Origin of the sequence: Catellatospora vulcania (assembly GCF_009720385.1) — a bacterium.
GTDB lineage: Bacteria > Actinomycetota > Actinomycetes > Mycobacteriales > Micromonosporaceae > Catellatospora > Catellatospora vulcania.
In genome coordinates this window covers 227,933-285,603 of record NZ_WARX01000006.1, presented here as the reverse complement: position 1 = coordinate 285,603, position 57,671 = coordinate 227,933, and the positions used below count along the sequence as shown (strand labels likewise).

Below are 57,671 nucleotides of genomic sequence, written 5' to 3'. Positions count from 1 at the left end.
ATCCAGCGGGCCCGGGTCTGCAGCGCCGCGTCCAGCACCGCGCCGAGCTCGGGCCGGTCGTGGTCGGTGACCACCACGTCGACGTCGCCGTCGGCGAACGAAGGGTCGACGGTGCTGGCCAGCCGCAGGTTCTCGGGCCGGGACACGGACTCGATCCGGTGCAGGTCGGGCTCGACCAGCACGGTGCGGTAGCCCAGGTCGCGCGCGAAGTGCAGCAGGTGCTCGGCGACCGGGGACGCGAACACGGCGACCAGGGTGCGCGTGCCGTCCTGGACGGGCGGGGTGCCATGGGCCGCCGCGCATGCCGGATCCGTGTGCTGATGTGCCACCCGCCCAGCCTAGTACTGTGGCGTCCGTTTCCGGCGGCAGCGGGGGAGAGCACAGTGGCGGTGATCGTGGTGACGGGCATCCAGGCCGCGGGCAAGTCGACGGTGGCCCAGGGCCTCGCCGAGCGGCTGGAGCGCTCGGTGCACCTGCGCGGCGACCTGTTCCGGCGGATGGTGGTCAACGGCCGGGTGGACATGGGGCCGGCGGATCCGCCCGCCGAGGCGCTGCGCCAGCTGCGGCTGCGGTACGCGCTGGCGGCGACGGTCGCCGACGGGTACGCCGAGGCCGGGTTCGACGTCGTGCTGCAGGACATCGTGCTGGGCGAGGATCTGACCGAGATGCTGGCGGCGATCCGGCACCGGCCGCTGTACGCGGTGGTGCTCGCGCCGCGGGCGGATGCCGTGCAGGCCCGCGACGACGAGCGCCGCGCACGGCGCGGCAAGGTCGCGTACAAGCCGGGTGACGAGGGCGTCGCCGACCTCGACCGCTACCTGCGCGAACACACCCCCCGCGTCGGCCTGTGGCTGGACACCTCCGAGCAGACCGCCGACCAGACCGTCGACGAGGTCCTCTCCCGCGTCTGGACCGAAGGCCACGTCTGACCACAGGCCGAGTCTGACCGCAGCTCACCTCTGGCCACAGCTCGCCTCTGACCACAGCTCGCGTCTGACCGCAGGTCAAGCCATGCGCGAAGTTAAGAAGGGCACCTTCCTATACGCATAGCGATAAGAAGGTGCCCTTCCTTCGCCTCTGGCGCTCTGCGGGCGCGAAGCGGGCGCGAGGCGGTGCGCGGCGACGCGGCTGCTATGCGCGTCAGGGGACGGGGGCGGTGGCGCGGATGGTGCGGGCGGTGATGGTGGACATGACCATCGTCTGGTCGAGTTCGGGGGCCGGGGCGATGACGGCTACGACCTCCGGGTGGTGGCGGCCGACGCGGGGGCGGGCCCGGCGACGGCGGCGGGGCAGGTCCTCGACCCAGCCGAGCAGCCAGCAGGCGCCGGCGATGAAGACGCACGACAGCGCGAGTTTGATCGCGATGAGCAGCGGCTCGTTGTCCAGCGCCCAGATCCTGGCCTTGCCGAGGATGAAGATGGTCGTCAGCACCGCGAGCTGGTGCCACAGGAACATGGTCAGCGAGCGGCCGCTGATCCACTCGACGAGGCGGCGGAACCGCCGGCGGGCCGACAGCCAGGCCAGCTCCGGGTCCCAGTGCAGCAGCGGCACCACGAACGCGGCGCACCACAGCACCTGGCCGACGGGACTGGCCTGGAGCAGCCCGCCCGCGGGTGGGAAGGCGTTCAGCCAGCCCAGCGCCGCGCCGACCATGACGATGGACAGGATCAGCACCACCTTGCGGTTCGCGCGCTGCAGGCGCCCGCTGGCGTGCCAGTAGCCGAGCACCCAGCACGGGGCGTAGATGCCGAGCATCTCGGTGACGTCGGCCAGCCACGAGCTGAAGCCGATGAGCGGCGACACGGCCAGCAGCGTCAGCGGCGCGAGGGCGGTCAGCAGCGGGCGGCGGCGGTAGCAGGCCCACAGCAGCGGGGCCAGCAGCGTCAGCCACAGGTAGGTGCGGATGTACCAGAGCACACCCGTGATCGGCACGCCCCAGTCGTTGCCCGGCGGGTCCGACAGCGGGAACACCCAGGCCAGCACCGCGGTCTCGTTGAACGGCCGGGCGTCGGCGCCGTCCCAGCCCATCACCCACATCAGCGGTACGAGCACCAGCCCCGCCGCCCACACCGCGGGCATGACCCGGCGGAACCGGCTCCACACGGCGATCTCGGGCCGGTCCTTGGCCTTCATCATGGACCGCGCCATCAGCGACCCGGCCAGCGCGAACATGACGCCCATGGACGGCAGCGCGAAGCCGAGCCAGACGAAGCCGGTGGCGTGGAACGCCACGACGCGGGCCATCGCCAGCGCCCGCAGCAGGTCGAGGAAGAACGAGCGTCCCTCGCGGGGCGCGGGCACCGGCTCGGCGGTTCTCGGGGCCGCCGCCTCCTTGGCCTCGTTTCGGGTCTGCCAGGACTTGTGCCGCAGGTTGGCCAGCCCGGCGAGCACCGCCGGCCCGACCACGACCAGCTGGAAGACGTACAGCGCCGGGGTGAGCAGCAGCCAGGTGCTGAGCCGTTCACCCAACGGCACGCCGCGCCGGTCGAACAGGTACACGGTGGTCTGCGCGTACAGGAACGCCACCCACAGGCCGACGCCCACCCACGGCACCCGCCACTGCGCGAACGGGAACACCATCAGCGCGCCCATGATGAAGATCGGGGCCAGGCACATCAGCGCGAAGTCGAACGTGCGCAGCCAGAACGACCACCCGGTCAGGTAGCGGATGTCCAGCGCGGTGACCCGGTAGTAGTCCCGCGCCCAGCGGATGCGCTGCCGGAACAGGTCGGGCGCGTTGTCGGGCACGGCGGTGTGCACGATCGCGTCGGCGACCGCCGCGGTGGTGCCGCGCCGCTGCGCGAAGTGGGTCAGGTGCCGGTCGTCGGCGACGCCCCGGCGCAGGTACTCGGTGAGGTTGTCCATCACCACGGCCGAGCGCCACACCGCCAGCGCGCCGGAGGCGGTGAAGATGTCGCCGGTGGCCGACAGGCCGTCCCGGATCACCAGGCAGCTGTGCAGGTAGTGCAGGTCGGTGACCTTGGTGATGAGGTTCTCGGCGCGGTTCATGGCGTACACCACGCCGGTCACGCCCTGGATCTTCGGGTCGGCGAAGCGGCGCAGGCAGCGCTCCACGGCGTGCCGGTCGACCACGGAGTCGCTGTCGACGGTCACCACGAAGTCGAAGTCGGCCAGCTCGGCGACCAGCGCGGTGGCCTGCGCGTGGTGCTTGCCGCCGTTCTCCCGCTGGTGCCAGACGACCCGGGCGTGCTGGAACGGCGGCAGCTCGGAGGCCGAACCGTCGTCGACGACGTGGATGACATCCGGCACGACCGTGCCGTTGAGCAGGCTGCGCACGGTGTCGTGCAGCATCTCCGGGTCCTCGTTGTACGCCGGCACCACCGCGATGATGCGCCCTTCCGGCAGCGGCTGCTCCCGGTGGCGGCGCAGCAGCCCGGCGAGCAGGATGCCCAGCGAGTAGAGCAGCACCACCAGCGACAGCACCCGCTCGGCGGAGTCGACGCCGACGAACTCGACGTACGCCACGATGACGGCGACGCAGACCAGCGCGGCGACCAGCCGCGCCCAGCGATTGTCAGAGCGCATCGGAGCGCCACCCGCCGTCCGGGCGGGCGCGGTGCCGGCCGCGCGGGCGCGGGATGCGGCCCGCGAACCGCTCCTGCCGGCCGGACATGCGCAGCAGCACGATGCCGACCAGGATCGCGGTCAGCGCCGCGGAGACGACTTTGAGAACCACGCCGGGCGCGAGCAGCATGCTCACTCCCGTCACGGGCAGGATGTGCTGGCTTGAGCCGAAGGCCATCGAGGGCTCCCCTGTGAACGCGCCGGGGGATGGCGCGCAGCGGACGTCCGTCCGGATCGGACGAAGTGATCCGGAGTGGACCGGAAATCTAACGGCCCCAACTCGCGTGCCCCGCCCGCGGCAACGCCGTGACGGCAGGACCAGCCGGGGGGATTAGTCCGCCGAACGGTGAATGAGCACGTGAGGTGCCGTAGGGCATGGCCCGGTCGGCCGGAGTGTCAAAGTTGCGCTGACCTCGGTTTTCCTACCCCGGGAATGAACGTCGCGCCGCCGCCTCCGCGCGGCCGGGAGCGGCTGCCCGGTCGGCCTACCCGGTTCGGGCGGATCTTCGCCGGGATGCCGCTGCGGGCACATCCGATACGGGCCGTGCCCCGATGCCTCTCGTGAGCCCGCCGACCCCCAGCCGCCGCGCTGGCACGCGAACAGGAATCCGGATGACCGTCACAGACACCCGCGCGCCCGTCCCGTCCGCCGTCCCGCCACCAACGGCCACTCGCAAGCAGGCCCGGTCCGGCTTCCGGCCCGACGTGGAGGGCCTGCGCGCCCTGGCGGTCACCGTCGTGGTGCTGTTCCACGCGGGAGTGGAGGTGCTCAGCGGCGGCTACGTCGGAGTGGACGTCTTCTTCGTCATCTCCGGCTTCCTGATCACCGGACACCTGCTGCGCGAGGTCGACAAGACCGGGACCATCTCGATCGGCTCGTTCTACGCCCGGCGCGCGATCAGGCTGCTGCCCGCGGCCACCTTCGTCACCGCGGTGACCGTCGGCGTCGCCTGGCTGTGGCTGCCGCCGGTGCGCTTCGCCGCCATCGCCGGCGACGCCCTGGCGACGACCTTCTACGGCATGAACTACCGGCTCGCCATCGTGGGCACCGACTACCTGGGGTCGGCGCAGACGCCGTCGCCACTGCAGCACTTCTGGAGCCTCGCCGTCGAGGAGCAGTTCTACTTCGTATGGCCGCTGCTGCTCATCGGGGCCGTGCTGCTGACCCGCCGCCGCCCGCACCGCCGCCACCGGACCGTGCTGGCCCTGTTCTCCGCGATCGTGGTCGTCTCGTTCGGGCTGTCGGTGTGGCAGACCGGCGTGTCCGCGCCGTGGGCGTACTTCGGCATGCAGACCCGGGCCTGGGAGCTGGCCGTCGGCGGCCTGGTCGCGGCGACGGCCGTGCACTGGGAGCGGCTGCCGGGGCAACTCGCGATCATCGGGCGGTGGGTCGGCCTGGCCGGCATCCTGCTGGCCGCGTTCACCTTCACCGAGCAGACCGCCTTCCCCGGGTACGCCGCCGCGCTGCCCGTGCTGGCGACCGCGCTCGTGCTCGGGGCGGGCTGCGCGCGTCCCGACTCCCGGGTGCTGGGCCTGGCCCCGGTGCAGCTCACGGGGCGGCTGTCGTACGGCTGGTACCTGTGGCACTGGCCGGTGCTGGTGGTCGGGCCGTACGTGTTCGGCGAGCTGAGCACCGGCCGCCTGGTGGTGCTGGCCGGGCTGTCGTACCTGCTGGCCGCGACGACGCTGGTCAAGGTCGAGGACCCGGTGCGCTCCGCGCCCCGGCTGCGCCGCCGCCCCTGGCACGGCATCGCGCTCGGCCTGGCCCTGTCGACCTCACTGGCCGCCGTCGCCGTCGCCGCGCCGGTGTACGTGCCACCGCCCAGCTCCGGCTCCGGCCAGGCGCTCGACGTGGCGTCCGCGCTGGCCAACGCCACCGGGGCCGAGCGTGAGCTGATCAACCTGGTCGCGGCGGGCGCGGCGTCGACGACGGTGCCCGCCAACCTCACCCCGTCCGTCGACAAGGCCGAGGTGGACGTGCCCCGGCTCTACCTCGACGGCTGCGACCCGGCGTTCAGCGAGTCCGAGGTGCGCAAACCCTGCATGTACGGCGACACCGACAGCAGCACCACGATGGTGCTGTTCGGCGACTCGCACGCCGGGCACTGGTTCCCGCCACTGGACGCCGTCGCCAAGCAGCGCGGCTGGCGGCTGGCCGTGGTCACCAAATCGGCCTGCTCGGCCGCGAGCACCCTGATCTACATGACCAACCTGAAGCGGCCGTACGAGGAGTGCGTGCGCTGGCGCGACGCCGCGGTGGAGTACATCCGGTCGCTGAACCCGGCCATGGTGGTGATGTCGTCCAACGGCAACGGCGACGCCCTCGACGTCGGCCCCGACCAGGCCACCGGCTGGGCCTCGGCGTGGCGCAAGACCTTCTCCCGGCTCGCGCAGCCCGGCCTGAAGCAGGTGCTGATCAGCGACACCGCCTGGCCCGCCGGGGACGCCCCGGAGTGCGTGTCGAGCCACCTGAGCAAGCTGGACGCCTGCCACCGGCCGACCCAGGCCGCGATCGGCGACGGCCGCCGCCGGGCCCTGGTCGCCGAGGCGGCGGGCCTGGACGGCGTCACCGTCATCGACCCGCTTCCGTGGATGTGCACCGCCGCCAAGTGCCCCGTCGTCATCGGCAACGTCCTGGTCTACAAGGACAACAGCCACCTGACAGCCACCTTCGCCGCCCTGCTCGCCCCCGTCCTCACCGACCGCCTCCCCACCCCCTGACCCACCGCCCCACCGACCCACCCCCACCCGCCGATCCGCCCACCCCCACCCGCCGCAGACCCGGCGGCCCCACCTGGCGCAACTCTTAAAGACTCGCGGCCTCGGGGAAGTCCAGAGGCCGCGACTCTTTAAGAGTTGCGACCGGGGGCGGGCGGGGTCGGGCGGGGCGACCGGGGGCGGGCGAGGGTGTGGCGGGGTGGGGTCAGAGGGGGATGTTGCCGTGGGCGCCGCGGGCGGTGGGGGCGGCGGCGAGGGCGTCGGCGATGCGTTTGCGGGATTCGGCGGGTTTGATGACGTCGTCGACGACGCCGATCTCCAGGGCGCGGTTCACGCCGCCTGCGATGCGGGCCTGGTCCTCGACCAGCCGGAGGCGCAGCGCCTCACGCTCGTCGGCGGGGGCCGCGGCGAGCTTCCTGCGGTGCAGGATGTTCACGGCCGCGCCCGCGCCCATGACGGCGACCTCGGCGTTCGGCCAGGCGAACACGGCACTCGCGCCGAGCGCGCGGGAGTTCATCGCGATGTACGCCCCGCCGTACGCCTTGCGGGTCACCAGGGTCACCCGTGGCACGACCGCCTCGGCGAACGCGTGCAGCAGCTTCGCGCCGCGGCGCACCACGCCGTCCCACTCCTGGCCGAGGCCGGGCAGGTAACCGGGCACGTCCACCAGCACGATCAGGGGCACGCCGAGCGAGTCGCACATGCGCACGAAGCGGGCGGCCTTCTCGGCGGCGGCCGAGTCGAGGCAGCCGCCCAGGCGCAGCGGGTTGTTGGCCACGACGCCGACGGTGCGTCCGGCGAAGCGGCCCAGGACGGTCACCACGTTCGGGGCCCACTTGGCGTGCAGCTCCACGCCGGGCTCGTCGAGCAGCGCCTTGACGACGGGCTTTACGTCGTACGCCCGGTTGGCCTGCTCCGGCATCGACGCGCCGAGGTCCCGGTCGTCGGCGACGTCGGCGGGGGACAGGCGGCCCTGCCGGCCGAGCAGCCGGGCCAGCCTGCGCGCCTCGGCGACGGCGGCGGCGTCGTCCTTGCAGGTGATGTGGACGACGCCGGAGCGGCGGCCGTGCGCGTCGGGGCCGCCCAGGCTCTCCATGTCGACCTGCTCGCCGGTGACGGAGCGGACGACCTCGGGCCCGGTGACGAAGATCCGGCCGGCACTACTCATGATCACGATGTCGGTCAGCGCCGGCCCGTACGCAGCACCGCCGGCCGCAGGGCCGAGCACGACGGAGATCTGCGGCACCCGGCCGGAGGCCCGCACCATCGCCGCGAAGACCTGGCCCACCCCGTCCAGGGCGACGACGCCCTCGGCCAGGCGGGCGCCGCCGGAGTGCCACAGGCCGACGACGGGGATCCGCTCGCGGACCGCGGTGTCGATGACGTCCACGATGTGTTCGCAGCCCTCGGCCCCCAGCGCGCCGCCCATCCGGGTGGCGTCGGTGGCGAACGCGACCGCGGGCATGCCGTCGATCTCGCCGCGCGCGGCAAGCACTCCCGAGTCGTCCGCGCCGTGCAGGGTACGCACCGTGCCCTGGTCGAACAGGGCGCGTAACCGCACCAGCGGGTCGCGATGGTCGACGTCCCCGCCGACCGCTGCCGAGATCGTGGTCATTCGGGTCTCCTTGGGCGGGGCGGGAAAACGAAACGACGCCCAGGCGCCTGGTGGCACCTGGGCGTCGCCTGGCTACGGCCGGGAAGCGATCGGGTCGGCGACCCGGCTCACGGCCGCGTGAACAGCAGGGCCACGTTGTGCCCGCCGAAGCCGAACGAGTTGTTCAGCGCGGCCGCGATCTGGAGGGGGCGGGCCTTGTGCGCCGCCACATCCATGGTCAGGGCGTCGTCGGGGTCGTCGAGGTTGATCGTCGGCGGCACGACGCTGTCGCGGATCGCCAGGATCGTCGCGATCGACTCCAGCGCGCCCGCCGCGCCGAGCAGGTGCCCGGTCATCGACTTGGTCGCCGTCAGCACCGGGTGGTCACCCAGCGCCGACCGCAGCGCCGCGATCTCCGCGATGTCGCCGACCGGGGTCGACGTCGCGTGGGCGTTGACGTGCACGACGTCGGCCTTGGCCAGGTCGGCGTCGCGCAGTGCCTTCGCGATGGCCCGGGCCGCGCCCGTGCCCTCGGGGTGCGGCTGCACGATGTCGTACCCGTCGGAGGTCATGCCCGCGCCGGCGAGACGCGCGTAGATCCGCGCGCCGCGAGCCGCGGCGTGGTCCGCCCGCTCCAGGATCAGGATGCCGGCGCCCTCGCCCAGGACGAAGCCGTCACGGCCCTTGTCCCACGGACGGGAGGCCTTCTCCGGGTCGTCGTTGCGCGTCGACATGGCGCGCATCGAGGCGAAACCGGCGATCGGCAGGGGGTGGATGACGGCCTCGGTGCCACCGGCGATGACGACGTCGGCGCGGCCGGACCGGATCATGTCCAGACCCCAGGCGACCGCTTCCGCGCCGGTGGCGCACGCGCTGGTCGGCGCGTGTACGCCGGCCTGCGCGCCGTACTCCAGGCCGACGAAGGCGGCCGGACCGTTCGGCATCAGCATCGGCACCGTGTGCGGGCTGACCCGCCGTGCGCCGGAGGCTTCCAGGATGTCGTCCTGGGCCAGCAGGGTCTGTGCGCCGCCGATGCCGGAGCCGACAACCACGCCGAGCCGCTCTTTGTCGAGGCCGGCGTCGGCCAGGCCGGCGTCGGCCCACGCCTCGGCGGCGGCGATGAGCGCCACGGCCTCGGAGCGGTCCAGCTTGCGCAGCCGCACGCGGTCGATGACCTCGCTCGGCTCCACCGCCAGCTGGGCGGCGATCTTCACTGTCAGCTGATCGGCCCACTCCTGGGTCAGCTTGCTGACCCCGGAGCGGCCCGCCAGCATCGCGTCCCAGGTCGACGCCACGTCCCCGCCGAGCGGGGTGGTGGCGCCGAGACCGGTGACGACAACGTCAGGCTTGGTCACGTCAAATCTCGCAACTTCAGGAGTTGGCGACGATGAAGGAGACAGCGTCGCCGACGGTCTTCAGGTTCTGGACCTCGTCGTCCGGGATCTTCGCGCCGAACTTCTCCTCGGCGGCCACGACGACCTCGACCATGGAGAGCGAGTCGACGTCGAGGTCCTCGGTGAACGACTTCTCCTCGGAGACGTCGTCGGGGTTCACGCCGGCGACCTCTTCGAGGATCTCGGCCAGGCCGGTGACGACCTCTTCGCGCGTAGCCATGGAACTTGGTTTCCCTTCGGTTGGTGGAACTCAGATGGATTCAAGCCAGGGGTGGGGCTCAGGGGCAGCGGACTACCTGACCGGCGTAGGTCAGGCCGCCGCCGAAACCGACGAGGAGCACCGGCGAGCCGGACTTCACCTCGCCGCGTTCGATCATCTTGGACAGCGCCAGCGGGATGCTCGCGGCCGAGGTGTTGCCCGACTCCACGATGTCGCGGGAGAGCACCGCCGGGTCCACGCCGATCTTGCGGGCCAGCGGCTCGATGATGCGCAGGTTCGCCTGGTGGGGCACGAAGCCGCCCAGGTCGCCCGGGGCGACGCCGGCCTTCTCGCAGGCCGCCAGGGCGACCTGGGGCGCGGTGCCGGTGGCCCAGCGGAAGACCTTCTGGCCCTCCTGCACGATGTAGGGCTGCCAGCCCTCGATGGCGATCGCGTCGCTGGGCTCGCTGCCCCAGACCACGGGGCCGACGCCGGGCTCCTCGCCCTCGGCGGTGCCGGAGAGGACCGCCGCGCCCGCGCCGTCGGCGAAGATCACGCAGGTGCTCCGGTCGGACCAGTCGGTGATCTGCGACAGCTTCTCCGCGCCGATCACCAGCGCGTGCTTGGCGGCTCCCGCGCGGATGGCGTGGTCGGCGTTGGCCAGCGCGTACGAGAAGCCCGAGCAGGCGGTGTTCAGGTCGAACGCGGCCGCGCCGGCGATGCCGAGCTTGTCGGCGACCCGGCAGGCCACGTTCGGGCTGCGGTCGATCGAGGAGCAGGTCGCCACGATCACCAGGTCGATGTCGGCGGCGGTCAGGCCGGACGCGGCCAGCGCCTTCTCCGCGGCGAACCCGGCCATGTCGGCGACGGTCTCGGTGTCGGCGATGCGCCGCTCCTTGATGCCGACGCGGGACTGGATCCACTCGTCGTTGGTGTCGACCATCTGCGCCAGGTCGTCGTTGGTCACGACGCGCGACGGCTGGTAGTGCCCGAACGCGAGGATCTTGCTGCCGTTAGCGCTCATGATTGCTCTCCGATGGCGGCTTGCGGGGTGGGCTCGGCGGAGCTGTGCCGGGCGATGAGGTCCTTCGCGGCGGCCAGATCGTCGGGCGTGTTCAACGTGACGATCTCCGGCGTGCCGGGCTTCAGCTCGCGCTTGACCAGCCCGGCGAGGGTGCCCGCGGGCGGCAGCTCGATCACGGCGGTGACGCCGCGCTCGGCCAGGCTACGCATGCACAGGTCCCACCGCACCGGTGCGGTGACCTGGCGGACCAGCCGGCCCAGCATCTCCTGTCCGTCGGTCACGGCCGCGCCGTCGGCGTTCGACAGCTGCGGGCGCTGGGCGTCGGCAGTTTCGACGGTACTCGCGACGGAGGCCAGCGCGGCCTCGGCCGGAGCCATGAACGGGGTGTGGAACGCGCCCGCGACCGCCAGTTTGATGACCCGGGTGCGGGCCGGCGGGGCGGCGGCGAACTTGTCCAGCGCGTCGAGCGCGCCCGCGATGACGATCTGACCCGCGCCGTTGCGGTTGGCGGCGTAGAGGCCGTGCGCCTCCAGGGCGGCCAGCAGCTCGGCCTCGTCGCCGCCGAGCACGGCGGCCATGCCGGTGGGCTCCAGGGCGCAGGCGGCGGCCATCTCGCGACCGCGTACCCCGGCCAGCGTGATCGCCGCGTCGGGAGTGAGCATCCCGGCCAGCGCCGCCGCGCCGAGCTCGCCGACGCTGTGCCCGGCCACGACCGACACGCCCGCCATCGGCAGCTGGTCGGCGGCCAGCAGGGCGGCGGCGATCAGCAGGGGCTGGGTCTTCGCGGTGTCCTTGATCTCCTCGGCGTCCGCCGCGGTGCCCAGGTGCACCAGGTCGACTCCGGCGAGGTTGGACCACCAGCGCAGACGGTCAGCGGCGCCGTCGAGGTCGAGCCACGGCGTGAGGAATCCTGGTTTCTGGGCACCCTGGCCCGGGGAGAGTACGGCGAGCACGTATTCAACCCTGAGGGATCAACCTCCGGCGCGCCGTTGCCGGGGATGACTAAATCCTCCTACCGAAGTTGTGGGTACCCCACAAAGATCGGCGGACAGTGGCGGAATTATGTCCTGTTCATGTCGGCTTGGTGAGCTGTTCGCCCTGCGTACCGGGCTCAAGGCGGCCCAACGCCAGCGCGATCTTGAGAGTGAACGCGTCACGCGGAGTCAGCGGCCCGAAGCCTGTGACCTCGGCCACTCGACGCAGCCGGTAACGCACCGTGTTCGGGTGAACGAACAGCGCCCGCGCTGTCGCCTCCAGGGCGCCACCGTGGATGAGGAACGCGTCCAGCGTCTCCAGCAGCTCCCCGCTGGTCCGCGCGAGCGCCCCGTACGCCGAGTGGCGCAGGATGCGACGGGCCTCCCCGTCGCCGGCCAGGGCCCGTTCGGGCAGCAGGTCGTCGGCGGCCACCGGCCGGGGCGCGCCGGGCCAGGCGGGGGCGGCGCGGTAGCCGGCCATCGCCGAACGGGCCGACTCGGTGGCCGCCTCCAGCGACGGCACCGCCGGGCCGACCACCACCGGGCCATCGCCGAACGCGGGCAGCAGCCGCTCGGCCACCGACACCGGGTCGGCCGCCCCGCCCATCACCACGACCAGCCGGTCGCCGTGCACGCCGCCGAGCACCTCGACGTCGGCGCGCCGGGCGGCCCGGTGCACGCCGTGCAGCACGATCGCGGCCTCGCCGCCGGGGGAGCGGCCCACCACCACCGCGACCGGCGGCGCGTCGGTCCAGCCGAGCGCGGCCGCGCGGCTGGCCAGCACGTCCGCCGAGTCGCCCCGCAGCAGCGCGTCGACCAGCAGGGCCTGCAGCCGGGCGTCCCACGCGCCGCGCGACTCGGCCGCGCGGGCGTACACCCGGGCGGCGGCGAACGCGACCTCGCGGGAGTAGCGCAGCACCGCCTCGCGCAGCTGCTGCTCCTCACCGGGGGCGGCCAGGTGCGGCACCTGCTCCTCGACGACGTCGATGGTGACCTTGATGAGGGCGACCGTCTGCTGCAGGTTGATGCTGCGCGCCAGCGCCCGCGGCGCCACGTCGAACACCTCGTCGGAGACGGCCTGCGGCCCGCCGCGCGTGCCGGCCCCCGTGCGCAGCCACTGCACCAGCGACTGGACACCGGCCTGGGCCACCAGCATGACCCACGACCGCTGGTCGGCCGGCAGCTCGCGGAACCACGGCAGGGACTCGTCCATGCGCGACACGCTGGCGGTGGCCAGGGCACCGGCGGACCGCTCGATCTGCCGCAGCGTCGCGGCCAGCGGTTCGCCGTCGGTCATGTGCCCCATATTAGGGAGCCTGCGGGCTCCGGCACCCCGGCTCACGCGGCACGCCCCCGTGACCGGCCCGGACCGGCCGCGGGAGCGCTCGCGTGGCGCGCCGTCCCCGGCGCGGGCGACCCGGCTCCGGGGGCGGCGATGCCGGCGCGTGGTGTCACGGCTGCGGGTGTCCGTCCGCCCCGCTGTGCTGCGATGTGGGGTAAGACTGCGTCGCGGGGTGGGTGCCGGCGGGCCCGCCCACGGTCGGCGGGTCGAACGAGGTCGCGTACGGGTCGGCCGGGGCGGCGGCGGGCGTCTTGCGGCGGGTGAGCCAGACCGCCAGGAACACGATGCCGACGATCACGGCGAGGCCAAGGATGCCGCCGACCACCGCGACGACCAGCCACGGGAAGGCGCTGCCCTCCTCGGCCACGGCACGCAGCTCGTTCTTGCCGCCCAGCGCCACGTTCCAGCGCACGGTGTCGCCGTCCACGACCGCCTTGTCGTCGTGCTCGACGACCTTGCCCGGGAAGGTGACCGCGAAGGTGATCTGCAGGCTGCTCAGGAACGGCTTGACCATCTCGGCCTGCGGCCCGAGACCGTTCGCGCCCGTGTCGAGATCGGCCGTGAACAGGTACTTCCCGTTCGCGTGGGTGATCGAAGGGGCGCCCTTCTCACCGGTGTTGAACTCGGTCAGCGGCAGGTCGTCGTAGATGATCTTCTTGCCGTAGTACTTGCCGTCGTCGTAGACCTCGGTGCGGGTGCCCTTCGGCAGATCCGTCAGGCTCTCGCCGGCCGACGCGAACGCCTCCTCGGCGCTCTTGCCGCTCAGCTGCAGCACCGACTTGTCCAGCGCCATGATGACCGTGCCGTCCAGGGTGTCGTCACTGTTGACGGTCATGTTCATGTCGAGCTTCATGCAGCCGGTGAGGCTGAAGGCCGCCAGGGCCAGTACGGCGAGGGTGCGCAGGGGTTTGCGGGCAGGTCGCATCGGGCCAGTATGTGGCACCTGTGCCCCAGCGGGAAGCCGGGGCACCGGGCACTGACGTCAGATGGTGCGGCGGAACGCGTACGCGATGGCGAACACCCCGAGCGCGATGACCACGACGACCGCGCCGTTGAGTCCCACGAAGCGCTGCCAGTCGCCGACCATGGCACGGATGTCCGGCTCGGCGGTCGCCGACTCCACCAGCCCGCCGCCCACGCCGCCGCCCTCGACCGGCGCGGCCGGGCCCAGCAGCACCCCGGCACCGCGCAGCGAGGCGTCCATGCTGAACCGGCCCAGGAACCAGGCCGCGGTGACCTTGCGCTTGTCGGGCTGCGCGGCCGGGCGGAAGACCCGGGGACCGCCGTCGGCCAGCGGGTAGAGGTCGTAGGTCTGCTTGTCCTCGCCGTTGACGGCACTGACCACGACGAACTTCGGGCCGAGCTTGTCCGCGGCCGGGGCCTTGAGCGGGGAGGTCCCGCCGGCCAGCCAGTCGACCTCGCCGGCCATCGCGGTGAACGCGCGCTGGTGCTGATCGGAGCGCAGCACGATGGGCGCGGACAGCATGTCCGCGGTGATGGTGATGCTGCGTACCGTCGGCGACGGGCTGGGCTTGGGCGACGGCGTCGGCGCGCCGAACGCGGGCGCGCCGAGCAGCAGCAGGGCTGCGGCGAACAGTCCAGCCACGACCTTCACTATGGTGCCCCTCACGATGGTGCCCTGCATGGCCCGCCCCGTTTCGCTGCGTCACCTGGTGCCAGTGTGACTGGTGGTACCTCTTCTAGACCCGCGAGAAACCTGTCGGGTTGCTACTCGCATAGTCACGTTTCGGACACGGAAGCAGCGCTGTCCGTTCGGTGGAGCAACACGCGGGATTCGCCGGGAACCGAACAGGCCGGTAACGTCGACCAACTGCGGATTGCGGTGGATCATAACGAGGCGGAGGCGATCGTGGGGGACAGTCGGCGGCGGACCGGGGAGCACCGGGCGGCACGACGTGGCGCGGCGGTGCTCGCCGTCCTGGTGGGACTGGGCGCGCTGCTGCTCGGCGCGACGCCCGCCTGGGCGCACAACGCCCTGGTGGCGGCCTCTCCGGCGAAGAACGCCACATTGAAGGCGGTGCCATCGGCGGTCAAGCTGTCGTTCCTGGCCACGCTGAAGAGCGATGGGACGAAGCTCACGGTCACCGGCCCGGACGCGGCCGCGGCGGCAGGCCCGGTCACCGTGAGCGGCAAGACTGTCTCCGCGCCGTTCACCGGCTCCGCGGGCGGGACCTACACCGTGGCGTACGAGGTGCTGTCAAAGGACGGTCACCTGGTGAAGGGCTCCTACACGTTCACGCTGGCGATCGCCGAGAGCGCCGCGCCGAGCCCGTCCCCGCTGACCGAGTCGGCGCAGGTCAGCCCGTCGGCCAGCCCGGTCGCGGCGAGCACCGCCCCGGTTGCTGGATCGGACACCGGCGATCCGTGGTGGCCCTGGGTCGGCGGGGCGGCCGTGGCCGGCCTGCTGGTCGGCGGGGTCATCAACCTCGTCAAGAAGCGCCGCGCACAGGCCTGATACGCAAACGCACGCCGCCCCCGCCGAGCACGGCAGGGGCGGCGTCTTCGTATCTGGGTCAGGCCGCGGCGGCCTCGAGGCGGCGCAGCGTGCGCTCGCGGCCGAGCACCTCCAGGGACTCGAACAGCGGCAGGCCCACCGAGCGGCCGGTGACCGCGACGCGGACCGGGGCCTGCGCCTTGCCCAGCTTCAGCCCGTGCGCCTCACCGACGGTGACCAGCGTGTTCTTCAGCGACTCGGCGTCCCACGAGGCCAGGTCGCGCAGCGCGGCGATGACGTCGGGCAGGATGCCCGCGTCCTTGGACGCCTTGGCCCAGGACGCCTCGTCGAGCAGGGGCTCGTCGAGGAACAGGAAGTCCACGTAGGACGGCACCTCGGACAGCACCGCGATGCGGGTCTGCACCAGCTCGGCGACCTGCGCGAACACGGCCGGGTCGTAGGCGTCCGGCGACCACGGCGGCGGCGTGGTGCCGTACCCCCGCTCGGCCCGCTCCTCCTCGCTCGGGAACGGCCCGGTCAGCCACGGCGCGCAGATCTCGGTGAACTCCGCCACCGACAGTGCCCGGATGTACTCGCCGTTGAACGAGCGCAGCTTCTTCTCGTCGAAGAACGCGGGGGAGGGGTTGACCTCGTCCAGGCGGAACTCGTCCTCGATCACCGACCAGGGCACGATCTCCCGGTCGCCGCTGGGCGCCCAGCCGAGCAGCATCAGGTAGTTGCGCATGGCGGCGGCGAGGTAGCCCTCGTCGCGGTACATCTCCAGGGCGACCTTGTCGCGGCGCTTGGACAGCTTCTGCCGCTTCTCGTTCACCACGACCGGCACGTGCGCCCACACCGGCGGGGTCTTGCCCAGCGCCTCCCAGAGCAGCTGCTGCTTGGGCGTGTTGGGCAGGTGCTCCTCGGCGCGGATCACGTGGGTGATGCCCATGGTCATGTCGTCGACGACGTTGGCCAGCAGGAACACCGGCGAGCCGTCGCCGCGGGCGATGACGAAGTCCTCCAGCAGCTTGTTCTCGAAGGTCGGCTCGCCGCGGATCAGGTCGACGACCTTGGTGACGCCCTCGTCCGGCGTACGGAAGCGCAGCGCCCGGCCCTCGCCCGCGCTCAGGCCCCGGTCGCGGCAGAAGCCGTCGTAGCCGGAGTACTTGTTGTCGGTGCGGGCCTGCACGTCGTCGCGGGTGCAGTCGCAGTAGTAGGCCTTGCCCGCGTCGAACAGCTGCTGGGCGGCCTTGGTGTGCTCCGCGTGGTAGGACGACTGGAACAGCGGGCCCTCGTAGGTGTCGCGGGCGATGCCGATCCACTCCAGGGCGGAGAGGATGCCCTCGGTCCACTCGGGGCGGTTGCGCGCGGCGTCGGTGTCCTCGATGCGCAACACGAACACCCCGCCCTGCTGCTTGGCGAAGACCGCGTTCTGCAGCGCCGAGCGGGCGCCGCCGACGTGGAACATACCGGTCGGGGAAGGGGCGAATCGCACACGTACCGTCACGACCTCCAGGGTACGGCGCGACCCGGGGGCCTGCGCCACCAGGTTTGCCGGGGGTGTCCCCGGATACGCGAATGGCCCACCCGCCGGGTGGGCCATTCGCGCGACGCTCCCCGCTACGGCTGCGAGGGCGACGGCTGCTCGCGGACCAGCAGGGCCACCGCGACACCCTGGGTGCGCTGGGCGAACACCGTGGTGAACTCGTCGCGCAGCAGCTCGGCGCGGGCCACCGGCATGTCCGCGAACAGGTCCCGGTCGGGCGCGGAGGTCACCAGCCAGATCCGGGCGACGCCCTTGGCGCACTCGGCCGGGTCGGCGCACTCGACGGCCTCGAAACTGCCCCGGTCCTGGCCACGCTCGGCGACGAAGACGTCCTTCGGCCCGTCGAGTCCGCGCAGCTCGAAGGTCATTCCGCGACGGAAGGTCCGCGGGCCGCCGTAGGACTCGCCGCCGTAGGCGATGGCGTCGCCCGGCAGCAGGCGCGGCCGCATGATCTCCGCGGCGGTACGCAGATCCGCCTGGTTGCCGGCGGGCAGCGTGCGCGCCTCGACCTGCCCCGGCAGGCCGACCAGGGCCAGCACCGCGAGCGTGCCCAGCGACACCGCCCAGGCGGGCCCGTCCCCGGCCAGCGCCCGCCGCGGCCGGACCCGGCCCGTCGCGCCCGCGCCGCGCTGCGCCGATCCGCCGACGTCGGAGCCCGCGCCGCCCAGGACCGCCTTCGCGCTGCGCGGGTTCGCGGCGGCCGCGCTACGTGCCGCCGTGGTCGGCGGGACGGGGGACGCGACGCGGGCCGCCGCCGCGCGGGCCGCCGGGGTCAGCGCGGCCACCCGGGCCGACGCCTGGCGCAGCGTGCACGCGGCGAGCAGCACCCAGGCCGGCACCGTGAACAGCAGGTACCGGGAGAGCATCATGTTGATCACGGGGGTGAGCGCGAGCACCGCGGCGGGCGGCAGCAGCGCCCAGGCCAGCAGGAAACGCCGGCGCGGCTCGGCCAGGCGCACCGACAGCAGCGCCAGCGCCAGCACCGCGAGGCCGATCCACAGCGAGCCGAAGATGCTGGTGATGAACTCGCGGACCGACTCCTCGCCGCGGTCGCCGATCCAGCCGATCTGACCGGTCTGCCGCTTGCCCAGCCACAGCAGCGGCAGCACGGGCAGCCCGCCGACCGCGGTGGCGACCAGCCAGTTTCGCAGCGCGACCGAGCGCAGCCCTGCCGCGCCGACCACGGCCACCGCGTACACGGCGAGCATCGTCAGCGCGACCAGGTGCGACCAGCCGATGGCGGCAACCACCAGTGCGTACGGCACCCAGCGCCGCCACTGCTCCGGCTGCTCCAGGGCGCGCAGCAGCGCGAGCGCGCCCGCCACGGTGAACGCCAGCGCGAACGCGTACGGCCGGGCCTCCTCGCCGTAGCGGGACACCGCGGGCAGCAGCGCGAACAGCAGCCCGGCGACCAGCCCGGCGCCGGGGGAGAACAGTTTGCGGCCGAGCGCGCCGATCAGGCCCGCGGCCGCGGCCATGGCCAGTGCCGAGGGCAGTCGCAGGCTGGTCAGGCTGTCCCCGAACAGGGCGACCCACGCCCGGGTGAACAGGTAGAACGGCGCGAACACCGCATCTACCTTGGACAGCAGGAGTTGCAGCTGGTCGGTGGTGAGCGAGGCGGCCCACCAGGTGGCGTACTCGTCGCGCCAGAGCGCGCGCCGGTCGTGTCCGACCAGCACGACGAACAGGGTCACCAGCGCCGGAACCGTGATCGGCAGGCTGCGGGCGAGCCGGGAGCCGAGCGGGGCCGGCTCCAGAGCGTGCGGTTGTGGGCGGGTCAAGCGTTGACCCCCTGACGGCTGAAAACGGCAGTCAACATGAATGTCCTTATTAACCAAATACACAGTCCTATGCGGCTTATACCCTATGTTGGGTTGTTGTGAAGCAGATTGTCAAACGCCTCCTGCCGAGACCGGCACTGCGCGCCGCCGCCTACCGGCTCCCGCTGCGCCAGCGGGTCCGCATCGCCAAGCTGCTCGTCGGTGGACCGTCCCGGACCCGGTCCGCCGGCCCGGCCGCGCCGTCCGGCGGGTCGTCGCCCGCCCATGCGTGGCACGACAATCTGCAGACCGTGGTCGGGCTGCTGGAAGCCGACGGTGTCGACTACTTCTGCGTGCCGCACACCGACCCCCGCCGCAGCGCGGTCGCCGTCGCGGTCGAGCACCGCGCCCAGGTGCTGCGCCTGCTGCGCGGCAGGTCCGGCGGGGACAAGGTCATCCGGACCCTGGACACCGCCGGCCGCCGGGTCAGCCCGCAGCGCTGCGCGATCGTGCAGGTCTACCGGTCCGCCGCGAGCTCGGCGAACCTGCCGCTGACCGAGGACGCGTACGCCTGCGAGATCGAGTTCTGGTCGACCGTGAAGCAGCAGGGCTGGCAGGCCCCGCGCCAGGTCGGGCCGCGCAACCACAAGGTCGGCACCGTCGTCAGCGTCGACAACCCCACGCAGTACGTCGCCGCCGCCCGGCTGTCCGCGTTCGTCCCGCGCGACGCCGAACCCCGCTACCGCAGCCGCGCCGTCTACGCCGAGCCCGGCCCCAACGACGTTCAGTTCCCCATCGACGTCGTCTACACCTGGGTCGACGGCGACGACCCCGCCTGGCGCAGCCGCAAGGCACAGGCGCTGGGGGAGGACGAGGACGACTCGTTCGCCGGTCTGGCCACCAACGCCTCCCGGTTCACCTCACGCGACGAGCTGCTCTACTCGATGCGCTCGCTGCACGCCTTCGCGCCCTGGGTCAACCACATCTACCTGGTGACCGACGACCAGACGCCGTCCTGGCTCGACCCGACCTCGCCGTACGTCACGCTGGTCTCGCACAAGGAGATCTTCGGCGACGTCGGCGTGCTGCCGACCTTCAACTCGCACGCCATCGAGTCGCGGCTGCACAAGGTGTCCGGCCTGTCGGAGCACTTCCTCTACTTCAACGACGACATGATCCTGGGCCGCCCGGTGCTGCCGACCCAGTTCTTCTTCGCCAACGGGGTGGCCAAGTTCTTCCCGTCCAGCTCGCTGGTCGACGTCAACCCGCCCGCGCCCGCCGACGCGCCCGTCGACGTCGCCGCGAAGAACAACCGGCGGCTGCTCCAGACGCGCTTCGGCACCCAGCTCTACCAGAAGATGCGGCACGTGCCGTACCCGCTGCTGCGCGGGGTGCTGGAGGAGATCGAGAACGAACTGCGCGAGGAGTCGCACGCGACCGCCTCGCACCAGTTCCGCGACCGCGGCGACCTGTCGATCCCGTCGTCGCTGGCGCACTACTGGGCGCACAGCACCGGGCGCTCGGTGCCCGGCTCGATCAGCCACGTGTACATCGACCTGGGCCGCCTGGTCGCCCCGATCATGCTGGCCCGGCTGGTGCGGCAGCGCAACGTCGACGTGTTCTGCCTCAACGACACCAACTCGTCCGACGGCGAGATGGACGAGCAGACCGCGATGGTGCGCGACTTCATGGAGGCGTACTTCCCGTTCCGGGCCCCCTGGGAACTCACCGGCCGCATGGACCTCGCCCAGCGCACCGCCGAACCCGCCATCGCGGCGCCGGTATCCGGCTGATCCGTCCCCGCCGGGCCGCGCCCGCTCCGCTCCGCTTTTCATAGACGCCGGCCTATCTGATGGAGAATGATCTACTATTTCTCCATCAGATAGGCCGGCGTCTATTTAGGCCGGGCTGGGCCGGGCGGGGCGGCCGGGCGGGCGCCGCTGAGGGGGCCGGTCAGGCCGGGTCGGGGGCGGGGTCGACGAGGAACTGGTGGGCGGCCAGTTCGCGGTAGAGGGGGCTGGTGTCGAGGAGTTCGGTGTGGGGGCCGGTGGCCACCACGCGGCCGTGCTCCAGGACCACGATCTGGTCGGCGTCCACGACGGTGGACAGCCGGTGCGCGACGATCAGCAGTGTGCGCCCCTGGGCGACGGTGTCGATGGCGGAGCGCAGGGCCGCCTCGTTGCGCGCGTCGAGGTTGCTGGTCGGCTCGTCGAGCAGCAGGATCGGCGGGGCGGCCAGCAGCGTACGGGCGATGGCCAGCCGCTGGCGCTCCCCGCCGGACAGCAGCACGCCGCCCTCGCCGACCTGCGCGTCCAGCCCCAGCGGGGTGCGGTCGACCAGCTCGTCGAGGTTGACCGCGACCAGCACCGCCCGCATCTGCTCCTCGGTCGCGTCGGGCGTGGCCAGGCGCAGGTTCTCGCGTAGCGTGCCGGCCAGCACCGGCGACTCCTGCTCGACGTAGCCGAGCCGGGACCGCAGCGCCTGGTGGCTCAGCTCGCGCACGTCCACGCCGTCGACGCGCAGGCTGCCCGAGGTCACCTCGTAGAACCGTTCGACCAGCGACAGCAGCGTGGACTTGCCCGCCCCGGACGGCCCGACCAGCGCGGTGCGCGTACCCACCGGGGCCTGGAAGCTGACCTCGCGCAGCACCGGCTCGCCCACCCGGCCCTCGGCGTCGGTGTAGCCGAAGCCGACCCGGTCGAACTCGATCGCGGGAGCCCCGGCCACCGCGGCGACTGTTGGCGTCGCCGCATCGGCCGACCTGGCTGAGCCGGACGACGGCTGTGCGCCCACCGGAGCCTTCGCGCTCCCTGCCGGCGCGGTCGCCGGGCCGCCGCCGGCGCCTTCCAGTGGGATGACCAGTACCTCCTCCATGCGCTGCAACGCGCCCAGACCCGCCTGCAGCTGGGTGTACGCGTTGAGCGCCTGGCCCAGCGGCATTACCAGGAAGAAAACGAACAGCACGAAGGCGACCAGGTCCCCGACCGTGATCGCGCCGGAGGCGACCCGTGCCCCGCCGACGCCCAGCACCAGCAGGAACGAGCCCTGGATGGTGGTCACCATGGCGGGCTGCACGATCGCCTGCAGCCGGGCGATCCGCACTCCGGCGTGGTACGCCTGCTCGGCGCTGTGCGCCACGGTCTCGGTCTCGCGGGTCTCGGCGCGGCTGGCCCGGATGGTGCGGGCCGCGGTGATGGACCGCTCGACCGCGGCGGTCATGTCGCCGATGCGCGCCTGCGCGTCGCGGGACATGCCGCGCACCTTGCGGGCGAAGAAGATGCCGCCGGACAGCCCGATGACCAGGCCGATCAGGGTGACACCGAACAGCAGCGGGTCCAGCAGCACCATCGCCGTCGCCGCGCCGACCACCATGATCGCGCCGCTGACGGTGTCGAACAGGCCGGAGGTGACCACGGCGCGCAGCAGCGTGGTGTCCGCGCCGACGCGGGACAGCAGGTCACCGGTGCGGCGCTGGTCGTACTCGGCGATCGGCAGGCGCAGCAGGTGCCCGGCCAGCCGGCGGCGCGACGTGAGGACCAGGCCCTCCGCGGTGCGCTGGAGCAGGAAGTGCCGGAAGCCGTCGACCGCGGCGACGGCGACCAGGGTGACCACCAGCGCGGCCACGCTCGGGCCGATCGGCGTGCCCGCGCCGAGCCCGTCGAGCACGTTGCGGGTCAGCACGGGTTGCAGCAGCGTGCCGGCGGTGGTGACCAGCGACAGCGCGGCGACGAGGAGCAGCGAGGAGCGGTGGGCGCGCAGGTACGGCCAGAGGGTGCGCAGCCCCACCTTGGGCATGGTGGCGGCGGGGTCTTCCGGGGGCATGCCCCGACACTAGCCGCCGTGCCGCAACCAGCGTCCTGAGCTGCTGCTCGGCGGTGCCGGCTGCTCGGCGGCGAGCATCATCCGGCGCAGCAGATCGGCCAGCGTCCGGCGCTCGTCCGCGTTCAGCGCGCCGAGCAGCCGGTATTCCTCGTCGCCCAGCACGTCCATCGCGCCGAGCCAGGCGGCCCGGCCGGCGTCGGTGAGCTCGATGTCGACCCGCCGCCGGTCCGCGGTGGAGGGGGCGCGCCGGATGTAGCCGCGCTGCTCCAGGCCGTCGAGCCGGCCGGTGACCGTTGCGGGCGCCATGCCCAGGTCGCCGGCCAGTTCGGAGGGCGCCGCGCGCCCGCCCCGCCCGGCCAGCGAGTGCAGCGTGTCGAACTCGTGGCGCTGCAGGTCGAAGTCGACGAGGGACTGCTCGCGTACCCGCCGCAGGTGGTCGGACAGCTTTTTCATTCGCGTCACCGCGCCCTCGACGTCGGGGTCGAGGCCGGGCAGCACGGGCAGCCAGCGGTCGACATGATCGTCGACCCGGTCGCGGGACTCCATGCCGGTGATCCTATGACGATGCCGATCCTTCGGTGTCGTATTGTTCGTTGACAAAAAGTTCGGTTCCGAAATATCTTCGTCGGCATGGCCCACCCTCTGCGCCACCGCGCGTTCCGGCTGCTGTTCATCGGCCGCACCCTGTCCTCGCTCGGCGACTTCGTGATCCCCGCGGCGCTCGCCATCGCCGTGCACCACGCCACCGGATCCAGCGGCGCGCTGGCCCTGGTGCTGGGCTGCGCGATGGTGCCCCGGCTGGTGCTGCTGCCGCTGGGCGGGGTGCTCGCCGACCGGCACGACCCGCGCCTGGTGGCACTGTCGGCCGACCTCGTCCGGTGCGCCGCGCAGGTGTTCGTCGGGTGCGCGCTCCTCGGCGGCGACCCGGAACTCGCCCACCTGGCGGTGGCGTCCGCGGTCGGCGGAGTCGCCTCCGCGTTCGCCATCCCCACCACGTCACCGCTGGTCGCCGGGGTGGTGGACGGGCCGCAGCGGCAGGCGGCCAACGCCGCGATGGCCGTCGCCACCGGCGTCACCCGGCTGGCCGGACCCGCGTTGGCCGGGGTGCTGATCCTGACCGCCGGAGCAGGCTGGGCGTTCCTGCTCGACGGGGCGTCGTTCGCGGTCAGCGCCGTCCTGCTGGCGGTCATCCGGGTGCGCCGGGTGCCGGTCGAGCGCCGCACCCTGCTCGCCGACCTGGCGGCGGGCTGGGCCGAGGTCCGCTCCCGCGACTGGTACTGGACCAGCCTCATCGCCCACGCCGCCTGGAACGGCGTCGCGGCCGTGCTGATCACGCTGGGCCCGGCCATCGCCGTCGACCGGCTCGGCGGCGACGCGACCTGGGTGCTCGTGCTGGAGGCCGGTGCGGTGGGCCTGCTGCTCGGCTCCCTGGTCGCGAGCCGGGTCCGGCCACGCCGCCCGGTGCTGGTGGCGAACCTGGGCCTGGCCACCTACGCGCTGCCGCTGGCGCTGCTGGCGGTCGCCGCCCCGGCCCCGGCCGTCATCGGCGCGTACGGCCTGGCCATGGCGGCACTCGGCTTCCTCAACCCGGTGTGGGAGACGGTCGTGCAGGCCGAGATCCCGCCGCAGGCGCTGGCCCGGGTGACGTCATACGACTGGTTGTGCTCGCTGGCGGCCACCCCGGTGGGCTACACGCTCGCGCCGCTGGCCGCCGCGGCCTGGTCGCCGCGGGTCCCGCTGCTCGCCGGAGCGGTCGTGGTGGCCGCCGCCTGCCTCGGCACCGTGTTCGCGCCCGGGGTGCGCCGGATCGGCCTGCCCGTGCCCGTGCCCGCCCCGGCGGCTCCGGCGGTCGTCGGCGCTGCCCGGTGACCGGTCTCGCCGCTCGGAAGGAAAACGTTTACCCTGTTCGCCATGCGTAGCGCGTTGATCGTCCGGGGCGGGGCCGACTTCCACGACCCCGTCGGCACCACCGACAGCTTCCTGCCGTTCCTCAAGGACCAGGGCTTCACCGTCGAGACCGCCGACGACCTCGCCGTGTACGACGACGCGGCCCTGCTAGCCCGCACCGACCTGATCGTCAACTGCTGGACCGCGGGCGGCGACGAACTCACTCCCGACCGCGCCCGCAACCTCGACGACGCCGTCCGCGCCGGCACCGGCCTGGGCGGCTGGCACGGCGGCATCGTCGCCGCGTTCACCGAACGCCGCTACCAGTGGCTCACCGGCGGCTGGTTCACCTGTCACCCGGGCAACTTCGTGCAGCACACCCTCACCGTGCTGCCCGAACGCGCCGACCACCCCATCGTGGCCGGGATCAGCACCGTCGCCCTGCACACCGAGCGCTACTGGATGCTCGCCGACCCGCTCAACGACGTCCTGGCCACGATCACGTTCCCGGTCGAGGACGGTGAGCCGTGGCACGAGCCGGTGACCCACCCGGCGGTGTACACCCGGCAGTGGGGCCAGGGCCGGATCTTCGTCTCCACCGTCGGACACCACCTGCCCGACCTCGACATCCCCGAGATCCGCACGCTCACCGAACGCGGCCTGCTCTGGGCCGCCCGCCCCTGACCGCCATCGCGGCCCACCTCGTCCGCGGTGCCGCTTCCGGACGCCGCTAGGCCCGAAGATCGCTGTTTGAGGTCAGATAGTCAGGTCCGACCGCAGTTTCTGACCGCAAACAGCGATCTTCGTCCGCTGCCGCGCCCGCCTTCCGGGCTACCAGGCGGCGGCGATGACGCGGCGGTAGCGTTCCTCGAACGGGGCCAGCTCGGCGTCGATCGCCGCCGCCTCGGCCTCGCCCAGCACGACCTGCGGGTCGCGGTGCGGCTGGGCCGCGATGACGCGGTGGCGCAGCTCGGCCGGGGGATGGGAGGCGAACGGCGACGCCTCGCGGCGCAGCGTGAGCTGGCGCAGCCGGGCCTGCCGCGGCGCGATCCCGGCGCGGGCCGACTCGACCGCCTCCCGCCAGCCCTGCATACCGGCCCCACCGCGGGCCCGGCTCCCGACGATCGCGAGGTAGATGCCGGAGCAGCTCACCACATCGGTCAGCGCGAGCGCGGCCGTGCTGCCCGCGGCCCGGCTCGCGAGGTCGTCGGCGTAGTACTCGGCGCGCTGGGAGTCCCGCGCGCCGAGCACGTTCAGGGCGAGGTGCAGCAGCCAGCAGAACCGGGAGACCAGCCAGAACAGGGGCGTCACCAGCAGCTCGATCAGCTTGACGGCCAGTCCCATCAGCCCTTCGAACTCCGCGCCGCCCAGCAGTTCGCGGGGGTCCAGCAGGTGGGCGAGGTGCGCGAAGAAGGTCAGCGCGGTCTGCGTACGCAGGTTGCGGCGGTTGTCGTTGTTGATGAAATGGCCCAGCTCGTGGCTGAGCAGCGCCACCCGCTCCTGCGGGCGCAGCGCCGTCCACAACGGCAGGCCGAGCGTCAGCACCCGCCGCCGTGCGAACCCGACGATCGTGGCGGAGGCGTTCCACTCGTGGCTGAGCACCAGCACGTGCGGCAGGGGCGCGCCGACGGTCGCGGCCACGCGGTCGACGAGCGCGAACAGGTGCGGCTGCCGCTCGCGCGTGACCTCGTCGTACGAGCTGTGCACGTCACGCAGGCGGCCCAGGCGGGGCCGGCACAGCACGGCGATGCCGACCATGACCAGGCCGACCAGCTTGACCAGGAAAGGGCCCGCGATCATCAGCCAGACCCCGCCCGCCGCGAGCCCGATCAGCAGCCCGGCGAGCACCAGGGAGACGGTCGTCAGCGCCACGCCCACGACACCCGATCCGGGCCGGGTCAGCGGCCGGTCCGACAACTGCGCGAACAGGTCCTGGTCGAGCTTGTACCCGATCCGGTGCGCCCATCGCTCCTGGAGGTTCGCCAGCCGGCCCACCAGCGGGTCGGGCCGGAAGGCGTCGAGGTTCCACTCACATCGCTCGCACCACGGCGCCTCGCCGGGCTCCACAGCGAGACTGCTCTGACACTGCGGGCAGAGGCCGCCTTGGACGGCCGTGGAGGTGATCGACACGGCGGGGATCGTGCCAGCCCGTCCCCACCGCGTCAACGGCACAAATCGCCCCCAGAGGCCCTGCGGCCCCTGCGGCCCTGCGGCCCTGCGCCCCCTGCGGCCCCTGCCAGCCTCCAAGATCGCTGTTTCGTGTCGATACCTGCGGTCAGACCTCAGGTATCGACACGAAACAGCGATCTTCATCCGCCGCCGCCGACCTGACCGGGACAGCACGAAGGCCCCGTGACGGCAGGTCACGGGGCCTTCGTGGTTAGGAAGGGCACCTTCTATATCGCGGAGCGATGTGAAGGTGCCCTTCTTAACGTCAACTCAGGAGTCGCCGCCGGTTTCGCCGGCGGGGGCTGCCATGACGTCGTCGATGGCGTACTTGCGGGCCGCTTCGGCCGGGGCGGTCGTGGGGACCTCTCCGGCGCGGGCGAGCTGGGCGAGCACGGCCACCACGACCGACTCCGCGTCCACGTTGAAGTGGCGGCGCAGGGCCGAGCGGGTGTCCGACATGCCGAAGCCGTCGGTGCCGAGCGAGGTGTAGTCGCCCGGGACCCAGCGGGAGATCAGGTCCGGGACGGCGCGCATCCAGTCGGACACGGCCACCTTCGGGCCCGGCGCGTTCTCCAGGGCGCGGGTCACGTACGGCACCTTGGCGGGCTGGTCCGGGTGCAGCAGGTTGTGCCGCTCCGTCTCCACCGCGTCGCGGCGCAGCTCGGTCCAGCTGGTCGCGGACCACACGTCGGCGGCCACGCCCCAGTCCTCGGCCAGCAGCTGCTGGGCGCGCAGCGCCCACTGCATGCCGACACCGGAGGCCATGATCTGCGCCCGCGGGCCCTCGACCGTCGCCGGCTTGTACCGGTACAGGCCCTTGAGCAGGCCGGCCGCGTCCACGTCGGCGGGCTCCGCCGGGTGCACGTACGGCTCGTTGTAGACGGTCATGTAGTAGAAGATGTCCTCCGGCGTCTCGCCGTACATCCTCTTCAGGCCGTCCTCGACGATGTACGAGATCTCGAAGCCGAACGCCGGGTCGTACGCCACCGCGGCCGGGTTGGTCGCCGCGATGAGGTGCGAGTGCCCGTCCTCGTGCTGCAGGCCCTCGCCGTTGAGCGTGGTGCGGCCCGCGGTCGCGCCGAGCAGGAAGCCGCGCGTCATCTGGTCCGCCGCAGCCCACAGGCCGTCGGCCGTACGCTGCCACCCGAACATCGAGTAGAAGATGTACACCGGGATCATCGGCTCGCCGTGCGTGGCGTACGCGCTGCCCGCGGCGGTGAACGAGGCGATCGAGCCGGCCTCGTTGATGCCCTCGTGCAGGATCTGCCCGGCGGTGGACTCCTTGTAGGACAGGAACAGCTCCCGGTCCACCGAGGTGTACTGCTGCCCGTGCGGCGAGTAGATCTTCGCGGTCGGGAACAGCGAGTCCATGCCGAAGGTGCGCGCCTCGTCGGGGATGATCGGCACCCAGCGGTGGCCGATCACCTTGTCCTTCATCAGGTCCTTGAAGAGCCGGACGAAGGCCATCGTGGTGGCGATCTTCTGCTTGCCGGAGCCCTTCTTCAGGTCCGCGTAGACCTTGTGCTCGGGCAGCTGCAGCGGCACGTGCTTGGTGTTGCGCGAGGGCAGCGAGCCGCCCAGCGCCGCACGCCGCTCCATCAGGTACCCGATCTCGTCGCTCTTCGCACCGGGGTGGAAGTAGGGCGGCTCGTACGGGTTCGACTCCAGGGCCGAGTCCGGGATGTCGAGGAAGAGGCGGTCGCGGAAGCCCTTGAGGTCGTCGAGCGTCAGCTTCTTCATCTGGTGGGTGGCGTTGCGGCCCTCGAAGTGCGAGCCCAGCGTCCAGCCCTTGATGGTCTTGGCGAGGATGACCGTCGGCTGACCGGTGTGCTCGGTCGCGGCCTTGTAGGCGGCGTAGAGCTTGCGGTAGTCGTGGCCGCCGCGCTTGAGACCCCAGATCTCGTCGTCGGACATGTGCTCGACCATCTTGCGGGTGCGCGCGTCGCGGCCGAAGAAGTGCTCGCGCACGTAGCCGCCGGACTCCGCCTTGTAGGTCTGGTAGTCACCGTCGGGCGTCACGTTCATCAGGTTGACCAGCGCGCCGTCGGTGTCCTGGGCCAGCAGCGGGTCCCACTCGCGGCCCCAGACGACCTTGATGACGTTCCAGCCGGCGCCCCGGAAGAACGCCTCCAGCTCCTGCATGACCTTGCCGTTGCCGCGGACCGGGCCGTCGAGGCGCTGCAGGTTGCAGTTGATCACGAAGGTGAGGTTGTCCAGCTCCTCGCGCGCGGCCAGCCCGATCGCGCCCAGGGTCTCCGGCTCGTCCATCTCGCCGTCGCCGAGGAAGGACCATACTCGCTGGTCCGAGGTGTCCTTGATGCCGCGGTGGTGCAGGTAGCGGTTGAACCGCGCCTGGTAGATCGCGTTCAGGCCGCCCAGGCCCATGGACACCGTCGGGAACTCCCAGAAGTCCGGCATCAGGCGCGGGTGCGGGTACGACGGCAGGCCGCCGCCCGGGTGCGTCAGCTCCTGGCGGAACCCGTCGAGGTCGTGCTCGGTGAGCCGGCCCTCCAGGTACGCGCGCGCGTACATACCGGGGGAGGCATGCCCCTGGTAGTAGATGTGGTCGCCGCCACCCGGGTGGTTCTTGCCCCGGAAGAAGTGGTTGAAGCCGACCTCGTACAGCGACGCGGAGGACGCGTACGTCGAGATGTGCCCGCCGACGCCGACACCGGGGCGCTGCGCCCGGTGCACGGTCATCGCCGCGTTCCACCGGATGTACGCGCGCAGCCGGCGCTCGATGTGCTCGTCGCCGGGGAACCACGGCTCCCGCTCGCTGGGGATCGTGTTGATGTAGTCGGTCGTGGTCAGCGGGGGGACGCCGACCTGCCGCTCACGAGCCCGCTCCAGCAGGCGCAACATGACGTACCGGGCGCGCTTGGCGCCTCGCTCGTCGATCACTCCGTCGAGCGACTCCACCCACTCGGCCGTCTCCTCGGGATCGATGTCCGGGAGCTGGCTCGGTAGGCCGTCGCTGATCACCGGGCGCTTGCGTTCGGTGGCCACAGGCGTTCCCTCGTAGTTGTAGTGATGATCGGTCTAGACACAGAGTTTGTCTGTTCGACCCATCCTGCCCCTCCGGTGGGGGATTCGTCACGCGTACCGCCGTCCGATGCGACACGCGACACGCATACTGACCAGTAACATTTCGGTCGGCTTCACGACCGGGTGACCGCTTCAGTGGCGTGCGCCGATTAGATTGCCGCCCATGCGACGACTCCTCGGTCTCCTACTCATCGCATACGGCTTCCTGCTGGCTGTCAACACGACCTTCCCCCTCCTGGCCGATCTGGGCGGGGAAAAGGTGACGGCAGGGATAACCGGTGATGAGTGGACCTGTAACCAGGACTTCCTGGCCCCGCCCTACGCGGGCATCTACGGCAACTGCGAGCTCAGCTGGGTGAACGGTCCGCTGCGCGACAGCGGCCGGGTCGTCGGCCCGGGTGTCGCCGACGCCGTCGACGCGAACAAGACCGCGGTCCCCGCGGTCGCGATCACCGGGATGGAGGGGTACGCCTTCCTGCCCCCCGCGGGCCTGGAGCGCGTCGCCGGCTTCGCCGCCCCGCTGGTGATCGTCTTCGGCCTCATCCTGCTGTTCGCCCCGCGCAAGCGCCGCCGGCGCCGCAGCGGCGGCCACTCGCACGGCCACCACGACCACGACCACGACGATGACGACGACTACGACAGCGACGACAGCGACTCCGGCGACTCGGGCGACTCCGGCGGAGACGGCGGCGGCGACGGAGGCGGCGGCGACTGACCCGCCCCCGGTCCGCCCCGCGGTCCGCCCCCGGTCCACCCCCGGTCCGGCTCACCCGGTCCGCTTGCCAAGATCGGCGTCTCGTGTCAGAAAGTGCGGTCGGACCCCACTTTTCGACACGAGACGCCGATCTTTCTCAGTGGCCCACGGCGCGGCGGCGCGGCGCGGCGGCGGCGCGCTTAGGGTGGGCGGATGCGTAGCGAAGTGCTGACGGTGCGGACGGGGAATCGGGCGACCGTCGTGGACATCACCGACGAGGTGGCCGCGTTCGTGCGTGAGCAGGGGGACGGGCTGGTGCACGTGTTCGTGCCGCACGCGACGGCCGGGATCGCGATCATCGAGACCGGCGCGGGCAGTGACGACGACCTGCTCACGGCGCTGGAGCACGTGCTGCCCGCCGACAACCGCTGGCAGCACCGGCACGGCTCGCCCGGCCACGGGCGCGACCACGTGCTGCCGGCTTTCGTGGCCCCGTATGCCAGCCTGCCGGTCCTTAACGGACGCATCGCTCTGGGCACGTGGCAGTCGATCTGCCTGGTCGACACCAATGGGGACAACCCCACCCGCCAGGTCCGCCTGTCCTTCCTCGCGGGCTGAAACTTCCACGCCCCCGCTGAAGGGGCGATTGACACTCCGGAAACGCGGCGGCAATAATTCATGGGCGCAGATGGGAGCGCTCCCAGATCCCTCGCGCGTTTTGGCTGCTCAGCCCCGCTTTCGATGCAACACCGATCGCTCCATCGAAAGGACCCCCCAGTGCGTAGACCCGTGCTGATCGCGCTGGCCGCCGTGGCCGGGCTCGTGTCGACGAGCCTGACCTCGGCCGCCGCCTCGGCCGATCCCCCCGAGCAGATCGTCAACGGCACCTTCACCTCCGGCCACGCCCCCTGGTGGGGGACCTCCAACATCACGCTCGACTCCAGCGGCGGGCAGCTGTGCGCCGACATCCCCGGCGGCACCGTGAACCCGTGGGACGTGATCATCGGGCAGGACAACATCCCGCTGGTCGCGGGGGAGACCTACAGCTACACCTTCACCGCGAGCGCGACTCCCGACAAGGTCGGCAAGGCGCTCATCCAGCTCCCGGTGGACCCGTGGACGCAGTTCCTGGCCGCGAATCCGCTGATGACCGGCACTGCCACCGGCTACTCGTACACCTTCACCGCGCCCGTCTCCCTTCCGAACGCGCAGGTGGCGTTTCAGATCGGTGGCAGTGCCTCCCCCTGGCGGATCTGCCTCGACGACATCTCCCTCAAGGGCGGGGCTGCCCCCGAGGTCTACGTGCCCGACACCGGCCCGCGGGTGCGGGTCAACCAGGTCGGCTACCTGACCAAGGGCCCGAAGAACGCCACCGTGGTCACCGAGGCGACGACGGCCCTGCCGTGGCAGCTCAAGAACGCCGGCGGTGACGTCGTCGCCAGCGGGAACACCACCCCGCGCGGCGTGGACGCCAGCTCCGGCCAGAACGTCCACTCGATCGACTTCAGCGGGTACGCGGTCGCGGGCGCCGGCTACACCCTGGTCGCCGACGGCGAGACCAGCCGCCCGTTCGACCTGGCCGGCAACCTCTACGCGGGCCTGCGTGACGACGCGCTGAAGATGTTCTACACCCAGCGCTCCGGCATCGCGATCTCCGACGCCCTGCGGCCCGGCTACGGCCGCCCGGCGGGCCACGTCGGTGTCGCGCCGAACAAGGGCGACACCTCGGTGCCCTGCCAGCCGGGCGTCTGCGACTACTCGCTGGACGTCTCCGGCGGCTGGTACGACGCCGGTGACCACGGCAAGTACGTCGTCAACGGTGGTATCTCGGTGTTCCAGCTGGTGAACGAGTTCGAGCGGGGCAAGTGGGCGGCCACCGCCCAGCCGTTCCCCGACGGCCAGCTGAACCTGCCGGAGAGCGGCAACGGCGTGCCGGACATCCTCGACGAGGCCCGCTGGCAGCTGGAGTTCCTGCTGAAGATGCAGGTCCCGGCCGGTAAGCCGCTGGCCGGCATGGCCCACCACAAGATCCACGACAGCGAGTGGACCGGCCTGCCGCTGCTGCCGAACCTCGACGACAAGCAGCGCGAGCTGCACCCGCCGTCGACCGCGGCGACGCTGAACCTGGCCGCCGCGGCGGCGCAGGCGGCCCGCGTGTACGCCCCGTACGACGCGGCCTTCGCGGCCCGCAACCTGGCCGCGGCCCGCACCGCGTACGCGGCGGCGCTGGCCCACCCGGCGATCTACGCGAGCCCGTCCGACGGCACCGGCGGCGGCACGTACGACGACGTCGTGGTGAGCGACGAGTTCTACTGGGCGGCCGCCGAGCTCTACCTGACCACGGGGGAGAGCCAGTTCCTGTCCGCGGTGACCGGTTCGCCGCTGCACACCGCCGACGTGTGGAGCAGCAACGGCTTCGGCTGGCAGTCGCTGGCCGCGCTGGGCCGTCTCGACCTGGCCACGGTGCCCAGCGCGCTGCCCGGCCGGGCCGCGGTGCGCGCCTCGGTGGTGACCGGCGCGGAGGAGTACCTGGCCGCGATCGAGGCACACCCGTACGGCGTGCCGTACCAGCCGGCGAACAACTCCTACGACTGGGGCTCCAACAGCGCGATCGCCAACAACCTGGTGGTGCTGTCGACGGCGTACGACCTCACCGGCCAGGACCGGTTCGCCGACGCGGTGACCCAGGGCGCGGACTACCTGTTCGGCCGCAACGCGCTGAACATGTCCTACGTGACCGGCTACGGCGAGGTCAACTCGCACAACCAGCACAGCCGCTGGTACGCCCACCAGCTCAACCCGGAGCTGCCGAACCCGCCGAAGGGCACCCTGTCCGGCGGCCCGAACTCGTCCATCCAGGACCCGCTGGCGCAGCAGAAGCTGACCGGCTGCACCGGGCAGTTCTGCTACCTGGACGAGATCGACTCGTGGTCCACCAACGAGCTGACCATCAACTGGAACGCCCCGCTGGCCTGGGTGGCCGCCTTCCTCGCGGGCCAGGGCGACGGCGCGTCCGTGCCCGCGCCCACCTGCCAGGTGACCTACACCAAGCACGCGCAGTGGCCCGCCGGGTTCAACACCCAGATCACCGTCAAGAACACCGGCTCCACCGCGGTCAACGGGTGGACGCTGCGCTGGTCGTTCCTGGCCGGCCAGTCCGTCGACGACATCTGGAGCGCCTCGGCCGTGCAGTCGGGCGCGACCGTCAGCGCGACGAACCTGGCCTTTAACAAGGTCATCGCACCCGGCAAGTCGGTGACCTTCGGGTTCATCGGTGACGCCGCGAGCGGCCCGAACCCGAACCCGGCCCTGTTCACCCTGAACGGCGCCGCCTGCTCGTAACCCCCCTCCCCGACGGGGCGGTCGCGGCACACCCTGCCGCGGCCGCCCCGCCCCATTTGGGCGGCTGCCCCCGGCCGGGTGTGGGTAGCCTCAGTTCATGACTTCAAGCACGGACGGTCCCGACCCCGTCGACGCCCCGATCGTCGCCGTCACGGTGTTCCCGGACCGGGCACGGGTGACCCGGCGCGGCACGGTCACCCTGGCCCCCGGCGAGCACCGCGTCCCGTATGGACCCCTGCCGCTCAACCTGCTGCGCGACTCGGTACGGGTGTCCGGGCACGGCCCGGCGACGGTGGCCGGGGTGAACGTGGTGACCCGGCGCGAGCCGGTGACCTCGGACGCCGCCGTCACCGCGCTGGAGGCGGAGCTGCGCGAGATCGAGGCGGCGATCGCGGTCCTCAACGACGCCGACACGGTCGCCGCGGCCCGCGAACGTTTCCTGGGCCGCCTGGCGATGCGCGGCGCGGGGGCCCTGGCCACCGGCGAGCCCACGGCCGCGGTCCGGTTCGCCGACGGCCTGGACGAGCAGCTCACCGCGATCCACGCGGCCCGGCGTGCCCGTGAACGGGAACGGCTGGACCTGCACCGCCGCCGGGAGGCGGCCGAGCGGCGGCTGATGGACCTGCGCGGCAGCACCCGCCCGGACCGGCTGGTCGCCGAGGTGCTGCTGGAGGTCGACGGCGACGGCGAGATCGAGCTGGAGCTGTCGTACGTGGTGCCCGGTGCGAGCTGGAGCAGCGGCTACGACCTGCGGCTGGCCGGCGACAACCTGACGCTGACCTGGCACGGCATGATCACCCAGCGGACCGGCGAGGACTGGCCGGAGTGCGCGCTCAAGCTGTCCACGGCCCGCCCCTCCGGCGCGCTGGAGGTGCCCGAGCTGGACCCCTGGTATGTCGATGTGGAGCGACCGATCGTCTACGCGGCCGCGGCGATGGCGATGTCCGCCCCGCCGCCGCCCGCTCCGGGGGCCGCGCCGATGCAGACGATGATGCCCAAGGCGCGGGCCGCCGTGCGCGACACCAGCGCGAGCGTCGAGGAGGGGCCGGTCGCGGCGACGTACACCCCGCTCAAGCCGGTGGCCGTGCCCGCCGACGGCACCACGCACCGCACCCTCATCGCGCGCTTCGACCTGGCCGCCCGCCTGGACCACATCACCGCGCCGGTCCGCGCCGAGGAGGCGACCCTGCGCGCCACCGTGCTCAACACGTCCGGGCACACCCTGCCCGGCGGCGCGGCGGCGCTGTTCCACGAGGGCGACTTCGTCGGCTCCACCCGCCTCGAACCCTGGGCCCCCCAGGAGGAGCGCGAACTGGCCCTCGGCGTCGACGACCGGGTCCGCGTCGAACGCGAGCTGGTCCGCCGCACGGCGAGCAAGGCCACGCTGGGCTCGTCGCGGCGCACCGACGCCGAATACAAGATCACGGTCGCCAACCACAGCCCCCGACCGGTCTCTGTGACGGTCCTCGACCAGCTCCCGGTCTCCCGCGACGCCCAGATCACGGTCAAGGAGCTGAGTGCCAAGCCGGAGCCCGCGGAGCGCTCCGACCTGGGCGTCTACACCTGGAAACTGGCGCTGGCCCCCAACGCCACCCAGGAGATCCACTTCGCCCTGCGGGTCGAGTCCGCCAAGGGCGTCGACATCTCCGGCTGGCGCGACTGAAGCGCGGCATCGGTCCGGCTCGATTCGTAGCCGGGCCGATGCCGAACCGTGGCCGGCGCGGGCAGCGCGTGATCGATTGATTTCGTAGCGTCGATATATGGCTGCCACCGTCCGCCCCGACCAGGGTGCCGCGCTGCTCGCCGCCGGGGTGCCGCTGGCCCTGGCGTGGCTGATCGACCACGGGATCGCGCTCGCCGAGGCGGGCTTCGTCCTGCGGGGCGAGCTCCTGCCCGGCACGGGCCTGGGCGTGCGCATCCTCATCTGGCTGCCGCTGTGGGCGCTGGCCCTGGCGGCGGGCGTATTGGTGGAGTCGGGGCGCAGGCGCGGCCTTCACGTCGCGCCGGCGGCCGCGCTGCGCGAAGCGGCTCGCCGGGCCGTCGCCGTCCTGTGCTGGCTGGTCCCGTTCGCGATCACCGCCGCGGCGCTCTACGCGGTGCTGGACTGGTTGTCCTACGGCACCTTCTTCTTCGTCGTGGTCCTGGCGGTCCTGGCCTCCCCGGCGCTCGTCCTGCCTGCCTGGCTGCTGTTCCGGCGGTTTCCCGCGCTGCCGCTGCTGCTGTTCGAGAACGCCGGCCGGCGCGCGGCCACCCACGCGGTCGAGTTGCGCAAGAACCGCCGGGATTCCGCCGCCGACCTGGTGTGGCCGCTGGCCGCGCCGCTCCCCGTCGCACTGCTGCTGAGCATGGCCTGGACGCTGCTGGCGGCCGTGCTGGCGGGCCTGGTCGGGAAGCTGCCGGAGGCCGTGCCGCCCGCAGCGGTCGCGCCGCTGTTCGCGGGTGCGACGTCGGCGGTCCAGGCGCTGTTCGCGGGCGTCATGTCGGCGGCCCTGCTGCTGGTCGTCTCGGTGCTGGTCGCGCGGCAGGCAGGGGCGACGGCGGAGCACTACCTGCGGCCACGCGCCGACGGCGACCCGGGGCGCGTGGCCGACCTGGCCCAGGTCGACGCCACCCTGTCCCGGCTGGCCGCGCCGCGACCGAAACCCGTGCACCGCGCCTGGCTCGCCGCATACGCCCTCCCGGTGGTCCTGCTCGCCGCGGCCGCCCTCGGCAACCCCGGCGGGCTGCCGGAACTGGTGACCGTGGACGCGGCACCGTGGCCGAAGGTGCTCGGGCTCGACCCGCGTGGCCTGCCCGTGATCGTCGCCCAGTCGACGGTGACGCGGTGCCGCGACGTGCGGTGCGAGGTGCGGACCACGACGGAGATCACCGGCAGGCGGATCGACGCCGCGTCGGTCACCCCGGACGGCGGTGTCGTCGCGCTGCACCTACCCGGAAAGGGCTACGGCGAGTCGCCGTCGCCGTCGCCGTTGCCGTTGCCGACGCTCATGCTCACCGAGTGCGACGCCGCCGACCGCTGCGCCGAGCGGCTGCTGCGGCTCGACGCGCCCCAGGTCGACCTGGGGGCCGTGTCGGTTGCGGTCCTGCCGACGGGCGGGGTGCTCCTGCTCGCCGCGGTCTACGAGCGGCGCGAGCCGTCGGGCGGCAGCCGGGGCATGGCCGCCTGGCGATGCACCGCGACCTGCGTCGAGGTGGCCCTGGACAGCCCGGACAAGAAGATCCTGTCCCGGCCCTCGTCATTCGTGACCGGCCACGACTGGGGCGGTGGCCCGGTCATCATGTGGTCCGACGACATCTACGACGACACGACCGACGCCTACCGTGCCTTCTGCGAGACGCGGGAATGCGACCGGGTGTTCGTGCGGCCCGTGCCGCCCCTTTGGCAGGACCTGCCCGGCGAGTACGACCTGGTCTACGTGGGTCTGGACGATCGCGGCAGCCCACTGGCGGCGGTGTCCCGGCCGGGCAGCCTCAGCTGCAAGGAGTGGTGCCTGGCCATACCGTCACTCGATCCGAAGACGCTGTCGATCGTGCGGTGCCGGTTCGCCGACTGCTCCGCGCGAACCGCCGAGGCGCCGCTGCTGCCCCTGGGCCGCACCGGCGCGCCGCCATTGCTGATCGCCACCGGCCCGCGCGGCGCGGTCGTCGTGCAGGTCACCGGCGACGGACAGGTCACGATATGTGTGGCGAACTGCGGGCCGTGACGGTGCGCCGCGGTCAGTGGCAGGTGCCGACGCCCTGGTCCTGGAAGGTGCTGCCGGCCGGGGTGACGAACTTCCAGGTGTAGAAGTCCTGGTAGAGGGACAGTTTGAGGACGCCGAAGGTCTCGAAGTCGCGGGCGCGTGAGTTGGCGGCGATGTCCTTGCTGAAGCCGTTGAGGCCGCCGCCGCCGGTGCCGACGGTGAACTGGCGCACACCCTTCTCCTTGTCCAGCTCGCCGTCGGGGGTCTGCGGGGCGAAGCGCTCGTAGTGGTGGTTGTGGCCGTTGAGCACGAGTTCGACGCCGTGGTCGTAGAGGAGCTGGAAGAAGGGCTTCACCCGGGGGTCGGAGCCGTGCTTCCAGCCGGACGTGAACAGCGGGTGGTGCCACATCGCCACGGTGCACTTGGCGTCGGAGTCCTCCAGCTCCTCGCGCAGCCAGTCGGCCTGCTCGGAGTCCTCCTCGCAGTCGATCAGGTCGCAGGTGGAGTTGAGCACCAGCACCTGCCAGCCGTTGAGCTCGTAGGAGTACCAGCCCTTGTCCTTCTCGCCCGCCGACTCGCCGAAGTACTCGTAGTACGGCGCGCCGTTGTCGGTGCGCATGTCGTGGTTGCCGATGACCGGGCGGGTGCGGTCCTTGTGCCGGCCCCAGTAGGGCTCGTAGCACTTCTGGAACTGCTCCGCGGTGCCGGCCACGTACGCGTTGTCGCCGAGCGTGAACACGGTGCCGGGGATCCGGTCGAGCAGCTTCGCCGTGGCCTCGTCGCCGTCGCTGAGGCAGCTGCCGATGTCGCCCGCGCCGACCAGCACCGCGGGTTCCTCGGCGGCGGGCGCGCGTTCTGGCGCTGCATTAGCGGCGGGCTGCTGGGGCGCGAGCGCGGCGAACAGGCCGAGACCTGCGGCGGCGAGCAGAAGACGACGGGCACGGGGGGACCGGTGAGCCATGACGCAGATTATGGGTAAATCTGGATAAATCGTCCATCTTGTGCAGTGGTGTGGCGTGTCCGATCACCGATCCGGGTGGTCGTCCCCACCCCCTCTGGGTAATGCTGTGCAGCGTGAGCACCTCTCATGATCTCGACGAACGGTTCCGGAGCGCGCTGGCGGCGTGGCCCGCCAGCACCCCGCCGAACGGCGATCCGCATGCGACGGTGCGCCCCGACAGCGGCCTCACCGGAGCCATGGCCAGGGACCTCTTCGACGCCCAGGTCACCAGCAGGCACCTGGACCTGGCCGCGCGGCGGCTGCGCGCCGACGGCGCCGGGTACTACACCATCGGCTCGGCCGGCCACGAGGGCAATGCCGGCGTCGCCGCGGCGCTGCGCCCCACCGACCCGGCGCTGCTGCACTACCGCTCCGGCGCGTTCTACGCCGCCCGCGCCGCCCAGCTCGCCGAAGGCAAGGTCGACGCCATCCGCGACGTGCTGCGCGGCGTCGTGGCCAGCGCCGCCGAACCCATCGCCGGCGGCCGGCACAAGGTCTTCGGCAGCACCGACCTCAACGTCATCCCGACCACCTCGACCATCGCCTCGCACCTGCCCCGCGCGGTCGGCCTGGCCTTCGCCATCGAGCGCTCCCGCCAGGGCCTGGACGCCCGCGGCTCCACCGGACGGCACGCCGCCGACTCCGGGCAGCCCGTGCTCGTGCCACCCGCCTGGCCCCGCGACGCCGTCGTGCTCTGCTCGTTCGGCGACGCCTCCGTCAACCACGCCAGCGCCGTCGCCGCCTTCAACACCGCGGGCTGGTCCGACTTCACCGGGCTGCGGCTGCCGCTGCTGTTCGTGTGCGAGGACAACGGGCTGGGCATCAGCGTGCGCTCGCCCGCCGGCTGGGTCGGCACCACGCTGCGCTCCCGCCCCGGCCTGCGCTACTTCCACGCCGACGGCTGCGACCTCGCCGACACGTACGCGGTGGCCCGCTCCGCGGTCTCCTGGGTGCGCCGCCACCGCCGCCCCGCCGTGCTGCACCTGCGCACCGTCCGGCTGATGGGCCACGCCGGAGCCGACGCCGAACTCGCCTACCGCACCCCCGCCGAGATCGAGCACGACCTGGCCCTCGACCCGCTGCTGCGCACCGCCCGCCTGCTCGTCGACGCGGGGCAGGCCAGCCCGATGGAACTGCTCAGCCGGTACGACGAGATCGCCTGGCGGGTGCAGCAGGTTGCCGCCCAGGTGCGCGACGAGCCGAAACTCGCCTCCGCCGCCGAGGTCGTCGCCCCGCTGGCCCCGCGCCGCCCGCTGCGCGTCGCGAAGACCATCGCGCGGGCCGGCGAGCGCGCCGCCGGGGCCACGCTTGCCGAGCGCCACCGGATCTTCGGCGGCAAGCTGCCCGAGCAGTCCGGACCGCAGACCCTCGCCCAGGCCGTCAACGCCACCCTGTCCGACCTCATGATCAGCCACCCGCAGGCCATGGTCTTCGGCGAGGACGTGGCGCGCAAGGGCGGCGTCTACGGCGTCACCAAGGGCCTGCGCGACCGCTTCGGCCCCGCCCGCGTCTTCGACACCCTGCTCGACGAGACGTCCATCCTCGGCCTCGGACTCGGCGCCGGACTCGGCGGGCTGCTGCCCATCCCCGAGATCCAGTACCTGGCCTACCTGCACAACGCCGAAGACCAGCTGCGCGGCGAGGCCGCCAGCATGCGCTTCTTCTCCCAGGGCGCCTACCGCAACCCCATGGTCGTACGCATCGCCGGCCTCGCGTACCAGAAAGGCTTCGGCGGTCACTTCCACAACGACCACTCCGTCGCCGTGCTGCGCGACATCCCCGGCCTCGTCGTCGCCGTGCCCTCCCGCGCCGACGACGCCGCCGCCATGCTGCGCACCTGCGTCGCCGCCGCCGAAGTCGACGGCACCGTCAGCGTCTTCCTGGAGCCCATCGCCCTCTACCACACCCGCGACCTGCACCAAGAAGGCGACGGAGGCTGGCTGAGCCACTACACAGCCCCCGACCGCTGGGCCGACACCCACGTGCCCGTCGGCCGCGCCCGCAGCCACGCCTACGGGGCCGGCGACCGCCTCACCGTGCTCACCTTCGGCAACGGCGTGCGCATGTCCCTGCGCGTCGCCGCCCGGCTCGCCGAGGAGGGCCACGGCTGCCGCGTCGTCGACCTGCGCTGGCTCGCCCCGCTGCCGCTTGCCGACATCGTCCGCGAAGCCGGGGCCACCGGCCGGGTGCTCGTCGTCGACGAGACCCGCCGCTCCGGCGGCGTCGGCGAAGGCGTGCTCGCCGCACTCGTCGACGCCGGATACGTCGGCCTGGCCCGGCGCGTCGCCGCCGTCGACACCTTCCTGCCGCTCGGCCCGGCCGCCGACCACGTGCTCGTCGGCGAGGACGCGATCGAACGCGCAGCCCGCGCACTGCTGGCCGCCTGAGCGTGTGGCAACCTTGATCCAGCCGCGCGGAGAGCGCCTGAGCCGCGTTTTTGGCGACCCGCCGGGGCCGCCACTTGCGCTGGGCGCTAGAACTGTGTGGACTACCCGCAGTCGGCTGTGACGCCGACGACAATAATCGAGTGATCCCGCAGCGAACTGCGGGTGTCCAGAAAACGAAGAGGAGGCACAAGACAGTGAGCGCGACCGCAGGTCAGGCCGCCGAGGGCGTACGCAGCCTGGCGGACCGGTTCGGCATCGAGCCGGACATGGTGGTCATGGAGATGGGGTACGACGACGACGTCGACACCGACCTCCGTGACGCCCTGGCCGACGCATGCGGATCAGATCTGGTGGACGAGGACACCGACGAGGTCGTCGACGCCGTCCTGGTGTGGTACCGCGAGGACGACGGTGACCTGGTCGACCTGCTCGTCGACTCCATCGCCCCGCTCGCCGAGAGCGGCGTGGTGTGGCTGCTGACCCCCAAGTCGGGTCGGCCCGGGCACGTAGAGCCCAGCGAGATCGCCGAGGCGGCACCGACCGCCGGACTCACCCAGACTTCCACCCTCAGCGCCGGCAAGGACTGGAGCGCGGCGCGGTTGGTGGCCCCGAAGGCGGCGCGCGCGCCCAAGCGCTGAGCCCCGCCGCCGACGAGAGCGGCCTGCCCCGACCGGCAGGCCGCCAGGCAGCCCTGCGATCATGGAAGCTTCACCGATCGTGGGGGCAGGCATCATGCCGATCGAGGCGGGCGCGGCAGCGCCGGAATTCGTGCTGAAGGACCAGAACAACCAGGAAGTGCGGCTGTCCGACTTCCGGGGTGCGAAGAACGTGCTGCTGGTGTTCTACCCGCTGGCGTTCACCCGGACCTGCGAGGGCGAGCTGTGCGAGATCCGGGACAACCTGGGTGACTTCGTCAACGAGGACACGCAGGTGCTGTCGGTGAGCGTCGACTCGGTGTTCGCGCACAAGGTCTGGGCCAACGAGCAGGGGTACGAGTTCCCGCTGCTGGCCGACTTCTGGCCGCACGGGGGCGTGGCCCAGGCGTACGGGGTCTTCAACGAGGACCGGGGGTACGCCAACCGGGGGACGTTCGTCATCGACAAGGCCGGCGTCGTCCGGTACGCGGAGATGAACCTGCCCGGGGAGGCTCGGGACCAGGAAGCCTGGCGGAAGGCGCTCGCGGCGCTCTGAGGCCGCCGCTTTGTGATCATGTTCGTCGGCCGGGACTGACCGCGGTGGGGTTAAGTCTGGTGAAGGCATGGTCGGCGGTCAGGTAGGATGTGCCGGTTCGTGTCGGCGCAGGCCGAAGCGGGCGTGTAGCTCAGCGGGAGAGCATCCGCCTTACAAGCGGAGGGTCGCAGGTTCGAACCCTGCCACGCCCACCACCGGGACCAGGGTAGAAGCCCTGGTCCCTCCGCATTTCTCGTCCGGACGGCGTTCCCGGACTTTGACCGCCATTGACCGCTGGAAGCCTCGATTCGCCGAGGCTAGTTGCACGGATGTTGCACGCAAGATCAGATCACGTCCTCGACGCAAGACCCGAGATTCAGGAGGCGACGGTGGCCTTGGCGAGGCGAGGCAGCCGGCCTATCACCGTCGACGGCCGCGGCTACCGCTGGCGTGTACGCAGCAAACCCACCTACAGCCAGGGTTTGAACTGGTCCTCATTGACCTTCGCCGTCGAGGCTATCGGCGATGCTGGTTCGATCCTCGTAGTCAGCACGCAGTCACCTCATCCCGGCAACTGGCTGGCCCTGCCCGCATCGCCGGTGCTGCCCGCTATGGTCGCCGCGGTCATCAGAGCTGCCCTGAGGCGGGGTTGGCAGCCTGACCGCCCTGGCTCACCCTTCGTCTTGGACCTTGGCGACAGCGGCACGGTTTAGACATCCCACGGTCCTAACGTGTCAAGTGAGGGCTGTCTGGTCGGCGATGTTGGTCGTCGGCCAGGCGGTGGTCTCGTTGTAGGGGGTCTGGTGGCGTAGGCAGCCGTGGAGGATTCCGACGAGGCGGTTGGCGAGGGTGCGTAGGGCTTGGTGGTGGGTTGCGCCGCGGGCGCGGTGGGCGTCGTAGTAGGCGCGGGCGCCGGGTGATGCGGTCAGCGCAGTGAAGGCTTGCAGGTAGAGCGCGTCGCGGAGGCGTTTGTTGGCGGTGTAGCGGGCCAGCACGACACGGCGGGTTCCTGAGGCTCGGGTGATCGGGCTGGTGGCGGCATAATTGCGGCGTGATTTGGCGTCGGCGTACCGGTTGGTGTCGTCACCGAATTCGCCGAGGACTCTGGCACCGAGCAGGGGTCCTAGCCCTGGTTGGGAGCGATAGATCGCCACATCGGGGTGCTGGTCGAAATGGGCGTCGAGCTCACCTTCGATGGTCTCGATCTGGCGTGCGAGTTCGACTAGCACTCCCACCAGAGCGGTGACGGTGTGCCCGAAGGCGGTCTCGACGGCGGGCCGAGCCTGCAACTGGTCGGTGCGCAGCGCGGCCTGTATGTGCGCCACGCGGGTGTCGATGTTGCGTTGCCGGCCCGCCCGGCGCAGCGCCGCGGCGATCTTCGCCTTGGACAGTGCGCGGCCCTGGGTCGGTGTCGCGGCAATGCTGAGCACTGCGAGGGCGTCACGGCCGCTGGTCTGCTCGAACGCGACCAGAGCGGCTGGGTAGAACTCCCTCAGCGCCGAACGCAACGCGTTGGCTTGGCGTTGCCGCAACCACACCAGGTTCTGATGGGTTCGGGCCAGCACCTTGACGGCTTCGGCCAGGTCGCTGTCGCCTGCAACGGAACGGTGCTGATGCCGGTCGGTGCGTACCAGGTCAGCGAGGACCTTCGCGTCACGGGCGTCGCTCTTGGCACCGGAAACGACGTGCCGTTCCCGGTAGCGGGCCACCGACATCGGGTTGAGCGCATACAGCTGATAGCCGGCGGCGATCAACGCCTGCACCCACGGGCCGCGATCGGTCTCGATACCAACCACCACCTCGGTTGGATCACCGTCGCCCAGATGCTCCGCGACCAGGGCGTGGAGTGCGGCTATGCCAGCCACACCCTCCGGCAACCGTCGGCGCACCAGCCGCCGGCCTGCCTCGTCCTGGATCTCGACATCATGGTGGGCCTCGGCCCAGCCATCACCGACAAACAGCACCGCGACACCTCCGCCTCGTCACCGACCCGGTCCAAGGCCAGGAGGAGGACCCGCGCACGCCCTAATGGATCAGTGCTCGTTCGGCACGACATCCCACCGGTCGTCTCGCCCCCTCACCAACCAGCGGCGGCACGATCTAAACCTGGACCTCGAAGGCCTGGAAGGGGCAGTGCTCGACCGCTGGCGGCTTGGACCCAACCCGTCTACCACAACAAGCCGGGCGAGGCCCATTAGGAAGGGGCTTGTCGTCGGCGACACAGGGGCTCGCCCACCTGCGAAGACTCGACGACCAACCAGCCGTCGGATCAATATCATTCCGCGCATGTTCCGCAACCGGCCCCGCCCGCTGATCTGCAAGTTGATCGGCTCGAACATACTTAGCCCGTGCCCGACGAGGACTTCACCACGCGAGGGGGCGTCGCTTACATCGCCCCTCGGATGACCTGGCCGTTCTACATGAAGAACAGGCACGCGACCTCGCCGCTGGCCGAACTCCGCGTCAGCGCCGGCGAGATTGCGATCTCCTCGCCGTTCGGGAAGTTCCTCGTCACACGCGCGAACCTAGTCTCGATCTCCCGCTTTGGCCGAATCCCCGTTCTGGCCGACGGTTTCAAGTTCGAAACCAGCGACAGCCATGAGGCTCTTGTCTTCTGGGCCATGGGGGCGACCCCCGTGCGAGACGCGTTGCAGCGTCGAGGCTGGGAAGTCGTGGGCTGATGGCTCACGGCGTCGCCGTGGCAACCATGGACCTACGGATTTGACGCGCACCAGTCGGTGGCAGTCGGGTGCGTGGTCAGAACGGTGATCCGGATCGCCTGCGGTCGCTGAAGTCCGACGACGTTGCTGTACTTCGCAGCTGTACTGCGGTCACGGCCGAGGTGACCAAACGGCGAGTCCGCCTCCCGGAAGACTCACGATCGACATGCCACCAGGCCCGCTCGTGGTCCAAGCCTCGTACTGGGGGTCAGGTTCAGCTCTGAGCACGTGTCCACTGCTGAAGACGATCCGAAGTGACCCGGACTTGAACGCCACGGCGGACAGCACGTCGGTGTTGAAGACGGCGAGGCCGGCAACGACGTCTTGGCGCTCGGGGTCCAAGGTGATCGTCTCGGGCCTCACCCCGGCGGCGACCCAACCCAACGTGGCCTTGCCCCCGATCCGCACCTCGCCGACGTCGTCCAGGCGAAGGCCGAACGCGAAGTCCACGAGAATCTGAGTTACGCGAAGACCACGAAACGGCAGAATCCACCGGTCCTCGTGTTCCGCCAGGGCAGGCACCTGTTCAGTCACCTCGGCAGTGTGCACGACCCTCGGCGTCCCCGGCGCGTCGACTCAGTCGGCCAGAGGGTCAGCCAGTATCCGGCGTACAGGCCGACTCGTCCGTCGCCCTCCTGGCCTAGCCGCCGACAGCCGTTCTGAGCTGCTGTTCTATTCCGCGTTGCCAGTCCATAGTGGTCATTGCCGGTCGGCGTTTGGCGGCCTGAAGACGGCCTGGAAAGTCGGCCGACGGCCTAGCGACGGCCTGTTCGCCGCTGGCTCGCCGCGGGCTGGTTCGCGACCCCCGGCCTAGACCTTGATCTTTTGCTCGGCAGCAGTTATGACTACGTACGGAAAAGCGTACGAACCTACTTGCCGCTCCGTACGTTATAACGTACAGTCTTCATCAGGGCGCTACTCACGGGGAAGTAGACCTGCCACCACCAGGGAGAGTTGATCATGAACACTGCCCCCTTGACAGAAGTCCGCGACAATCTACGTGAGGTTGTCGACACCGTGGTTAACACCGGCGGTGAGTACATCATTACGCGTCACGGCAAGAACGTAGCCGTCATCCTTTCGTACGACGAGTACGAGGCACTAGTGGAGACGTTAAACATTCTTTCCGATGACGCGACCATGGCCGCCATCCGCGAAGCTGAAGCGGAACTAGCCGAAGACTGAGGACCCGAAGTGGCAAGGCTCACGAAGCTCGCGGAGAAGAGCATCAACGAATTGCCTGATGCCTTACAGATTAAGGCGCGGAACATTGTCTCGCGCCTTGACGTGGAGCCTGCGCTGGGCAAGAAATTGCTCGGCAAGCTCGCCGGCCTCCGGTCGGTACGCCTCGGCCGTACTCACCGGATCATCTACAAGACCGAACCAGAGATCATCGTCCTCAGCGTCACCCCGCGAAGTGATGCCTACCGATGACCGAACGCCCATTCTCGTTCGAGGGGTCAGAGCGGCAGCTGTTCCTCACTTCACTTCGTGAGTTCAGCGTTAACTGCGAACCGCCCGCTCTGACCCCGGAGTGCCCGTTTTATGTCCGGGGTGCGACAGGCCCGGTGTGTGGCGAAGAGTGCCACGACATCTTGGCTGAGTTCTCGGCTGACCCAGCCGAACGCGCCACTCTGTCTTTCGGTGACGGGATTGAGTTAGTCCGTCGAAAGCGTCGCGTTCGGCGGGGACCCGAGCCCTCGCAGAAGCCGTTTGATGCGGCGGAGATCCGGCTGAGTGACAACGAGCGTCCCACGGATTTAAGGAGTACCGTTTCCCTTTTCTCCGAACTGGACCTCCAGGCGTCGACACCACCCGTGTTCGCAGAAGATCACGAAGAACGCGCCTACTTGATCCGAGCCAGCGTAGACGAACTCTGCCGACGCGGTTTTTCTCGCGACGAACTCACTGATGTAGTGGCGACGATAACTAGCTACGCGCAGGCTGTTTACATGGTTCACGATCTACTTCTGGGCGGGGAGGATGACGACTCGGGACCCGACGCCGAGTGGCTCGAGATTCGGAAGCTGCTTGCGCCGGCGCTCGAACGATTGTCTCGCGACGAGTTGCCAGCCGCAGTCTTTAGCCCCACATGCGTCGGCAAAATTGCGGCCTGGAACAGAAGTCTAAGCATCGATGAAATCGCCGCCTGGAATCTGCCTTCGACAGGCTTCTTCTCCACAGCAGAGCCGGTCATGCCATTCACCATCGGAAATTCCGGCTGGATCTTTGATCGTTTTACGCGCACTTACCTATCCGATTGGCTGGACAAATCGCTAGCTTGCGAATGGCGGTACCTTCGGAGCGATGTCCGCGGCTGCGCCCGCAGCGACCAGATGAAGATCCGCCGAATCGGAATCGACGAACTGTCGAGGGAGATGGCCGGTCGGTTTGCCGATCATGCCGATCAGGAAGAACGACGTGAATTCGTTAATCCAGGCGGCTTCAAGCTCCTCGCCATCGAGAAGCTGCGAGCCGGCAGCTTTGAGGCAGCGGCCACGATCTTTGAAGGGCTACTTAACCTTCGTCCTGATGATCCTGAAACCATGAACAACTACGGTTTCTGCCTGATGCCTCTCGATCTCGAACGTGCACGTAATCTGATCACGAAGGCCATCTCATTGGCGAATCGGCCACCCACAATCTGGTACGCCAATTTGGTCCTCTGCCACATACTCGAAGGCCAAATGGAAAAGGCAGAAGAAGCAGTGCGGGCAATGTCCTCCGCTTCAAAAGCTCCATCTGCGCTGCTTTGGAGGGTGGATGACCGAAAGGCCTTCAGCTTGTATCGATTTACAGACATAGAACAGTACGTTCTTGATCTGCTGTCGGCTGTCAAGTAGTCGGGTCTTGAGGACACACACCCACTTCACCCTGCTACCACCCCGTCTGCCGTCGGCCCGCACCCCGTGGTCATGATTCCCGACCTGGTCAAGGTTGAGCACTCCACGACTGAACGACCTTGACCAGGTCGGGGAATCATGAAGGCTTGCCCGGGTCGATGGCGGCCGGGGTGCGACTCCCCGGAGCCCGAGGTTGAGGGGGTGACTTTGACCTTGAAGACATCAGGTGGCACGGATGTGACGGCGGCGGGAGCGGCGGTCAGTTAGTCCGGCTGACGTGCGAAGAAATGATCATAAAATCAAACAATAAATGATCTTCGTCGTTGTGATCAGCCTGTCGACAAAAGATCATTTCCTCTCGCTGAGCGGCCACCTCAGCTTGATCACGTCCGGCATACTCTGACGCGTGTCGTCGCCGGCCATGGCCGCAGCGTCGGCCAGTCGATCACCAGCCGCGTTGATCACAGTGCTGACCTGCGGCAACTCCTCGCCTTCGGCGAGTTCGATCTGTCCTAACGGCTCATGGCGTAGCTGCTGGCTGCCGGGGCGGGCGCGGGCCTGGCGCGGCCGGAGGCAGAGCGCCGAGGCCCAGTGCCCGGACCCGGCGCGGCGCGTCAGCGCCGCCTTGACCTCGTATGAAAAGGTTCGACACATGCCGATGGCATGAGTGGCCGGCTGCTCGGTCGGTATTAGCTGATGGCGTTACGTTCCTGCTGCGACGTCGGATTCGGACAGCGGAATCCCCGCAGCCTGTGCGCTTCGCGGTGGGTACGGGGATTTCGCATATCAAGACTGCAATTTCAGCAGGATGTCTGATGGCCAAACGGTGACGATCTTCCCGGCTTGCGGGCCTCCCGTCAGTTCCACACTTGGTGCCCCCGTGTGGTGTCCGGACACCCCGACGATGCGGCCGGTGGAATCAGGATGCCGGGCTAGCGCGACACGATCACCGACACGCACCCCCTGACCGCTCGCGATCACCCAGAACGTTTCACCATTCACGGCGCAGCCCGTCCAGGAGCGTCCGAACCACCACCGTGGAGCAGTTCCAGTGATACGCCCTGTTGGTCGCGTAGACCTGCTGGACAACTCGCTGGATCTCATCCTGGGGAAAGCGTTCGTCCTTATCCCATCGGTACCGCTCGTCTGTCTCCTGCCGTCCGTACACGGTGCCCCCTTCGTGATTCGCATCCCCTTGTGGTCCTCGACTACGGTGGGGAAGACCAGGCCATGGGAGGTGTCGGGGGTGCGAGCCCTGACCCCTGGTCTTCCCCGTAGCGCCAGCTAGTTCCGGACATCTCAAGCGCGTTCCCGCTGGGCCGATATCAGGATCAGCGGAAAGGTACGGCCGTGGAACAGGATGCGAGTCTTCTACCGTCTACAGACGACACCGGTTTGCCTGCGCGCCTACGTGCGGCACGTGAAGCGGCAGGCCATAGCCTCGCCCGCATGGCGGCCCTGACCCACTTCAGCAAGCCCTACCTCGGGCTGGTCGAGACCGGCCGCCGTACGGTCACCGTCGACGTGATCGAGCGCTACGAACAGGTCCTCGGCGTCGCGATCGGCACCGCCCTGGACCCGGTGCGGATCACCCATGAGTGGCTGATCGCCGACACGCCCGCCAGCACGTATCTGCGCGCTGGACGGCAGGTGGGCACCGGCCTGGTCGAGGCATTGGAAGCCCGGGTGGTGGAGCTTCGCCACCTGGACGACACGGTCAGCAGCAGCCACATGCTGCCCGTGATCACCAAGGAGCTGAAGGCGGCCACCGCGCTGACACGCAACGCCGCTTATGCCGATGCCACAGGTCGTAGGCTGTTCACGGCGGTGGGGGAGCTGGCACAGCTGGCCGGCTGGGTCGCCAGCGACGCCGGACAGTATGCCCAGGCCAAGCAGCTCTACCTGTCCGGGGTCAGTGCCACAGAGGTGATCGGCGACCGTGTGCTCGGTGCGCAGCTGCTGTCGAGCCTGAGCTATCAGATCGCCAACATCGGACGCCGCGACGATGCATTCCTCGTCGCACGTTCCGCAGTCAAGGGAGCGACCGGGGCGACGCCGGTCGTGCGGGCGCTGCTTTTGGAACGCTACGCCTGGGCCGCTGCCCGCCTGCGCGACGGCGACACGGTCCGCCGCGTTCTCGACGCCGTTGACGATGCTTACGAACAGCGCGCCGACGGGATCTGTGAACCCGAGTGGGTCTACTGGCTCAACCGCGCCGAGATCGACGTCATGGCTGCCCGCTGTGCCATCGAACTCGGTGCGCCCACGCAGGCGGAGCCACTGCTCATCAGAGCGTTGGGAGGTTACAACAGCAACCACGTACGCGAGGTGGCCCTCTATCAGACCTGGCTGGCCGAGAGCTACGCCAAGACCGGCGACCTCGACGCCGCCCGCGCCACCCTCGGCCAGGCACAGGCCGCCGCCGAACGTGTCGACTCGGCCCGCCTGCTACGCCGCGTCGTCGCCGTCGCCAACCTCATCGACCGCCGCGGTGCTTGACGGCCGGAGAGCCGATGCCTCCAAGCGGGCTGCTGACTGGTCATCCATCGGCGTAGCGCCACGTGTTTTGACATGGTCCCTCACCGCCAGGGCACTGACCGCTGACCGCAGCGCTGGGGCTGCGGTTACCCTCTGTTGACGGCGGTGAGCGCCCCCTCGATGTACGCGGGTGCGGCCGCCGCTACAGCCACGGCAGCGATCTGAGGTTCTGCCACGGATGGTGTGCTGCCAGGAACATGCAGATCAGGCCCCGTTGTGCGCGTCGCCGATGGCTGACTCGCCGTACTGGTTGCCGGAGCCTTTTCCTTGTAGGCCCGAGCGCCCGAGCCGGGCGCTCTCCCGGGACGCGGCACGCACCGCCTGGCGCGCGGCCTCCATCGGCGTACGCGTCCGCCGCCGCCGGCGCGACACCGCGATAGCTAGTAGGACGACCCCGGCCACGCACACCAGGAGGGCGATGCTGATCAGCAGGACGAGTTCCCCGTTCATGGTGGACACCGTAGGAGTACGAGGCAATCTCGCGGAGCCACGACTGGGTGCCGTCCCGTTGAAGCGGCTGGCCGGGCAGCCTCATCCGCTCGAACGCACGGGCCCGGCGAGGTCGCCCACAACTTCTGGGTTGTAACTACAACCCAGAAGTTGTGGGCGTGCGTAGCGACTTAGCTGCCGACGGGGCCGCCCACCGGGTTTGACAAGATCCGTCACCGCCAAGGCAGGATGAGGCACGTGAAGGCAACCCTTTCGACACCGTCTGCCATCCCCGCCGGAACTCTCGCCGCCGGCCCGCAACCGCTGCTTTCCGCCCCGGGTGACCTGCTCCTACGACCCTGGGAGGCGTCCGACGCGCCGGCCTTCCTCGGCGCCTACCAGGACCCCGAGATCCAGCACTGGCACACCCGCCAGCCCACGTCCGAAGACCAGGTCCGCGAATGGTTCGAGCAGTACCGCCAGGCCTGGGCGGAGGAGACCGGCGCGAGTTGGGCGGTGACCCGAGGCGGCGGCGAGGTGCTGGGGCGTATCGCCATGGGGTCCCTGAATCTCGACGACGGTGTCGCAGGCTGCGCCTACTGGGTGCTCCCGGCCGCCCGCGGCGCAGGCGTGGCCTCCCAGGCGCTCGCGGCCCTGAGCGCCTGGGCGCTCGGCGAGGCAGGGTTCCACCGCCTGCACCTGGACCACTCGACCCGCAACAACGCCTCCTGCCGCGTCGCTGTGAAGGCCGGTTTCCTCTTGGAGGGCACCAAGCGCAGCGACGCCGTCCACTCTGACGGCCGGCACGACATGCACCTGCATGCCCGCATCCGAGGCGACGAGCCGCCGGTACGCTGACCTGCGAAGACGCGAGCGGAGGGCTCTCCACGCGCAGCCGGGTGGGTCAGAGCCGGTACTCCCAGCCCTCGCGCCAGGCGAACGGCCGGTCGATCTGGTCGTCCAACGGGACCCCGTTGAGCCGCTCGTCGAACGCCCATCCGGTGGCGACGTGCCCGATGACCAGCACCCGCTGCCCCGACCAGCGCGTCGGCAGGTCGTCGAGGAACCTGCCGACCCGGGCGACGGCCTGCCGCCAGCTCTCCCCGCCCGGGTACGGCTCGTCGAGGTACGCGCGCTTGTCCTGGTGCAGCTCGACCGCGGGCATCCCGTTGAGCCGGCCGTAGTCGCATTCGCGCAGCCGCCAGTCGTGCAGCACCGGCACGCCGCTGTCTCCGAACGCGATGTCCGCGGTCTGGACCGCCCGGCGCAGGTCGGAGGTGAACACCGCCGCGATGCCGTCGTCGCGGCGGCGGGCGCCCAGCTCTGCGGCGAGCGCCCGCCCGCGTTCTGACAACCTGCCGGCAAGCCAGCCGGTCGCCCGGCCGAGGTCGTTGTCCTCACTCCACGAGTGCGTCTCGAACACGATCTCGATTCCCATGGGCTACGACCCTATGTGTACAGCCCCCTGGCCGGATGCCCCCCGCTGCGTCCGGTCAGGGGTGCTGGAGACACTTCGGGGTCGACATGAGCTGGTCGAGCATCGTCGCGACGGAGTGGTAGCCGATCGCGTAAGAGCCCTGCGCCGGGGACCAGGCTCCGTAGGACCGTACGGCGGCGCGTACCCGGGCGGCGATCCCGGCGTCGGTCGGGCCGTCCCATGACTCGGTGACCAGGGACAGGCGCGAGTCGGTCCAGTACATGGGCAGGATGTAGTGCCTGCGGTCGCTGAACCGGGCCGGGTTCGAGGTGGCCAGGGCGACCATCGCCTGCCCTGCCGCGAGGTGGTCGGCATGGTTGTCGACGGTCGGCGAGTGGCCCTTGAGCCGGACGACGCCACCGGGTGCGATCTGGTCGGCCACGGCGACGATCGCGGCCTGTGCGGTGGCGGAGGTGACGGCGCCGTCGGGCAGGCTCGCCCGGTGCACGGTGAGGGTGCCGGGCAGCCCTGCGGCCAGGCACCGCAGCGCGGTCTGTGCCTCGATGACCCGGGCGGCCGCGAGGGTGGTGGCGGTCAGCGGGGCGTAGCCCTCGGCGGTGGGCACGTGCCGGTTGCCCCACCAGGGGCTGGTTGTGGTGCCGTTGATGACGTTGATGGTGCCGGAGCCTTCGCCGTCGGTGAGCAGCAGGACGTGCACGTCCTGGCCTGCGGCGACATGTTCGGCGATGGCGGTCGACATGGCCAGGGTCTCGTCGTCGGGGTGGGCGGCCACGAACAGCGCGGGGGCGGTCGCGGCGACGGCTCGGGCGGCTGGATACGCGGCCGCCGCCACCCCGAGGGCAGCGGCGGACAGGAGCGTACGACGTCTCACGTCGATCCTTTCTTCAGTTCTGACGGGAACCGGCCCCGCCTCGACAGCTGCGAGGCGGGACCGGCGGATCATCGGGAATGGAACGGGTTGAGCGGGGCGGGTGGTTGCCTCGCGGGTTCAGCAGAAGTCGGTGCCACCCTCGTAGCTGGACTTCAGGTAGGCGGCGTCACCGGCGATCATGGCGAAGACCTTCTTGTTCTGGTCCAGGTCGAACAGGATGCCGCGCCCGGAGGTCGTGGTGACCAGCAGCGCGGAGCCGCCGTTCAGTTCCTTGCCGAGGCTGCCGTAGATCGACGAGACGGCGGCGAGGGTCATGCCCAGGCGCGCGCCGGACGGCGTCGGGATCGTCTTGGACCGGTTGACCACCAGGTAGAGCGCGCCGTCGGGCCGGAACTGGAGCTGGATGTCCTTCCAGACGCCGGTGCCGGCGGCGGTGGTGTTCACGGGGCAGGTCTCTGCACCGGTGGCGATCTTGTCGAGTATCCCGCCGGCCTTCAGCGCCTCCAGGTTCGCGCCGATCGTGTACGGGCCGGCGCCGTCGACGGTGAAGTTGATCGCGGGCGACGGCGACGGCGACGCTGCCGGGCTCACCGCTGCACTGGGGGAGGCCTCCGCGGACACGCTCGTCTGCGTGCTCGGCACGGGCGTGGTCGGGGAGGGTTTGTCGTCGCCGCATCCGGCGAGGACGGTGAGGGCGAGCAGGGCGAGACAGGCGCGACGCAGCATGATCTGTAGTGGAGCGGATCGGCGTTCAGCGCGCTATCAGCAAACCGACTCACGTTCCACGCCGCACCGACATCCGTCCGAACGGACGGACACCCCCGCCTCACCGGATTGCCGGGCTGCAACTTCGGGGAAACTGCGCCTACGTGGACGCCGATTGCCGCACTTTCCCCGAAACTGCAGGCAGCAAGGCACGCGCCGGGCCAGGCCGGGCCGGGCGAGGGCTCAGCGGGTGGGGCGGAGTTGGAGGGTGTGGGCGGCGTGGCGGGCCTTGGTGGCGAGGTAGCCGGCGTTGGCGGGGGACAGGTGCACCGCGGTGGGCACGCGTTCGGTCACCGCGACCCCGAGGCGGGCCAGCTGCTCGGCCTTGTCGGGGTTGTTGGACAGCAGCGCGACCCTGGACACGTCGAGGGCGTGCAGCATCTGCGCGGCCACGGTGTAGTCACGCGCGTCCTCGTCGTGGCCGAGGGCGAGGTTCGCCTCATAGGTGTCCAGGCCGGTGTCCTGCAGCGCGTACGCCTCCATCTTGGCGTACAGGCCGATGCCGCGGCCCTCCTGGCGCAGGTACAGCAGGAAGCCGCCGGCGACGGTGATGCGTTCGGCGGCCTCGCGCAGCTGCGGGCCGCAGTCGCAGCGCTGGCTGCCGAACACGTCGCCGGTCAGGCACTCGCTGTGCGGGCGGACCAGCGGGACGGGCAGGTCGTCGGCGTCGCGGCGCAGGGTCGTGGCGTGGTCGCCGAGGCCGAGCGCCAGGTGCTCGCGGCCGTCGACCAGCCCGGTGAAGGTGACGACCCGGGCCATGGTGGTGTAGCCGTCGGGGAACCGCATCGGCACCTGGACCTGGGTGCGCACCGTCGCCAGGGGCAGCATGCCGGTCACCGGCCTTCCTGCTCGGCGCTGTCGAACCGGGGCGACAGCGCGTAGCGCAGCAGCACCACGTCGCCGATCTGCTGGACGTCGGCCAGTTTCGCGCGCCGCCCCGGGTGGAAGGGGAAGTCGCCGTCGTTGACGAAGCGGCTGGCCCGCGAGTCGCCGACGAAGAACGGGGCAACCACCAGGTGCAGCTCGTCGGCGAGGTCGGCGGTGAGGAACTGGGTGTGGATGGTGCCGCCGCCCTCGACCATCAGCCGGCAGACGCCGCGGTCGTACAGGTCCTCGGTGACGTGCCGCAGGTCCACCGGCATGCCGCCGTCGACGACGGTCGCGACCTTGCCGAGCAGGTCCCGGGCGTGCTCGACGCGCGGGCTGGCGCAGTACACGATCTTCTCGGCGTCGCCGGCGGTGAAGAACGCCGCGTCGGGGTCCAGGCGGGCCTGGCCCGTGACGGTCACCTTGATCGGGCACGGCGGCAGGCCGCGGGCCACCCGGGCGTCCTGGCGGGCCTGGGTGCGCACCATCAGCCGCGGGTTGTCCCGGCGTACGGTGCGCGCGCCGACCAGGATCGCGTCGCAGGAGGCGCGGACGGAGTCGACGCGGTCGAAGTCGGCGGCGTTGGAAAGCAGCAGCCGTTCGTCGGTCGCGCCGTCGAGGTAGCCGTCGATCGACATGCTGCAGCTGAGCAGGACGTACGGGCGCTCACGCATGCTTTCCACTCCGAGGCTTGGTGCGTGCCAGCAGGACCGCGGCGCCGGGCAGCGCGGCGACCAGGCCCAGCACGCCGTAGGTGACGGCGGCCGCGACGCCCTGCGTGGAGGTCATCCCGGCGGCGGCGAACGCCCAGGCCGCGACGCCTTCGCGCGGGCCCCAGCCGGCGATGTTCAGCGGCAGCGCCATGGCCAGCAGGGCCAGCTGGGTCAGCGGCACCAGCAGGGTCACCGGCGCGTCCGAGCCCGCGGTGCGCGCCGCGACCACGAACATGACGAGCTGTCCGGCCACGACGACCGCGGAGGCCAGGCCGATGCCGACCCAGCGGCGCCGGGTGAGAAGGACTTCACGGACATCGGTGTACGCCGACCGCAGCGCTGCCGCCCAGCGGGCCGACCGGCCCCGGGCCAGCGCCCGCAGGGCGAGCGCGACGGCCAGCCCGGTCGCCGCGACGACGGCGACGATCAGCGGCATGCGGGCGCGGACGGGCGACGGAAGCACCAGCAGCATCAGCAGCGACGCGGTGATCTGCACGGTCAGCCCGATGGTGCGCTCCAGCACCACGGCCCGCACCGCGAGCCGGACGTCGCTGATGTCCAGGCCGTGCCGCACCGCGCGGTGCACGTCGCCGACCACGCCGCCGGGCAGCGTCGTGTTGAGGAACAGCGAGCGGTAGTACGCCTTGACCGCCCGGCCCAGCGGCAGCCGCACGCCGAGGCCCTCGGCGACCAGGCTCCACCGCCACGCGCACGCGACGGTGCTCAGCGCGCCGAGGCCGAGCGCGGCCAGCAGCGCGGGCCGGTCGACCAGTCGTACCCCGTCAAGGAACGGCCCGGCGCCGACCTGCCACACCAGCAGCGCGAGGATGAGCAGCCCGGCGGCGGCGCGCGCCCAGGCCCCGAGGCGTCCCGCGGTGCGGCCCGGTGGGGGCACGCGGACGCCTGTCACGGCACTGTGCAACGCGACCTCCTGTCCAGACACTTCATCCTTCCTAGAGGTACCGTCCCCGCGTGTCTGTGGATTTATACACACAGCGCCGTCATCGGGCCAGCCGAGCCACCCGGGAGAGCACTTCGCCGACGAGTTCCGCGGTGCGGGTCCAGCCGGTGAGGCCGTCGCGGCGCGCCAGGGCCGAGTGGCGCAGTCGATCGCGCAGGTCCGGGTCGGTGAGCCAGCGGAGTAGCGCGGCGGCGAGCGCCGGGCTGTCGGGCGGGACCAGCAGGCCGGGCACACTGCCGTCCGGGGCCGCGCCCAGTGCCTCGGGCAGCCCCTGCACGTCGTTGGCCAGCACCGGGATGCCCCGGGCCAGCGCTTCGGTGACGACCATGCCATAGCTCTCCCCGCGCGAGGGCAGCACGAGCAGGTCCGCGGCCCCGTACGCGGCGGCGAGCCCGTCGCCGGTGCGCACGCCCGCGAAGGCGATCCGGCCGGCGGCCGGGTGCGCCCGCAGCCGTGCCACGTACGCCGGGTCACGGTCGGTCGAGCCGACGAACGTGCAGGTCCAGGGTAGCTCGGTGAGCGTGTGCAGGGCGTCGAGAAGCAGGTCGTGGCCCTTGTGCGGGGCGAGCGCGGCGACGCAGAGCAGCCGCGTCCCGGCGGGCGACGCGGGGGCGAGGGGTGCGGGGTCGACGCCGGGCGGGGCGGCGTGGACGCGGGCGGACGGCAGCGCGTACCCACTGATCAGGCGCTCGCGGCACCACCGGCTGGTGGTGACGACGGCGGCCGCGCCCCGCAGCACCCGGGCCTCGCCGGGCCGCAGGCCGGCGTCACTGTCGCCGAACGGCATGTGCGCCAGCACGACCAGCCGCAGCCGCGGGGCCGCCGCGGCCAGCACCTCGGGCGCGGCGACGGCGATCAGGCCGTCGATCAGCACCGTCGCGCCGTCGGGCAGCGCCGCGAGCAGCGCCGCGAGTTCGGTGAGTTCGGGCGCGGCGGGATGCGGCCACGAGCCGGGCACCGGGTGCTCGCGCACCGGCCACCCGGCCGCGGCCAGGCCGTCACAGACCCGCCGGTCGTACACGTTGCCGCCGCTGGGCGCGGCCGGGTCGTCGACCCCGCCGGGCAGGACGACGTGGACGGTGCTCACCGGCCGGCCGAATCAGATCTTGTGTACTTCGTGCTGCCGGGACGGCACGGAGTGCACGAGATCCCGGTGCCCGATGGCCGGACCAGGCCCTGCCGGAGAGCGCGGCACGTGCTCACAGGGGCCGCTCGTAGGACGCCCAGGCGATGTGCGACTCGTGCAGCGTCACCGCGATCCCGGACAGCCCGCGCGCGTTCTCGCCGAACGCGCCCGCGTGCACCCGGGCCGCCAGCCGGTCGGCGATGACCTGGGCGAGTTTCTCGGTGGTGGTGTTGACGCCCGCGAACGCGGGGTCGTCGTCGAGGTTGCGCAGGTTCAGCGCGCCGAGGATCTTGTTGAGCTCCTGCGACGCGGCGGCGATGTCCACCACGATGTCGTCGGGGTCGAGTTCGGCGCGCTTGAACGTCGCGTCGACGACGAACGTCGCGCCGTGCAGGCGCTGCGCCGGGCCGAAGACCTCGCCCCGGAAGCTGTGGGCGATCATCATGTGGTCGCGGACCGTCACGCTGAACATGGGGGTCACTCTCCGTCGTAGCTGATGGTGTGGCACAGGGCGGGCAGGGAACCGTCGGCGAGGCCGGCCAGCACCTGCGGCAGCTGCCCGAACGGCGACGCGCCGGACAGCAGCGCGTCGAAGGCCGGGGCGCGCAGC

General features: G+C 71.1%; 51 protein-coding genes and 1 tRNA gene (2 of these 52 running past the window's edge). 21 read left to right on the top strand and 31 right to left on the bottom strand.

What is annotated here, in order from left to right; translation table 11 throughout:
- Positions 1-329 carry the 5' portion of an XdhC family protein gene (locus F6W97_RS27110; RefSeq protein WP_155373340.1) on the bottom strand. 202 nt of this gene lie to the left of the window's left edge, so only the first 329 of its 531 coding nucleotides appear in the window; its start codon is at positions 327-329; the stop codon falls past the left edge of the window.
- Positions 330-383: 54 nt separating this feature from the next.
- Between F6W97_RS27110 and F6W97_RS27105 the strand changes: the two genes are divergently transcribed.
- The gene (locus tag F6W97_RS27105) at positions 384-929 is read left to right on the top strand and encodes an AAA family ATPase (RefSeq protein WP_230687015.1); all 546 of its coding nucleotides are present in this window, start codon (positions 384-386) and stop codon (positions 927-929) included.
- Between the two features lie 211 nt (positions 930-1,140).
- On the opposite strand, the gene F6W97_RS27100 is transcribed toward F6W97_RS27105, so the two are convergent.
- Entirely contained in the window at positions 1,141-3,546 is a 2,406-nt protein-coding gene (locus tag F6W97_RS27100) for an acyltransferase family protein (protein WP_155373338.1), read from the bottom strand.
- Positions 3,536-3,763: a hypothetical protein gene (locus F6W97_RS27095; protein ID WP_155373337.1), complete on the bottom strand. Its 228-nt coding sequence runs from the start codon at positions 3,761-3,763 to the stop codon at positions 3,536-3,538. Before F6W97_RS27095 ends, F6W97_RS27100 begins: the two co-directional genes overlap by 11 nt.
- A gap of 434 nt (positions 3,764-4,197) precedes the next feature.
- On the opposite strand from F6W97_RS27095, the gene F6W97_RS27090 reads away from it, so the two are divergent.
- Complete coding sequence (locus F6W97_RS27090; RefSeq protein WP_196279346.1) at positions 4,198-6,306, top strand: acyltransferase family protein; 2,109 nt, start codon at positions 4,198-4,200, stop codon at positions 6,304-6,306.
- 202 nt (positions 6,307-6,508) lie between these two features.
- Here the strand turns inward: F6W97_RS27090 and F6W97_RS27085 are convergent, their stop codons facing one another.
- From F6W97_RS27085 to F6W97_RS40240, 8 genes are all read right to left on the bottom strand, one after another.
- Entirely contained in the window at positions 6,509-7,918 is a 1,410-nt protein-coding gene (locus tag F6W97_RS27085; RefSeq protein ID WP_155373335.1) for an acyl-CoA carboxylase subunit beta, read from the bottom strand.
- Positions 7,919-8,025: 107 nt separating this feature from the next.
- Entirely contained in the window at positions 8,026-9,252 is a 1,227-nt protein-coding gene (gene fabF / locus F6W97_RS27080) for a beta-ketoacyl-ACP synthase II (protein ID WP_155373334.1), read from the bottom strand.
- 16 nt (positions 9,253-9,268) lie between these two features.
- The gene (locus tag F6W97_RS27075) at positions 9,269-9,511 is read right to left on the bottom strand and encodes an acyl carrier protein (RefSeq protein ID WP_120316303.1); all 243 of its coding nucleotides are present in this window, start codon (positions 9,509-9,511) and stop codon (positions 9,269-9,271) included.
- Positions 9,512-9,569: 58 nt separating this feature from the next.
- A complete protein-coding gene (locus F6W97_RS27070) occupies positions 9,570-10,514 on the bottom strand; it encodes a beta-ketoacyl-ACP synthase III (RefSeq protein WP_155373333.1) in 945 nt (314 codons plus the stop codon).
- On the bottom strand, positions 10,511-11,467 hold the full coding sequence (locus F6W97_RS27065; RefSeq protein WP_155373332.1) for an ACP S-malonyltransferase: 957 nt from the start codon (positions 11,465-11,467) through the stop codon (positions 10,511-10,513). Before F6W97_RS27065 ends, F6W97_RS27070 begins: the two co-directional genes overlap by 4 nt.
- Before the next feature lie 118 nt (positions 11,468-11,585).
- On the bottom strand, positions 11,586-12,785 hold the full coding sequence (locus F6W97_RS27060) for a PucR family transcriptional regulator (protein ID WP_155373331.1): 1,200 nt from the start codon (positions 12,783-12,785) through the stop codon (positions 11,586-11,588).
- Positions 12,786-12,939: 154 nt separating this feature from the next.
- Positions 12,940-13,755, bottom strand: coding sequence for an LppM family (lipo)protein (locus F6W97_RS27055; RefSeq protein ID WP_155373330.1), 816 nt, complete (start codon positions 13,753-13,755; stop codon positions 12,940-12,942).
- A gap of 57 nt (positions 13,756-13,812) precedes the next feature.
- A complete protein-coding gene (locus F6W97_RS40240; protein ID WP_196279345.1) occupies positions 13,813-14,436 on the bottom strand; it encodes a hypothetical protein in 624 nt (207 codons plus the stop codon).
- A gap of 264 nt (positions 14,437-14,700) precedes the next feature.
- Here F6W97_RS40240 and F6W97_RS40235 point away from each other — a divergent pair, with 264 nt between their 5' ends.
- Entirely contained in the window at positions 14,701-15,306 is a 606-nt protein-coding gene (locus tag F6W97_RS40235; RefSeq protein WP_196279344.1) for a copper resistance CopC family protein, read from the top strand.
- 58 nt (positions 15,307-15,364) lie between these two features.
- Here F6W97_RS40235 and gltX read toward each other — a convergent pair whose 3' ends face one another.
- Together gltX and F6W97_RS27040 are read right to left on the bottom strand one after the other, a co-directional pair.
- Positions 15,365-16,792, bottom strand: a complete 1,428-nt coding sequence (gene gltX / locus F6W97_RS27045) for a glutamate--tRNA ligase (RefSeq protein WP_269059713.1) — start codon at positions 16,790-16,792, stop codon at positions 15,365-15,367.
- 113 nt (positions 16,793-16,905) lie between these two features.
- Positions 16,906-18,612, bottom strand: coding sequence for a glycosyltransferase family 39 protein (locus tag F6W97_RS27040; protein ID WP_155373327.1), 1,707 nt, complete (start codon positions 18,610-18,612; stop codon positions 16,906-16,908).
- Positions 18,613-18,710: 98 nt separating this feature from the next.
- Between F6W97_RS27040 and F6W97_RS27035 the strand changes: the two genes are divergently transcribed.
- The gene (locus F6W97_RS27035; RefSeq protein WP_155373326.1) at positions 18,711-20,384 is read left to right on the top strand and encodes a stealth family protein; all 1,674 of its coding nucleotides are present in this window, start codon (positions 18,711-18,713) and stop codon (positions 20,382-20,384) included.
- A gap of 160 nt (positions 20,385-20,544) precedes the next feature.
- On the opposite strand, the gene F6W97_RS27030 is transcribed toward F6W97_RS27035, so the two are convergent.
- Positions 20,545-22,413: an ABC transporter ATP-binding protein gene (locus F6W97_RS27030; protein WP_155373325.1), complete on the bottom strand. Its 1,869-nt coding sequence runs from the start codon at positions 22,411-22,413 to the stop codon at positions 20,545-20,547.
- A gap of 9 nt (positions 22,414-22,422) precedes the next feature.
- Positions 22,423-22,959, bottom strand: a complete 537-nt coding sequence (locus F6W97_RS27025) for a MarR family winged helix-turn-helix transcriptional regulator (RefSeq protein WP_155373324.1) — start codon at positions 22,957-22,959, stop codon at positions 22,423-22,425.
- 84 nt (positions 22,960-23,043) lie between these two features.
- On the opposite strand from F6W97_RS27025, the gene F6W97_RS27020 reads away from it, so the two are divergent.
- Positions 23,044-24,282 carry an MFS transporter gene (locus F6W97_RS27020; protein ID WP_155373323.1) on the top strand — a complete coding sequence of 413 codons (1,239 nt, stop codon included), beginning with the start codon at positions 23,044-23,046 and terminating at the stop codon, positions 24,280-24,282.
- Positions 24,283-24,324: 42 nt separating this feature from the next.
- The gene (locus tag F6W97_RS27015) at positions 24,325-24,984 is read left to right on the top strand and encodes a ThuA domain-containing protein (protein WP_155373322.1); all 660 of its coding nucleotides are present in this window, start codon (positions 24,325-24,327) and stop codon (positions 24,982-24,984) included.
- A 147-nt stretch (positions 24,985-25,131) separates the two neighbouring features.
- Here F6W97_RS27015 and F6W97_RS27010 read toward each other — a convergent pair whose 3' ends face one another.
- Together F6W97_RS27010 and aceE are read right to left on the bottom strand one after the other, a co-directional pair.
- The gene (locus tag F6W97_RS27010) at positions 25,132-26,430 is read right to left on the bottom strand and encodes a M48 family metallopeptidase (RefSeq protein WP_196279343.1); all 1,299 of its coding nucleotides are present in this window, start codon (positions 26,428-26,430) and stop codon (positions 25,132-25,134) included.
- Positions 26,431-26,739: 309 nt separating this feature from the next.
- Positions 26,740-29,475, bottom strand: a complete 2,736-nt coding sequence (gene aceE / locus F6W97_RS27005) for a pyruvate dehydrogenase (acetyl-transferring), homodimeric type (RefSeq protein ID WP_155373320.1) — start codon at positions 29,473-29,475, stop codon at positions 26,740-26,742.
- Between the two features lie 202 nt (positions 29,476-29,677).
- On the opposite strand from aceE, the gene F6W97_RS27000 reads away from it, so the two are divergent.
- From F6W97_RS27000 to F6W97_RS26980, 5 genes are all read left to right on the top strand, one after another.
- Positions 29,678-30,229 (top strand): hypothetical protein, encoded by a 552-nt coding sequence (locus tag F6W97_RS27000; protein ID WP_155373319.1) that lies wholly within the window; start codon positions 29,678-29,680, stop codon positions 30,227-30,229.
- A 192-nt stretch (positions 30,230-30,421) separates the two neighbouring features.
- Entirely contained in the window at positions 30,422-30,826 is a 405-nt protein-coding gene (locus tag F6W97_RS26995; RefSeq protein ID WP_155373318.1) for a secondary thiamine-phosphate synthase enzyme YjbQ, read from the top strand.
- Positions 30,827-30,949: 123 nt separating this feature from the next.
- Entirely contained in the window at positions 30,950-33,550 is a 2,601-nt protein-coding gene (locus F6W97_RS26990; protein WP_155373317.1) for a glycoside hydrolase family 9 protein, read from the top strand.
- A gap of 97 nt (positions 33,551-33,647) precedes the next feature.
- Positions 33,648-35,213, top strand: coding sequence for a DUF4139 domain-containing protein (locus F6W97_RS26985; RefSeq protein ID WP_155373316.1), 1,566 nt, complete (start codon positions 33,648-33,650; stop codon positions 35,211-35,213).
- Between the two features lie 97 nt (positions 35,214-35,310).
- Positions 35,311-37,254 (top strand): hypothetical protein, encoded by a 1,944-nt coding sequence (locus F6W97_RS26980; protein ID WP_155373315.1) that lies wholly within the window; start codon positions 35,311-35,313, stop codon positions 37,252-37,254.
- A 13-nt stretch (positions 37,255-37,267) separates the two neighbouring features.
- On the opposite strand, the gene F6W97_RS26975 is transcribed toward F6W97_RS26980, so the two are convergent.
- A complete protein-coding gene (locus tag F6W97_RS26975; protein ID WP_155373314.1) occupies positions 37,268-38,194 on the bottom strand; it encodes a metallophosphoesterase family protein in 927 nt (308 codons plus the stop codon).
- Positions 38,195-38,295: 101 nt separating this feature from the next.
- Between F6W97_RS26975 and F6W97_RS26970 the strand changes: the two genes are divergently transcribed.
- The 4 genes from F6W97_RS26970 (at position 38,296) to F6W97_RS26955 (ending at position 42,005) form a co-directional block, all read left to right on the top strand.
- Entirely contained in the window at positions 38,296-40,620 is a 2,325-nt protein-coding gene (locus F6W97_RS26970; RefSeq protein ID WP_155373313.1) for a thiamine pyrophosphate-dependent enzyme, read from the top strand.
- Positions 40,621-40,814: 194 nt separating this feature from the next.
- The gene (locus F6W97_RS26965; RefSeq protein WP_155373312.1) at positions 40,815-41,258 is read left to right on the top strand and encodes a DUF3052 domain-containing protein; all 444 of its coding nucleotides are present in this window, start codon (positions 40,815-40,817) and stop codon (positions 41,256-41,258) included.
- Positions 41,259-41,352: 94 nt separating this feature from the next.
- Positions 41,353-41,811, top strand: a complete 459-nt coding sequence (locus tag F6W97_RS26960) for a peroxiredoxin (protein ID WP_155373311.1) — start codon at positions 41,353-41,355, stop codon at positions 41,809-41,811.
- Positions 41,812-41,930: 119 nt separating this feature from the next.
- Positions 41,931-42,005 (top strand) — tRNA-Val (locus F6W97_RS26955).
- Between the two features lie 519 nt (positions 42,006-42,524).
- Here the strand turns inward: F6W97_RS26955 and F6W97_RS26950 are convergent.
- Complete coding sequence (locus F6W97_RS26950; protein WP_155373310.1) at positions 42,525-43,754, bottom strand: IS110 family RNA-guided transposase; 1,230 nt, start codon at positions 43,752-43,754, stop codon at positions 42,525-42,527.
- Positions 43,755-44,138: 384 nt separating this feature from the next.
- On the opposite strand from F6W97_RS26950, the gene F6W97_RS26945 reads away from it, so the two are divergent.
- Positions 44,139-44,471 (top strand): hypothetical protein, encoded by a 333-nt coding sequence (locus tag F6W97_RS26945; protein WP_155373309.1) that lies wholly within the window; start codon positions 44,139-44,141, stop codon positions 44,469-44,471.
- Positions 44,472-44,621: 150 nt separating this feature from the next.
- On the opposite strand, the gene F6W97_RS26940 is transcribed toward F6W97_RS26945, so the two are convergent.
- Positions 44,622-45,044 (bottom strand): DUF6188 family protein, encoded by a 423-nt coding sequence (locus F6W97_RS26940; protein WP_155373308.1) that lies wholly within the window; start codon positions 45,042-45,044, stop codon positions 44,622-44,624.
- 426 nt (positions 45,045-45,470) lie between these two features.
- Between F6W97_RS26940 and F6W97_RS26935 the strand changes: the two genes are divergently transcribed.
- From F6W97_RS26935 to F6W97_RS26925, 3 genes are read left to right on the top strand one after another with little or no spacing between them, the layout of a single operon-like run.
- Complete coding sequence (locus F6W97_RS26935; RefSeq protein WP_155373307.1) at positions 45,471-45,695, top strand: type II toxin-antitoxin system Phd/YefM family antitoxin; 225 nt, start codon at positions 45,471-45,473, stop codon at positions 45,693-45,695.
- Positions 45,696-45,704: 9 nt separating this feature from the next.
- The gene (locus F6W97_RS26930) at positions 45,705-45,944 is read left to right on the top strand and encodes a type II toxin-antitoxin system RelE family toxin (RefSeq protein ID WP_155373306.1); all 240 of its coding nucleotides are present in this window, start codon (positions 45,705-45,707) and stop codon (positions 45,942-45,944) included.
- Positions 45,941-47,353 (top strand): tetratricopeptide repeat protein, encoded by a 1,413-nt coding sequence (locus F6W97_RS26925; RefSeq protein ID WP_155373305.1) that lies wholly within the window; start codon positions 45,941-45,943, stop codon positions 47,351-47,353. Before F6W97_RS26930 ends, F6W97_RS26925 begins: the two co-directional genes overlap by 4 nt.
- 348 nt (positions 47,354-47,701) lie before the next feature.
- Here F6W97_RS26925 and F6W97_RS26920 read toward each other — a convergent pair whose 3' ends face one another.
- Positions 47,702-48,007 carry a hypothetical protein gene (locus F6W97_RS26920; protein ID WP_155373304.1) on the bottom strand — a complete coding sequence of 102 codons (306 nt, stop codon included), beginning with the start codon at positions 48,005-48,007 and terminating at the stop codon, positions 47,702-47,704.
- Between the two features lie 741 nt (positions 48,008-48,748).
- On the opposite strand from F6W97_RS26920, the gene F6W97_RS26915 reads away from it, so the two are divergent.
- Positions 48,749-49,852 carry a helix-turn-helix domain-containing protein gene (locus F6W97_RS26915; RefSeq protein ID WP_269059714.1) on the top strand — a complete coding sequence of 368 codons (1,104 nt, stop codon included), beginning with the start codon at positions 48,749-48,751 and terminating at the stop codon, positions 49,850-49,852.
- A gap of 243 nt (positions 49,853-50,095) precedes the next feature.
- Here the strand turns inward: F6W97_RS26915 and F6W97_RS26910 are convergent, their stop codons facing one another.
- The gene (locus F6W97_RS26910; RefSeq protein ID WP_155373302.1) at positions 50,096-50,341 is read right to left on the bottom strand and encodes a hypothetical protein; all 246 of its coding nucleotides are present in this window, start codon (positions 50,339-50,341) and stop codon (positions 50,096-50,098) included.
- Positions 50,342-50,578: 237 nt separating this feature from the next.
- Between F6W97_RS26910 and F6W97_RS26905 the strand changes: the two genes are divergently transcribed.
- A complete protein-coding gene (locus F6W97_RS26905; RefSeq protein ID WP_407924610.1) occupies positions 50,579-51,178 on the top strand; it encodes a GNAT family N-acetyltransferase in 600 nt (199 codons plus the stop codon).
- A gap of 46 nt (positions 51,179-51,224) precedes the next feature.
- Here the strand turns inward: F6W97_RS26905 and F6W97_RS26900 are convergent, their stop codons facing one another.
- The 9 genes from F6W97_RS26900 to F6W97_RS26860 form a co-directional block, all read right to left on the bottom strand.
- Positions 51,225-51,758 (bottom strand): histidine phosphatase family protein, encoded by a 534-nt coding sequence (locus F6W97_RS26900; RefSeq protein ID WP_155373300.1) that lies wholly within the window; start codon positions 51,756-51,758, stop codon positions 51,225-51,227.
- 55 nt (positions 51,759-51,813) lie between these two features.
- Positions 51,814-52,629, bottom strand: a complete 816-nt coding sequence (locus F6W97_RS26895; protein WP_196279342.1) for a PIG-L deacetylase family protein — start codon at positions 52,627-52,629, stop codon at positions 51,814-51,816.
- Positions 52,630-52,746: 117 nt separating this feature from the next.
- On the bottom strand, positions 52,747-53,355 hold the full coding sequence (locus F6W97_RS26890) for a hypothetical protein (protein WP_155373298.1): 609 nt from the start codon (positions 53,353-53,355) through the stop codon (positions 52,747-52,749).
- A 222-nt stretch (positions 53,356-53,577) separates the two neighbouring features.
- On the bottom strand, positions 53,578-54,222 hold the full coding sequence (locus F6W97_RS26885) for a GTP cyclohydrolase II (RefSeq protein ID WP_196279364.1): 645 nt from the start codon (positions 54,220-54,222) through the stop codon (positions 53,578-53,580).
- A gap of 5 nt (positions 54,223-54,227) precedes the next feature.
- Complete coding sequence (locus tag F6W97_RS26880) at positions 54,228-54,935, bottom strand: RibD family protein (RefSeq protein WP_155373296.1); 708 nt, start codon at positions 54,933-54,935, stop codon at positions 54,228-54,230.
- On the bottom strand, positions 54,928-55,869 hold the full coding sequence (locus F6W97_RS26875) for a lysylphosphatidylglycerol synthase transmembrane domain-containing protein (RefSeq protein ID WP_155373528.1): 942 nt from the start codon (positions 55,867-55,869) through the stop codon (positions 54,928-54,930). Before F6W97_RS26875 ends, F6W97_RS26880 begins: the two co-directional genes overlap by 8 nt.
- A 106-nt stretch (positions 55,870-55,975) precedes the next feature.
- Positions 55,976-57,022 (bottom strand): glycosyltransferase family 4 protein, encoded by a 1,047-nt coding sequence (locus F6W97_RS26870; RefSeq protein WP_155373295.1) that lies wholly within the window; start codon positions 57,020-57,022, stop codon positions 55,976-55,978.
- Positions 57,023-57,134: 112 nt separating this feature from the next.
- Entirely contained in the window at positions 57,135-57,533 is a 399-nt protein-coding gene (locus F6W97_RS26865) for a 6-pyruvoyl trahydropterin synthase family protein (RefSeq protein ID WP_155373294.1), read from the bottom strand.
- Positions 57,534-57,538: 5 nt separating this feature from the next.
- On the bottom strand, positions 57,539-57,671 hold the final stretch of the coding sequence (locus tag F6W97_RS26860) for a zinc-dependent alcohol dehydrogenase (protein WP_155373293.1). Its footprint extends 848 nt past the window's final position; 133 of the gene's 981 nt are visible here — the last part of the coding sequence; its start codon lies off the right edge, out of view; it ends in the stop codon at positions 57,539-57,541.

Coding starts and splice junctions, on each gene's coding strand:
- F6W97_RS26985 (WP_155373316.1), top strand. CDS start 33,648: ATGACTTCAAGCACGGACGGTCCCGACCCCGTCGACGCCCCGATCGTC.
- F6W97_RS27075 (WP_120316303.1), bottom strand. CDS start 9,511: ATGGCTACGCGCGAAGAGGTCGTCACCGGCCTGGCCGAGATCCTCGAA.
- F6W97_RS26980 (WP_155373315.1), top strand. CDS start 35,311: ATGGCTGCCACCGTCCGCCCCGACCAGGGTGCCGCGCTGCTCGCCGCC.
- F6W97_RS27100 (WP_155373338.1), bottom strand. CDS start 3,546: ATGCGCTCTGACAATCGCTGGGCGCGGCTGGTCGCCGCGCTGGTCTGC.
- F6W97_RS26880 (WP_155373296.1), bottom strand. CDS start 54,935: ATGCGTGAGCGCCCGTACGTCCTGCTCAGCTGCAGCATGTCGATCGAC.
- F6W97_RS26865 (WP_155373294.1), bottom strand. CDS start 57,533: ATGTTCAGCGTGACGGTCCGCGACCACATGATGATCGCCCACAGCTTC.
- F6W97_RS27000 (WP_155373319.1), top strand. CDS start 29,678: ATGCGACGACTCCTCGGTCTCCTACTCATCGCATACGGCTTCCTGCTG.
- F6W97_RS26935 (WP_155373307.1), top strand. CDS start 45,471: ATGAACACTGCCCCCTTGACAGAAGTCCGCGACAATCTACGTGAGGTT.
- F6W97_RS27095 (WP_155373337.1), bottom strand. CDS start 3,763: ATGGCCTTCGGCTCAAGCCAGCACATCCTGCCCGTGACGGGAGTGAGC.
- F6W97_RS26885 (WP_196279364.1), bottom strand. CDS start 54,222: ATGCTGCCCCTGGCGACGGTGCGCACCCAGGTCCAGGTGCCGATGCGG.
- F6W97_RS26920 (WP_155373304.1), bottom strand. CDS start 48,007: ATGTGTCGAACCTTTTCATACGAGGTCAAGGCGGCGCTGACGCGCCGC.
- F6W97_RS27085 (WP_155373335.1), bottom strand. CDS start 7,918: ATGACCACGATCTCGGCAGCGGTCGGCGGGGACGTCGACCATCGCGAC.
- F6W97_RS26900 (WP_155373300.1), bottom strand. CDS start 51,758: ATGGGAATCGAGATCGTGTTCGAGACGCACTCGTGGAGTGAGGACAAC.
- F6W97_RS27055 (WP_155373330.1), bottom strand. CDS start 13,755: ATGCGACCTGCCCGCAAACCCCTGCGCACCCTCGCCGTACTGGCCCTG.
- F6W97_RS27090 (WP_196279346.1), top strand. CDS start 4,198: ATGACCGTCACAGACACCCGCGCGCCCGTCCCGTCCGCCGTCCCGCCA.
- F6W97_RS26970 (WP_155373313.1), top strand. CDS start 38,296: ATGCTGTGCAGCGTGAGCACCTCTCATGATCTCGACGAACGGTTCCGG.
- F6W97_RS26995 (WP_155373318.1), top strand. CDS start 30,422: ATGCGTAGCGAAGTGCTGACGGTGCGGACGGGGAATCGGGCGACCGTC.
- F6W97_RS27060 (WP_155373331.1), bottom strand. CDS start 12,785: ATGACCGACGGCGAACCGCTGGCCGCGACGCTGCGGCAGATCGAGCGG.
- F6W97_RS26960 (WP_155373311.1), top strand. CDS start 41,353: ATGCCGATCGAGGCGGGCGCGGCAGCGCCGGAATTCGTGCTGAAGGAC.
- F6W97_RS27030 (WP_155373325.1), bottom strand. CDS start 22,413: ATGCCCCCGGAAGACCCCGCCGCCACCATGCCCAAGGTGGGGCTGCGC.
- F6W97_RS26975 (WP_155373314.1), bottom strand. CDS start 38,194: ATGGCTCACCGGTCCCCCCGTGCCCGTCGTCTTCTGCTCGCCGCCGCA.
- F6W97_RS26910 (WP_155373302.1), bottom strand. CDS start 50,341: ATGAACGGGGAACTCGTCCTGCTGATCAGCATCGCCCTCCTGGTGTGC.
- F6W97_RS27015 (WP_155373322.1), top strand. CDS start 24,325: ATGCGTAGCGCGTTGATCGTCCGGGGCGGGGCCGACTTCCACGACCCC.
- F6W97_RS26990 (WP_155373317.1), top strand. CDS start 30,950: ATGCAACACCGATCGCTCCATCGAAAGGACCCCCCAGTGCGTAGACCC.
- F6W97_RS27070 (WP_155373333.1), bottom strand. CDS start 10,514: ATGAGCGCTAACGGCAGCAAGATCCTCGCGTTCGGGCACTACCAGCCG.
- F6W97_RS26890 (WP_155373298.1), bottom strand. CDS start 53,355: ATGCTGCGTCGCGCCTGTCTCGCCCTGCTCGCCCTCACCGTCCTCGCC.
- F6W97_RS27020 (WP_155373323.1), top strand. CDS start 23,044: ATGGCCCACCCTCTGCGCCACCGCGCGTTCCGGCTGCTGTTCATCGGC.
- F6W97_RS26925 (WP_155373305.1), top strand. CDS start 45,941: ATGACCGAACGCCCATTCTCGTTCGAGGGGTCAGAGCGGCAGCTGTTC.
- F6W97_RS27025 (WP_155373324.1), bottom strand. CDS start 22,959: ATGGAGTCCCGCGACCGGGTCGACGATCATGTCGACCGCTGGCTGCCC.